General features: G+C 70.2%; 46 protein-coding genes. 23 read left to right on the top strand and 23 right to left on the bottom strand.

The features are described 5' to 3' along the window. Positions 1-67: 67 nt before the first annotated feature. The 3 genes from ACFHWT_RS26560 to ACFHWT_RS26550 all read right to left on the bottom strand — a co-directional run bounded on the left by ACFHWT_RS26560 (position 68) and on the right by ACFHWT_RS26550 (position 5,192). On the bottom strand, positions 68-910 hold the full coding sequence (locus tag ACFHWT_RS26560; protein WP_416597419.1) for a hypothetical protein: 843 nt from the start codon (positions 908-910) through the stop codon (positions 68-70). Positions 911-1,374: 464 nt separating this feature from the next. Next, the gene (locus ACFHWT_RS26555) at positions 1,375-3,123 is read right to left on the bottom strand and encodes a hypothetical protein (RefSeq protein WP_416597418.1); all 1,749 of its coding nucleotides are present in this window, start codon (positions 3,121-3,123) and stop codon (positions 1,375-1,377) included. A 281-nt stretch (positions 3,124-3,404) separates the two neighbouring features. Beyond that, the gene (locus ACFHWT_RS26550) at positions 3,405-5,192 is read right to left on the bottom strand and encodes a cellulose binding domain-containing protein (protein WP_416597417.1); all 1,788 of its coding nucleotides are present in this window, start codon (positions 5,190-5,192) and stop codon (positions 3,405-3,407) included. Positions 5,193-5,523: 331 nt separating this feature from the next. Between ACFHWT_RS26550 and ACFHWT_RS26545 the strand changes: the two genes are divergently transcribed. Both ACFHWT_RS26545 and ACFHWT_RS26540 read left to right on the top strand, forming a co-directional pair. Beyond that, a complete protein-coding gene (locus ACFHWT_RS26545) occupies positions 5,524-5,889 on the top strand; it encodes a cellulose binding domain-containing protein (RefSeq protein ID WP_416597416.1) in 366 nt (121 codons plus the stop codon). A 256-nt stretch (positions 5,890-6,145) separates the two neighbouring features. Next, on the top strand, positions 6,146-7,420 hold the full coding sequence (locus ACFHWT_RS26540) for a hypothetical protein (protein ID WP_416597415.1): 1,275 nt from the start codon (positions 6,146-6,148) through the stop codon (positions 7,418-7,420). A 45-nt stretch (positions 7,421-7,465) separates the two neighbouring features. On the opposite strand, the gene ACFHWT_RS26535 is transcribed toward ACFHWT_RS26540, so the two are convergent. Next, a complete protein-coding gene (locus ACFHWT_RS26535; RefSeq protein WP_416597414.1) occupies positions 7,466-7,954 on the bottom strand; it encodes a DUF5980 family protein in 489 nt (162 codons plus the stop codon). Positions 7,955-8,155: 201 nt separating this feature from the next. Between ACFHWT_RS26535 and ACFHWT_RS26530 the strand changes: the two genes are divergently transcribed. Then, complete coding sequence (locus tag ACFHWT_RS26530) at positions 8,156-9,961, top strand: GNAT family N-acetyltransferase (protein ID WP_416597413.1); 1,806 nt, start codon at positions 8,156-8,158, stop codon at positions 9,959-9,961. Positions 9,962-10,003: 42 nt separating this feature from the next. Here the strand turns inward: ACFHWT_RS26530 and ACFHWT_RS26525 are convergent, their stop codons facing one another. Together ACFHWT_RS26525 and ACFHWT_RS26520 are read right to left on the bottom strand one after the other, a co-directional pair. Continuing rightward, positions 10,004-11,317, bottom strand: coding sequence for a low temperature requirement protein A (locus ACFHWT_RS26525; protein ID WP_416597412.1), 1,314 nt, complete (start codon positions 11,315-11,317; stop codon positions 10,004-10,006). 80 nt (positions 11,318-11,397) lie between these two features. Further along, on the bottom strand, positions 11,398-12,276 hold the full coding sequence (locus tag ACFHWT_RS26520) for a LysR family transcriptional regulator (RefSeq protein ID WP_416597411.1): 879 nt from the start codon (positions 12,274-12,276) through the stop codon (positions 11,398-11,400). Positions 12,277-12,411: 135 nt separating this feature from the next. On the opposite strand from ACFHWT_RS26520, the gene ACFHWT_RS26515 reads away from it, so the two are divergent. Both ACFHWT_RS26515 and cas6 read left to right on the top strand, forming a co-directional pair. Further along, a complete protein-coding gene (locus ACFHWT_RS26515) occupies positions 12,412-13,275 on the top strand; it encodes an aldo/keto reductase (RefSeq protein WP_416597410.1) in 864 nt (287 codons plus the stop codon). A 186-nt stretch (positions 13,276-13,461) separates the two neighbouring features. Continuing rightward, positions 13,462-14,220, top strand: coding sequence for a CRISPR system precrRNA processing endoribonuclease RAMP protein Cas6 (gene cas6 / locus ACFHWT_RS26510; RefSeq protein ID WP_416597409.1), 759 nt, complete (start codon positions 13,462-13,464; stop codon positions 14,218-14,220). 3 nt (positions 14,221-14,223) lie between these two features. On the opposite strand, the gene uppS is transcribed toward cas6, so the two are convergent. Beyond that, positions 14,224-15,000, bottom strand: coding sequence for a polyprenyl diphosphate synthase (gene uppS / locus ACFHWT_RS26505; RefSeq protein WP_416597408.1), 777 nt, complete (start codon positions 14,998-15,000; stop codon positions 14,224-14,226). Between the two features lie 118 nt (positions 15,001-15,118). On the opposite strand from uppS, the gene ACFHWT_RS26500 reads away from it, so the two are divergent. The 4 genes from ACFHWT_RS26500 (at position 15,119) to ACFHWT_RS26485 (ending at position 17,791) form a co-directional block, all read left to right on the top strand. Next, positions 15,119-15,391, top strand: coding sequence for a hypothetical protein (locus ACFHWT_RS26500; RefSeq protein ID WP_416597407.1), 273 nt, complete (start codon positions 15,119-15,121; stop codon positions 15,389-15,391). Continuing rightward, a complete protein-coding gene (gene cas1 / locus ACFHWT_RS26495) occupies positions 15,388-16,017 on the top strand; it encodes a CRISPR-associated endonuclease Cas1 (RefSeq protein WP_416597406.1) in 630 nt (209 codons plus the stop codon). The genes ACFHWT_RS26500 and cas1 overlap by 4 nt, the downstream gene beginning before the upstream one ends. Before the next feature lie 340 nt (positions 16,018-16,357). Continuing rightward, complete coding sequence (locus ACFHWT_RS26490; protein WP_416597405.1) at positions 16,358-16,978, top strand: DUF6518 family protein; 621 nt, start codon at positions 16,358-16,360, stop codon at positions 16,976-16,978. Positions 16,979-17,068: 90 nt separating this feature from the next. Beyond that, positions 17,069-17,791, top strand: coding sequence for a DJ-1/PfpI family protein (locus tag ACFHWT_RS26485; protein ID WP_416597404.1), 723 nt, complete (start codon positions 17,069-17,071; stop codon positions 17,789-17,791). A 29-nt stretch (positions 17,792-17,820) separates the two neighbouring features. Here ACFHWT_RS26485 and ACFHWT_RS26480 read toward each other — a convergent pair whose 3' ends face one another. The 3 genes from ACFHWT_RS26480 to ACFHWT_RS26470 form a co-directional block, all read right to left on the bottom strand. Next, a complete protein-coding gene (locus ACFHWT_RS26480; protein WP_416597403.1) occupies positions 17,821-18,384 on the bottom strand; it encodes a Uma2 family endonuclease in 564 nt (187 codons plus the stop codon). Positions 18,385-18,512: 128 nt separating this feature from the next. Beyond that, a complete protein-coding gene (locus ACFHWT_RS26475) occupies positions 18,513-18,707 on the bottom strand; it encodes a DUF397 domain-containing protein (protein WP_416597402.1) in 195 nt (64 codons plus the stop codon). Continuing rightward, on the bottom strand, positions 18,704-19,531 hold the full coding sequence (locus ACFHWT_RS26470; RefSeq protein ID WP_416597401.1) for a DUF5753 domain-containing protein: 828 nt from the start codon (positions 19,529-19,531) through the stop codon (positions 18,704-18,706). The genes ACFHWT_RS26475 and ACFHWT_RS26470 overlap by 4 nt, the downstream gene beginning before the upstream one ends. Positions 19,532-19,739: 208 nt before the next feature. Between ACFHWT_RS26470 and ACFHWT_RS26465 the strand changes: the two genes are divergently transcribed. Beyond that, positions 19,740-20,102 carry a hypothetical protein gene (locus ACFHWT_RS26465; protein WP_416597400.1) on the top strand — a complete coding sequence of 121 codons (363 nt, stop codon included), beginning with the start codon at positions 19,740-19,742 and terminating at the stop codon, positions 20,100-20,102. A 10-nt stretch (positions 20,103-20,112) separates the two neighbouring features. Here ACFHWT_RS26465 and ACFHWT_RS26460 read toward each other — a convergent pair whose 3' ends face one another. The 3 genes from ACFHWT_RS26460 to ACFHWT_RS26450 are packed head-to-tail and all read right to left on the bottom strand — an operon-like array spanning position 20,113 to position 23,910. Continuing rightward, entirely contained in the window at positions 20,113-20,991 is an 879-nt protein-coding gene (locus ACFHWT_RS26460; RefSeq protein WP_416597399.1) for a hypothetical protein, read from the bottom strand. A 4-nt stretch (positions 20,992-20,995) separates the two neighbouring features. Continuing rightward, a complete protein-coding gene (locus tag ACFHWT_RS26455; protein WP_416597398.1) occupies positions 20,996-23,089 on the bottom strand; it encodes a hypothetical protein in 2,094 nt (697 codons plus the stop codon). After that, positions 23,086-23,910 carry a hypothetical protein gene (locus tag ACFHWT_RS26450; RefSeq protein ID WP_416597420.1) on the bottom strand — a complete coding sequence of 275 codons (825 nt, stop codon included), beginning with the start codon at positions 23,908-23,910 and terminating at the stop codon, positions 23,086-23,088. Before ACFHWT_RS26450 ends, ACFHWT_RS26455 begins: the two co-directional genes overlap by 4 nt. Positions 23,911-24,042: 132 nt before the next feature. On the opposite strand from ACFHWT_RS26450, the gene ACFHWT_RS26445 reads away from it, so the two are divergent. From ACFHWT_RS26445 to ACFHWT_RS26435, 3 genes are all read left to right on the top strand, one after another. Then, positions 24,043-24,618, top strand: coding sequence for a hypothetical protein (locus ACFHWT_RS26445; RefSeq protein WP_416597397.1), 576 nt, complete (start codon positions 24,043-24,045; stop codon positions 24,616-24,618). Positions 24,619-24,689: 71 nt separating this feature from the next. After that, positions 24,690-25,373 carry a Crp/Fnr family transcriptional regulator gene (locus ACFHWT_RS26440; protein WP_416597396.1) on the top strand — a complete coding sequence of 228 codons (684 nt, stop codon included), beginning with the start codon at positions 24,690-24,692 and terminating at the stop codon, positions 25,371-25,373. A 29-nt stretch (positions 25,374-25,402) separates the two neighbouring features. Beyond that, the gene (locus ACFHWT_RS26435) at positions 25,403-26,017 is read left to right on the top strand and encodes a hypothetical protein (RefSeq protein WP_416597395.1); all 615 of its coding nucleotides are present in this window, start codon (positions 25,403-25,405) and stop codon (positions 26,015-26,017) included. A gap of 60 nt (positions 26,018-26,077) precedes the next feature. On the opposite strand, the gene ACFHWT_RS26430 is transcribed toward ACFHWT_RS26435, so the two are convergent. Beyond that, on the bottom strand, positions 26,078-27,010 hold the full coding sequence (locus ACFHWT_RS26430; protein WP_416597394.1) for a septum formation family protein: 933 nt from the start codon (positions 27,008-27,010) through the stop codon (positions 26,078-26,080). Between the two features lie 217 nt (positions 27,011-27,227). Here ACFHWT_RS26430 and ACFHWT_RS26425 point away from each other — a divergent pair, with 217 nt between their 5' ends. Further along, complete coding sequence (locus tag ACFHWT_RS26425; RefSeq protein ID WP_416597393.1) at positions 27,228-28,841, top strand: FAD-binding oxidoreductase; 1,614 nt, start codon at positions 27,228-27,230, stop codon at positions 28,839-28,841. Here the strand turns inward: ACFHWT_RS26425 and ACFHWT_RS26420 are convergent. The 9 genes from ACFHWT_RS26420 to ACFHWT_RS26380 all read right to left on the bottom strand — a co-directional run bounded on the left by ACFHWT_RS26420 (position 28,825) and on the right by ACFHWT_RS26380 (position 37,738). Beyond that, entirely contained in the window at positions 28,825-29,469 is a 645-nt protein-coding gene (locus ACFHWT_RS26420; protein WP_416597392.1) for a hypothetical protein, read from the bottom strand. The genes ACFHWT_RS26425 and ACFHWT_RS26420 overlap by 17 nt on opposite strands. After that, positions 29,466-30,416, bottom strand: coding sequence for an ABC transporter ATP-binding protein (locus tag ACFHWT_RS26415; RefSeq protein WP_416597391.1), 951 nt, complete (start codon positions 30,414-30,416; stop codon positions 29,466-29,468). Before ACFHWT_RS26415 ends, ACFHWT_RS26420 begins: the two co-directional genes overlap by 4 nt. Next, on the bottom strand, positions 30,413-30,829 hold the full coding sequence (locus ACFHWT_RS26410; protein ID WP_416597390.1) for a GntR family transcriptional regulator: 417 nt from the start codon (positions 30,827-30,829) through the stop codon (positions 30,413-30,415). Before ACFHWT_RS26410 ends, ACFHWT_RS26415 begins: the two co-directional genes overlap by 4 nt. Positions 30,830-30,917: 88 nt before the next feature. Further along, positions 30,918-31,841, bottom strand: coding sequence for a septum formation family protein (locus ACFHWT_RS26405; protein ID WP_416597389.1), 924 nt, complete (start codon positions 31,839-31,841; stop codon positions 30,918-30,920). Between the two features lie 14 nt (positions 31,842-31,855). Next, on the bottom strand, positions 31,856-32,812 hold the full coding sequence (locus ACFHWT_RS26400; RefSeq protein WP_416597388.1) for a septum formation family protein: 957 nt from the start codon (positions 32,810-32,812) through the stop codon (positions 31,856-31,858). A gap of 90 nt (positions 32,813-32,902) precedes the next feature. Then, the gene (locus ACFHWT_RS26395) at positions 32,903-33,925 is read right to left on the bottom strand and encodes a polyprenyl synthetase family protein (protein ID WP_416597387.1); all 1,023 of its coding nucleotides are present in this window, start codon (positions 33,923-33,925) and stop codon (positions 32,903-32,905) included. Next, on the bottom strand, positions 33,922-34,980 hold the full coding sequence (locus ACFHWT_RS26390; RefSeq protein ID WP_416597386.1) for a terpene synthase family protein: 1,059 nt from the start codon (positions 34,978-34,980) through the stop codon (positions 33,922-33,924). Before ACFHWT_RS26390 ends, ACFHWT_RS26395 begins: the two co-directional genes overlap by 4 nt. Beyond that, positions 34,977-36,386 carry a cytochrome P450 gene (locus ACFHWT_RS26385; RefSeq protein ID WP_416597385.1) on the bottom strand — a complete coding sequence of 470 codons (1,410 nt, stop codon included), beginning with the start codon at positions 36,384-36,386 and terminating at the stop codon, positions 34,977-34,979. The genes ACFHWT_RS26390 and ACFHWT_RS26385 overlap by 4 nt, the downstream gene beginning before the upstream one ends. 56 nt (positions 36,387-36,442) lie before the next feature. Next, the gene (locus ACFHWT_RS26380; RefSeq protein ID WP_416597384.1) at positions 36,443-37,738 is read right to left on the bottom strand and encodes a cytochrome P450; all 1,296 of its coding nucleotides are present in this window, start codon (positions 37,736-37,738) and stop codon (positions 36,443-36,445) included. Between ACFHWT_RS26380 and ACFHWT_RS26375 the strand changes: the two genes are divergently transcribed. From ACFHWT_RS26375 to ACFHWT_RS26335, 9 genes are all read left to right on the top strand, one after another. Then, positions 37,622-37,945: a hypothetical protein gene (locus ACFHWT_RS26375; RefSeq protein ID WP_416597421.1), complete on the top strand. Its 324-nt coding sequence runs from the start codon at positions 37,622-37,624 to the stop codon at positions 37,943-37,945. The genes ACFHWT_RS26380 and ACFHWT_RS26375 overlap by 117 nt on opposite strands. 206 nt (positions 37,946-38,151) lie before the next feature. After that, a complete protein-coding gene (gene rpe, locus ACFHWT_RS26370) occupies positions 38,152-38,832 on the top strand; it encodes a ribulose-phosphate 3-epimerase (protein WP_416597383.1) in 681 nt (226 codons plus the stop codon). After that, the gene (locus ACFHWT_RS26365; protein ID WP_416597382.1) at positions 38,826-39,791 is read left to right on the top strand and encodes a response regulator; all 966 of its coding nucleotides are present in this window, start codon (positions 38,826-38,828) and stop codon (positions 39,789-39,791) included. Before rpe ends, ACFHWT_RS26365 begins: the two co-directional genes overlap by 7 nt. A gap of 490 nt (positions 39,792-40,281) precedes the next feature. Next, positions 40,282-41,343 (top strand): bifunctional diaminohydroxyphosphoribosylaminopyrimidine deaminase/5-amino-6-(5-phosphoribosylamino)uracil reductase RibD, encoded by a 1,062-nt coding sequence (gene ribD / locus ACFHWT_RS26360; RefSeq protein WP_416597381.1) that lies wholly within the window; start codon positions 40,282-40,284, stop codon positions 41,341-41,343. 4 nt (positions 41,344-41,347) lie between these two features. Continuing rightward, positions 41,348-41,983 carry a riboflavin synthase gene (locus tag ACFHWT_RS26355; protein WP_416597380.1) on the top strand — a complete coding sequence of 212 codons (636 nt, stop codon included), beginning with the start codon at positions 41,348-41,350 and terminating at the stop codon, positions 41,981-41,983. Then, entirely contained in the window at positions 41,980-43,296 is a 1,317-nt protein-coding gene (locus ACFHWT_RS26350; RefSeq protein WP_416597379.1) for a bifunctional 3,4-dihydroxy-2-butanone-4-phosphate synthase/GTP cyclohydrolase II, read from the top strand. The genes ACFHWT_RS26355 and ACFHWT_RS26350 overlap by 4 nt, the downstream gene beginning before the upstream one ends. Further along, complete coding sequence (gene ribH, locus ACFHWT_RS26345; RefSeq protein WP_416597378.1) at positions 43,296-43,781, top strand: 6,7-dimethyl-8-ribityllumazine synthase; 486 nt, start codon at positions 43,296-43,298, stop codon at positions 43,779-43,781. Before ACFHWT_RS26350 ends, ribH begins: the two co-directional genes overlap by 1 nt. 90 nt (positions 43,782-43,871) lie before the next feature. Further along, positions 43,872-44,438 (top strand): SigE family RNA polymerase sigma factor, encoded by a 567-nt coding sequence (locus tag ACFHWT_RS26340; RefSeq protein WP_416597377.1) that lies wholly within the window; start codon positions 43,872-43,874, stop codon positions 44,436-44,438. After that, positions 44,438-44,716 (top strand): hypothetical protein (locus ACFHWT_RS26335; protein ID WP_416597376.1); only part of this gene is annotated, 279 nt, incomplete at its 3' end. The genes ACFHWT_RS26340 and ACFHWT_RS26335, both read left to right, overlap by 1 nt.

Below are 44,716 nucleotides of genomic sequence, written 5' to 3'. Positions count from 1 at the left end.
ACGCCGGTCATCACGTACGGCAGCGAGGTCGGTCCGTCGCCGTCGCTGTTGCGCCTCACGTCGCTGGTCAGCCGCCGAGCTCGTCGGCGAGGTCCTGCAGGTCCTGCAGGTCCTGCATCAGCTCGGCGAAGTCGGCCGTCTCGGCGGCCGGCGGTGCCTCGATGGTGACCGCCTTGCCGTAATCGGTGTAGTTCATCGTCATGTCGCTCATCGTGCCCATGACGATCTGCACCCGACGTGGCTGGTACTGCTCGTCGACCCACACGTCGACGGCGACCTCGGTGATTTCTGCCGTGGCGAGCTGTTCCTCGAGGCCTGCGCGGATCTCGGCCTCGAACTGCTCCAGGTAGGTGTCCACCGGGGTGACCGACGTGTAGTGCACGGTCGGCACGCCGTCGATGGTCTCCTCGCCGACGACGGTGACCTCCGCACCCTCCAGCAGGGTCCGGACGTTCTGCACCGGGTCCAAGCCTTCGAGCTGTTGAGCGAGGTCGTCCGAGGTCTGACCGAGGGCGGCGAAGTCCATCTTGAACCACTTTTTGCCGTCCATGGACGCCTGATCGGCCTTGGGGATGCTCACGTAGAACGCGGTGCCGATCACCCGTACGGTGATCTCGCCGTCCTCGGGGTCGACCTGAATCAGCTCGGCGGCCGGTGAGTCGCCGAAGCTGATGACGCCGCTGACGTCGACCGGTTCCCCACCGCTGGTGCCGGTCATCGTCACCGCTGCCGAGTTGGCGCTGGTGGTGGTCTCCACGGTCTTCTGCAGCGAGCCGGTGGCGTCGCTGGCGAGCTGCGCCAGTACGCCGGACGTCTCGGCGCCGCCTTCGTCCGTTGTGGCTGATGAGCCGCCACAGGCGGTGACGGCGAGGACCGCTGCCGAGGCACCCGCCAGCAGTGCTGTCCTCATTGTAGTCTGCACGAAGTGGACTCCCAGTCGGTGTGTGCGTGGTTCTGCCGGGCGAAATCCTAGCCGCCGTGCCGTTGGCTCCTGTCCACCGGGCCTGCTGGGTCAGGCCCGTGGGCGCCGGGCTTCGGCGCTGGGATGCGGTGTCGGATTGGGCGTCGTTGGGCAGCCACCGGCCGCCCTCAGTTCGCGTGCGAGAACCAGTACACCGAGGTTCCAAAGACGGGGGCGGCGAACGGACATCGGATGCTGACCATGGAACCTCCACCGGTACGGTGACGGGACCGCCAAAGCCTAGGGCGACGCATTGACGTGCTCCACTTTCACCGTCGGTTGTTCCGCGATCCGCGTACCTCGACTGCCGTCGCATGTCCGGCATGAGCGAACAGTCAGGTAGCTCACCGACGAGTGGGCACACACCGCCCGATGAGAGTGCAGTGTGTGCCCACTGAGGAGTGAGCGCGCGGTCAGGGCACGGTCGGTGTCAGCTTGATCAACTCCCAGCCGCCCTCCGGCACGTCGTCGGTCGGATCGGTCCGCAGGTTCATCGGATTCGCCATGCCGAGGTACAGCGTCGATCCGTCGGCCACCATCGTGCGGATGCCGTAGTTGAGGTAGTTGCCGCCCAGCCCCTGCGTGTCGACCGCCGTTGCCGGCCGCAGGTTCGAGCCGAACATCCACAAGTCACCGCCGTACAGCTGCGGATCGATGGTGATCGGGTCGGGCCCGGCGGTCGACGCGGCGGCCGCCGCCGGATAGCCCAGCTCGGCCACGGTCTGCGGCAGCAGGTCCTTGGCGAGGTAGCTCCAGTCCATCGTGCCGACGAACAGCCGGCCACCGGAGACCGCCATCGTCCAGGTGTAGTTGTTGTAGATGTTGCCGAACCCCATGTGGCCGTACCGAGGCCGGTAGCCAGTGCGCGACCAGCGCCAGGCACCGGCGCCGTCGTTCGCACTGGCGTCGTACGCTGGCAGCACCGCCTCGCCGTACAGCAGGTCGACCCGCTGCCTCGCGGTGCCGAACCGCTTGCCCCGGAAGATGCTCACCGCCCGCTGCGACCGCTCCAGCGTCGTGCGGGCCGCCAGCTCGTCGACCGGCGGGTACGCCTCGGCCACCATCGCGGTCGACTTCATCGGCACATGCATCGTGCCCCAGTAGAGGTATCCACGGTACGAGGCCAGCGCGCCGAGCCCGTAGGAGCCGGCGATCACCGGATCCGGCTCGTAGGAGGCGGCACTCCAGACCTGCGTCCACCCGGCGGTGTCGTCCGGGGTCAGACCGGGTTCGGCGGCGGCCAGCGGAGGGCTCATCCACACCCCGGCGATGCCCGGGTCTGGCTCATCGGTGACCCCGATCCGGCCGGTCCGCCGGCCTTTGGCGGTACGCGCGCCGGCCGACCCGCTGCCGGCGGCCGACCAGGTGCTGACGAAGACCCGGCCGTCGTGCAACTCCAGGTCGGCGACCTGCGCCGGCAACTGCCCGACCTCGACGAAGTTGAACGGGTCGGTCCGGTCGCCGGCCCAGCGCAGGATGTGCCCGCCGTCGCGACCGTTGGGGCCGACACCGACCCCGGCGTACAGCACGCCGTCGGCGACCAGGAAGTTGCGGATGTTGCCGTACTGGGTGAAGTTGGCCGAGCCGAGATAGTCACCGGTCACCGTGTCGAAGGCGAACATGCTCACCGTGGCCCCGAGCGCCGGCCCGGCCAGCAGCACCACGCCTTGATGGGTACCGCCGGCCCGAAGGCCCAGCGTGCGGCGCAGCCGGGACAGATCGTCGGGCGACGCGGAGGTTATGTCACTGGTCTTCTCGGTCAACGTGCCGGAAGCCAGGTCGTAGACGTACGCCCGGGGCTGCCGGTGGTCACCGACGCTGACCGGCATGATCGGATTATCCTTGGCAACCTGGCTCTCGGCGAACTCGCACACGTAGTCGTCGGTCATCCGGGGGTTCGGCAGGGAGAGCGTCGCCCCGGTGACGATGCAGTTGACGTTCGACCCGGTGCCGAACCACAGCCGGTCGTTGGCCTGGGCGAGCGACCACACGTACGCCTGGTTGACCTTGGCCTGGCCGGACTCGCACGGCGGGCCGGCCGGGTAGGGCAGGCCGATACCGGCGAAGCATTCGTCCGGGGTGGCCTTGGCGAGCAGTTGCGTGTCGAACGCCGCTTCGCTGGGCGAGGGTAGCGGCCTGGCGGTGGCCGGTGACTGGGCCACTGCCAGAGCGGCGGGCAGAGCTATGAGGACGGTGGCGGACAGCAGGCGCCGTCGTGATGTCTGAAGCCAGCGCATCGATTCCCTTTCGGTCAGTGCGACCTGACCCGGTGCCGAAGGGCGAGGCCCGGGGTGGACGCTGCGCTGACAGTAAGCTAGATCGATTACCGGTCCATGTCCGACCTCCGGATGGATTCGTTGTCGTGACCGCCGAGCCGTACACCGGCCGTGCTGTCCCGTCGTCGCAGGTGGCCGGTGTACGGCCCAGGCAAGTTGCGCCGGGCTCAGCCGCAGGTGGCACCGTTGAGGGTGAACCCGCTGGGCGCGGAGCTGTTACCGGTGTGGGTGGCCTGGAAGCCGATGCTGACCGATCCTCCGGGTGGGATGGTGGGGTTGTAGCTGACGTTCGTGGCGGTCACCTGACCGCTGTTCGGGGCGTAGGTGGCGTTCCAACCGGACGTGATGGTCTGCCCGGGCGCGAGGGTGAACCTCAACGACCAGCCGTTGACCGTTGCCGTGCCGGTGTTGGTGATGGTGATGTTGTCGACCAGGCCGGAGTTCCACGCGTCGACCGTGTTGGTCACCCGGCAGCCGCCGGCCGGCGGGTTGGTCGTCGGTGGTGCCGTCGTTGGTGGTGCGGTGGTAGGTGGTGCGGTGGTGGGTGGTGCCGTCGTCGGTGGTGCGGTGGTCGGCGGTGCGGTCCCTTCGGTGAGGGTGATCGTGGAGATGCTCCGCGCGGGGACGTCGACCGTGACCTGCCCGCCGCTGACGCTCACCGGCTGTGGCTGGGCGCTCTGGGTGCGGGAGGTGACGGTGTACTCGGCCGTCGAGATGTTCTGCGGGATCTGGACGACGGCGTCGTCGACGACGCTGTTGGATCGGTTGAGAACCACCAGAGTGGTCTTGCCCCGCCCCTGGTAGGCGGTGACTTCCAGGCCGGAGACCCGGGAACTCTTCGACAGGGCGACCCGTCGGTCACCCGGCCGGACGTACTTGGCGTACTGGGAGAAGGCGTAGCCGCGTCGCAGCGGCGCGCCCCTCGTGGTGCCGTACTGTGACTCGCCGTCACCGATAAAGGAATAGAATCGGCGGCCATACCACCAGATGTACGCACTCCAACCGGATTCCATCGACCTGTGCACGGTCCGCATGATGTCGTCCAGCGTCTCGTTCCAGACAGCGGTGTTGCTGGGGTCCCCCCAGATGTTCGAGCCGTTTCCATCGGCGGCGTGCAGATTCCACTCCGTCATCCACTGGTTCTTGCCGTACTGGTTCGCGAGCGGGTAGGGGGACAGGTTCCCGCTGTTCTCCGTGTCGTACAGGTGGCCGCCGACGTACCCGATGTTGTTGCGCGCGGCGGCGTCGTACAGCGTGGGGTCGCTGTAGGCGCGGTTGAACCTCAGCGACTCACCGACCATCAGCTCGGTGTCCCGGATGGCGGCACCGTGGTCGCGGACGAAGTTGCGCATTTCGGTGCCGGTCCAGTCCATCGAGTCGTAGTCGGGGTGCCAGTCCGGCTCGTTCTGGATGGAGGTGACGTCGATGGTGACGCCCTGTCCCTTCATGTACTGCACGTAGTCGTTGAGGTGGGTGGCGTAGTCGTCGTAGTAGTCGGTCCTGAGCTTGCCGCCGTTGACCCGGCTGTTGTTGGTCTTGAAGTGCGCCGGAGCCGTCCATGGCGACGCGAGGATCTTGACGTCGGAGCCGTAGGACTTGGCCGTCCGCAGGCTGCTCACCGGCCAGCTCCACTCGCTCGACGTCGGTGACACGACGGTCCGGACGATCGACAGACCGAGCTGCCCCTGACCCATGCCGACGAGCGTCTGGGTTTCGGTGGTCGTCCATTGGTCGCCGCCGCTGCTGAAGATCGGGGTGGCGGCACCGAACCCGTCGATCGTCTGGTACGACGAGCCGGTGTTGACGGTGATGTCGGGCGTCGCGGCCATCGACGGTGGGGCGGTCAGGACGCTCGCCGCGGTGACCGCAGCGGTCACCGCGGCGAGCGCCGCCGCCGCGCCGGTTCCGCGACGCAACTGGGACGGTGGGATCTTGCCACGGGGGGCGAGCTTCATCAGGCTTCCTCTCCTCCGCCCGGCGCGATCCGGGCGGGACGGTCTGGTTCCGTCGCCGTTGCCCTCGGCTCGGACTGTCAGCACTGCCGCTCCCGCCCACTCATCATAGACGCCCATCGTTCAAAGTGGTTGTTTGGTGGGCAGCCGACTCCCGGCGGGCTTTCGGCGCCCTACGGATCACGTGGGTGAAACTCGCATATTTCCTACGGTGGCCCGGTCTGTCATGCGATTCGCGCATCACTTTATGCTGCAAGAAATGGCATTGAAGCGTGGCTATGTAAAGTCGTAAGGTCGTGTCACCTGGCAGAACTAGTGGATGGTGGTGCTCTCAATGCGGAAGCTGCTCGGCTTCGTCGCGGCACTGGCAATCGGTGTTTCCGCGACATTGTTCTTCGCGCCGTCGGCGCAGGCGACGACGGCAACATTTACCCAGACAAGTTCCTGGTCGACCGGTTATGTCGCGGAGATTGTCGTCACGAACGACTTCACTGTGCCGATCACCGGCTGGGAGTTGGCCTTCACGCTACCGGCGGGGTCGACCGTCTCCAGCGTATGGAATGCGCAGATCGCGACCAGTACGCCGCACTACACCCTGATCAACACAAGCTGGAACGGATCGCTCGCGCCGGGTCAGTCCGTCGCGGTCGGGTTCGTGGTGACCGGCACCGGCCTGCCGACGATCCTCTGGCCGCTGTAGATTCCGTACTCCGGCGCCGGTAGCGCCCGTGACGCTTCCGGCCGCTACCGGCCCGACCGGTCACCCGGTCGGGCCGGTGTGATCTCGCCCATCTTCCGCCGCCCGTGGGCGCCGGAAGATCCACCCGGGGGATTGCGTACGCCGGTCAAGTGGTTACGGTCGGCTGACCGTACCGGTGGAAAGCGGCGAGGTGACCTTGTCTGAGGTAGAACGGAATCGGCCAACCGTGGCGCGACGCGCCCGCCGTACCGTGGATGTGGCACGTTTCGCGAGGTGGCTGGCGGGTCCGGCCGGCACCGGGTTCATCGGCGTCTTCTTCACCGTCGGCACCGCCGCGTTCAGCGCGGCCGGCGGGATCGCGCCTGACCTGGCCGCCGAGGGCTGGTCGCAGGGGCGGGACCGGGTCTGGTGGCTGGTCGTCTTCCTCTGTCTGGGGGTGGCGGCGGTCGCCGGTGGCGCGGTGCTGTGGTGGTGGCGCAACCGGCTGCGGGAGACCCGGGGCATCGCGTACGTCGTCAACGAGACGGCCGCCGAGTGGACCCCGGAGCAGAAGGAAGGCTTCCTGAGCGAGGTACGGGACCAGTTCGCGGTGTTCCGGCCGGTGCCGCCGCTGCGTAGCTTCGACCGGACGGCGGTGTGGCCGCACGGCGAGGAGGCGACCCGCTGGGGTCGTGACATGGACGCCGTGGTCCGGCACTTCCAGGTCGCCAACCACGACCCGGACGGCCGGGACGCCGCGTTGGACCGGTCGCTGTTCATGTGGGCACCGTGGCCGGTGGCGGTCGCGTTCGGACAGCGGACGACGACGCTCAGCCGGGGACGGGCGGTGCGGGTCCGCCAGCGGGACAGCTTTGGCCGCCAGGGCCCGGTGCGGGCACGACCGGTCCAGGACGACGGACATTCGTTCCAGCAGCAGATCGAGCGCCCCGGCGACGGGCTGTTCGGCGAGTTGAACGTGCGACGTCACCAGGTGCGGCTGCAGATCAGCCGCAACGGTCAGCCGGGTACGGCGGCCGGACCGGAGCCGGTGCCGGCTACCGCGCCGGGGACCGCGTTGGAACCGGTGCCGGAGGTGCTGCTGCTGGTGCTGCGGACCAACCACAACCGGTTCGGGCTGCTGCCGAGCCTGCCGGTGGACGTCACCGACCGGGCCGCCCACGACGACGCGGCGGCGGGCAGTCGCGAACCGGTCGTCTTCGAGCTGCACGACGCGGTCGGGCTGGGACTGCCGGCGACGATGTCGACGGAGCTACGGGAGTGGCGTTACCTGCCGCCGCCCGGCGAGACCCAGCACCGGTGGGCGGACTATCCGGCGATCGTCGCGGCGGCGGCCCAGTGGGTGGCGGATCAGGCCGCCGCCGCTCCGGAGGCGATCGTCCTGCTCGGCGCGCAGCTGCCGCAGGAGATCTCGGTCGGGCTCGGCATCTGGTCGGCCCGGCAGTACCGCTGGCCGCGGCATGTGTGGCCGATCTACTTCCAGCTCGGTGCGCAGTTCACGATCCCGCAGCTCGATCTGGGCCGCCCCACCTGACACCGGGTCCCGGCCGGTCCTTGCCGGTCGGTTGTCGTTCGTCGGTCAGAGGCGGAACCCGGTGCAGTCCTCGGTCACCACGATGTGGAACGCGACGGTCTGGGTGTGTACGCCGTCGGTGACCTCGACCTCGGCGGTGCGCTGTGTGCCGAGCGGCAGCGCCGGCAGCAGCACGTTGACCGCCGAGCTGATCTGGGTGGGACTGTCGTTCGACCCCGGGTAAATGGGATACGTCGCGACCGATGACCCGGCGGGCAAGTGGTTGGTGTCCGTTGCCAGCTGCGGCCAACTGCCGACGAGCCTGATCAGGACGAGACTGCGCTGCCCGACGGTCGGCCGGGTGCAGATGGTCTGACCCTCGTCCACCAGGCCGGCGGCCTTCCAGGTCGCCGGTCCGGCTGCGTCGGCCGTGGCCGGTGCCGCCGACCACGCGGTGCCGCTCGCGGCTGCGGCCGGTAGGCCACCGTACGTCACCGATGCCAGCGCGGCGGCCAGGCCGAGCGCGTACGCCGTCGCGCGGTGCTTGGATCTCACGGCTGATCTCCTCAGGTCAATGGCCGACTGCTCGCCGATCGCATCCTCCGACCGGATGGATCAGGTGATCGCGACGGCCGGACTGTAGTGGACCTTTAGTCCATAGCGGCCACCTGTCTGTGTCAACGGTCGACCGGGGTATCCCCTTGGGTGCGCCTCGGCCGACGGCAGCGGAGATATCTCTGACTATAGTCAGAGATTGTGAGCTTGGAATCCCGGATCCAGACCATCCGCGCGTTCAACCGCGACGTCACCGAACGACTCGGCGTGCTGGAGGACCGCTACCTGGCACGCGACCGACCGCTCAGCCTCGATCGGCTGCTGTGGGAGATTGGCACCGAGGGCATCGAGGTCCGTGAGCTGCGCAGCCGCCTCGGACTCGACTCCGGCTACACCAGCCGGCAGCTGCGCGCACTCGAGCAGGAAGGGCTGGTCGTCGTGTCCCCTTCGGAACACGACAGCCGGGTCCGCCGGGCCACCCTCACCCCGTCGGGGTTGGCGGAGCTGGCGGTGCTGGACCGGCTCTCCGACGAACTCGTCGGGACGATCCTGGCCCCGCTGACCGAGCGCCAACGCGACGAGCTCGCTACGGCGACCGAGACCGTACGCCGCCTGTTCACCGCGTCCACGGTCGCGATCGCCGCTGCCGACCCGGCCTCGGAACCGGCGCGGTGGGCGGTCGACGCGTACCGCCGCACGCTCGACGACCGGTTCGACGGCGGGTTCCGACCGGACCGGGCCGTCCCCACCACCGACGACGCGCTGCGTCCCCCGTCCGGGCTGTTCCTGCTCGCGACACTGAAGGACCGCCCCGTCGGCTGCGTCGCCGTCACCAGGGTCGACGACACGTCAGCGGAGATCCGCCGGCTCTGGGTGTCGTCCGAGCTGCGCGGGCTGGGGATCGGACGGCGGCTGCTCGCCGCGGCCGAGGAGGCTGCGGCCTCGCTCGGGGCGGGCGTCGTACGACTGGACACCAACCGGACCCTCACCGAGGCGATCGGCCTGTACCGGGCTGCCGGATACGACGAGGCCGCCCCGTTCAACGACCAGCCGTACGCGCACCACTGGTTCGTCAAGTCGCTGACCGGCGAGCCGCTGCGCGGCGGCGGCGCCGATGCCCCACCGGGCCGAATCGGGTTCCTCGGCCTGGGCATCATGGGGCTGCCGATGGCCCGCCGACTCGCCCGCAGCGGCCTCGGGCTGACCGTGTGGAGCCGTACCCCGAAGTCCGACGACGAGCTCGCTGCGGCCGGTGCCCGTACCGCCGCGAACGTCCCGGAGGTGTTCGCACAGTGCGACACGGTGATCGTGATGCTGCGCAACGCGGACGCCGTCGATCAGGTCCTCCGTGACGTCCCCGGCGGACTCGCCCACCTCGTCGCCGGACGCACGATCGTCAACATGGGAACACTTCCCCCCGAGTACTCCACGGCGCTGGCCGACGAGGTCGAAAGCGCTGGCGGACACTACGTCGAAGCCCCGGTCTCCGGCTCCCGCCGCCCGGCGGAGGACGGCAAACTGGTCGCGATGGTGGCGGGCCGCCCCGACGTCGTCCGGCGTACCGTCGCGCTGCTCGACCCGCTGTGCGCGCAGATCGCCACCTGCGGGCCGGTGCCGTCCGGGATCACGATGAAGCTCGCCGCCAACGTCTTCCTGATCGCCCTCGTGACCGGCCTCGCCGAGGCGTTCCACTTCGCCGACCGGCACGCTCTCGACCGGGACCTGCTACGCGGCGTCCTCGACGCGGGTCAGATGTCCTCGCCGATCTCCCGGGTCAAGACCGCGAAGCTGGTCGCCGACGACCTCTCCGCGCAGGCGGCCATCGCCGATGTGCAGATGAACGCCGAGCTCATTGTCGACGCGGCCGCCGCAGTGGGGGCAGGCGTCCCGCTCAGCGAGCTGTGCCGGGCGCTCTACGCCGACGCGGTCAGCCGCGGCGACGGGGCCCTCGACATGGTCGGCATCATCCGTACCATCGCTGGCGGACAGCAGGATCACTGTCGGTGAGAGTATGGCCACGTGTGCACCGCACTTGCGGGTCACGCCCCGTCATCCGTGGCGGCGCCGCCAGTCACTCTCCTCGCGTTCCAGGGCCTGTTGCTCGGCCAGCCGGTGTTCGCGCAGCTGGTGCCGCCAGACCCCGGACCGTTGGCTGTCGGCGGCGACACCGGCGACGGTGATCGCGGTGAGCGGCAGCAGCGCCGCGAACGCCGGGATCCGGTCGACCACCGGCAGCAGCGCGGCGAGCAGCAGGACGGGTACGGCCAGGCTGGCGGCGACGCTGCGGACGGTCCGCAACTGGAAGGCCGACAACGCCACCAGGTAGAGCAGGACCCCGCCGTAGAGCGCGCGCAGGTGGATCGGTTCGAGCGGGGCGTCGTCGCCGGTCGACGACGCCCCGGCCAGGAAGGCCAACGTCTGCTTCAACCCGAGGGAGAGCAGGATGATGCCGAACAGCATGGGCAGATGCAGCAGGGTGTAGGCGTCGCGGGCGAGCCGGTCGCGGCGTACCCCGTGAGTGTGGTGCAGCACCTGCTCGGCGGCGTACGACCGGGCGTCGAAGTACGCCCACCACAGGGCGCAGATCAGGGCGATGCCGAGCAGCGTCGCGGTGATCACCGGGACGGTGCCTGGCGCCCCGATCGAGGCGCCGGAGCCGAGCCCGAGCGACAGCAGCGCCTCACCGAACCCGATGAGGATGATCTGCGCATGCCGCTCAGTCCAGTGCCCGGCAAAGACCACGGCGAACGGTTCGAGGCGGACGGTGGTCAGGTACGCGACGCCGACGCCGAGCGTCCAGAGCAGAAGGAGCGTGACGACGCCCTCGCCGGGCCACCCCAACAGTGGTACCACCGCGGCGACGAACAGTAACGCGGTGCTGGTGGCCAGCACCGGTGTGTCCCTCCACCAGGTGCCCAGTAGTTCGGGGTGCGTCCTCGCGGCGATGCGCAGCGCTGCGGCTTCCAGCAACCAGATCAGCAGGTAGCAGGTGGGGAAGCTGAACTCGCCGGGAATGACCTGCGGGACGCCGGGCTGTGCCTGCGGCGGTTCGTCGCCGAGGCCGGGTAGCGTCGCCACGGAGATGAAGACGATCGCCATGATGGTGAAGCCGTGGATCGGCATGATTCCCCAGTCGGCCCGGAGATTGTTCCCCAGCAGGGCGAACCGGGACCAGACCAGCCAGAGCACCGACAGGAGCAGAAAGATCGCCACCAGTCCGAACGGCTTCAGATCCTCGACCGAGGCAGTGGTCACGTGGATGAAGGCGAACACGAAAACCAGGTCGTAGAACAACTCGAGGCGAGAGACCTTCATGCCTGGTGCGGCGGGCATGACCGAAGAAGTCGGTTTTGTGGCTTCCACGACCGACAGTATGCGACGGAGGCTGGGGCTTCCGAGCCCGGAACGTTTGCTGCGCGAAGTCGAGGGAACCGCCATCGTCGTCAGGATCGGGGGCGGAGGCCGTCGATGGACAGCAGTGCGGTCGCGGCGGTGCTCGGGTGCCGGCCGCTCGCGGTCGCCACCGCGACGTTCCAGTGCGGCGGTTCGGTGATCGGCACGAAGCGCGCGGCGGTCCGCTTGGTGGTGAAAAACTGTGGCACGACGGCGACACCCAGCCCGTGACTGACTAGGTCGAGCAGCCAGTGCACGTCGTTGACCTCGAAGGCGACCCGCCGGTCGACGCCGGCGGCGGCCATCGCCTGGTCGACGACGTCCCGGCTGATCCAGCCCGGGGAGAAGTCGACGAAGGTCTCACCGGACAGCTCGCCCAGGTCGACCTTGGCGCGATCGCCCAGCGGATGCTCCGGCCCGCAGGCCAGCACCATCGGCTCGGCCCGGATCGGGGCCAGCGTGACGCCGGTCGGCGCGCTGGCCGGCGTCGACACGAACGCCAGGTCGAGGTCGCCGGTGCGGACCCGTTCGACCAGGTCCGGTGACCCGCCCTGGCGGAGTCGGATCTCGACGCCGGGGTGGGCGGCGTGGAATCGGGCCAGTGCCGCCGGCAGGTCGACCGCGCCCAGGCACTGCAGGGTGCCGACCGCCAGCTTGCCGCGCAGCAGCCCTCGGACTGCGGCCACCGCGTCCTTGGCAGCGGCGACGTTGGCCAGGGCGTGCCGGGCCTGGGTGAGCAGCGCCCGGCCCTCGTTGGTCAGCTCGACGCTGCGGGTGTTGCGGACGAACAGGCTGGCGCCCAGCTCCCGTTCCAGCGAGCGGATGGAGGCCGACAGGCCGGACTGCGCGACGTGCATCCGCTCGGCGGCCCGGGTGAAGTGCCGCTCCTCGGCGACCGCCACGAAGTACTCGAGCTGACGCAGCTCCACGATTCATCACCAAAACTGATCGCCGGGATCGGATCCTTCTGTTGGACAGCTTAACCGCAGGGTAAGAGGGTGGAACCTGGGCGCGTGGGGTACGACCACCCGTGCGCCCACGGACCATCCTGTAGAGGAGACTGCATGCACACCCGCCACATCGGTGACGTCGGCGTCGGCGCGATCGGCCTCGGCGGCATGCCGATGTCGATCGAGGGCCGGCCCGACGAGCAGCGGTCGATCGCCACGATCCACGCCGCGCTGGACGCCGGTGTCACCCTGATCGACACCGCCGACGCCTATCACCTGTACGCCGACGACGTCGGCCACAACGAGTCGCTGATCGCCCGCGCCGTGGCGACCTTCGGCGGTGACACGTCCGACGTGCTGATCGCCACGAAGGGCGGTCACCTGCGCCCCGGCGACGGCTCGTGGACCAAGAACGGCTCGCCCGACTACCTGAAGAGCGCGTGCGAGGCGTCGCTGAAACGGCTCGGTGTCGAGGCGATCGGCCTCTACCAGTTCCACCGGCCCGACCCCACCGTGCCGTACGCGGACTCGATCGGCGCCATCCGGGACCTGCTCGACGCCGGGAAGATCCGGCTCGCCGGCATCTCCAACGCCGACCCGGAGCAGATCCGGCTCGCCAACGACATCCTCGGCGGCCGGCTGGTCAGCGTACAAAACCAGTTCTCCCCGGCCTTCCGTTCCAGCGAGCCGGAGCTGACGCTCTGCGCCGAGCTGGGCATCGCGTTCCTGCCGTGGAGTCCGCTCGGCGGCATCGCCAGCGCCGCCGACCTGGGGTCGCGGTTCGCGGTGTTCGCTGAGGTCGCGAAGGAGTACGGGGTCAGCCCGCAGCAGGTCTGCCTGGCCTGGCTGCTGGCGAAGGCACCGGTCGTGATCCCGATCCCTGGGGCGTCACGTCCAGCGACGATCCGTGACTCGGCGGCCGCCGCCGACCTCGAACTGTCGGCCGAACACCTGGCGCGCCTCGACCAACCCGCCTGACCGACCGGCCCCGCCCGCACCATGCGCAAGATCAAGTGAAGGCCAGATACCTAACAACCGCCGATTAGGGTATCTGGCCTTCAATCGATCTTGTCTCGACCCCCACACCTGACGACGGTCCAGGCTTGTCGAAGGTGGACCGGCTGGCCTACGTTGGTGGGTTTGCCGGGCAGAGGGGAGTGCGTGATGCCGAGCAGGTGGCAGTTCGTGGTGCCGGGGGTCGACCCGGCCGGGGTGCGGCTCGAACACGTCCACGCGGTGGTGTCCCGCTGGTTCGATGTGGACGAGGCGGCGCACCGGTCGCACGCGAAGGCGTACAGCGTCAGCCCGCCGGTGGCGCACCCGGCCGGCACCCTGGTCGAGGTCGGCCTGCTCGACGACGCCCTGGTCGACAAGCTGCGGGCCGGGGCGGCGACGGGGGCGGTGATCCGGTTCGGTGGTCAGGTCGGCGCGTCGGTCACCGGCGCGCGGCAGGTGGCCGGGGTGTCGTGGCTGGAGCTGGCCCGGCCGTCCGGCGACGCGGCGTGGTCGCTGCGGTTCCTGACCCCGGCGACGTTCCGGCGCGGCAACGGGTTCACGCCGTGGCCGGACCCGTGGTCGGTGGTGGCCGGGCTGCGGGCGGTGTGGCGGGCGAACGCGCCGGCCGGGCTGCCGGAGCTGGTGTTGCCGCTGCCGGGTGTCGGTGGGCCGGGCACTGATGGGCCGGGGGAGCGGCCGGACCGGGACGCGCTGTGGGTGAGCGACATCGACGGCACCAGCGACGTGGTCAAGGTCAACGGGCGTACGGTGTCGGGCTTTCTGGGTCGCATCCGGTACGTCTGCGACGGGCCGACCGCCCTGGTCGGCGCGGTGGACCGGCTGATGCGGCTGGCACCGTACAGCGGGGTCGGCGCGCAGCGCGGCCGCGGCTTCGGCCTGGTCCGCCTCGAACCGACCTGGCGGTAGCGGTCAGGGTTTCCGCTTGCGGGCGGCGTACGAGCGCAGCGCCCGGAGCAGGTCGATCTTGCGGAAGCCGGGCCAGTAGACGTCGCAGAAGTGCAGCTCGGAGTGCGCGGCCTGCCACAGCAGGAAGCCGGACACCCGGCGTTCCCCGCTGGTGCGGATGACCAGATCCGGGTCGGGTTGCCCACTGGTGTAGAGGTGGGCGGCGATCTGGTCGGCGGTCAGTCGCTGCGCGATGTCGTCGAGCGTCGCCCCGCGCCGTGCCTGGTCGTCCAACAGCGACCGTACGGCGTTGACGATCTCCTCCCGGCCGTCGTAGCCGATGGCTACGGTCAAGTGGTGGCCGGTCTCCCGCTGCCGGGTCGCCTCCTCGGCGAGCTTCAGCGCGTGCCGGGTCGAGTCGGGCAGCACCTCAAGTCGACCGGCCAGGTGCAGCCGCCAGATGTTGCCGTCGCGGGTCAGCCGATCCGTGACGACGGTTTCGATCATGCCCATCAGGTTGTCGACCTCGTCGGAGGCGCGTTTGCGGACGTTGTCGACGGAGGCGACGAACACCGTGACGTGCCGGATGCCGATCTCGGCGCACCAGCTCAGCACCTCGTCGAGGTGTTCGGCGCCGTGCCGGTGGCCGACCTTGGGGTCGTCGAAGCCCATCTGCCGGGCCCACCGCCGGTTGCCGTCCATCACCATGGCCAGGTGGCGGGGCAGCTCGGCGGCGGTGAGCTGGGCGCGCAGCCGGCGGGCGTACAGCCGGTGTCCGGCGTCGAGCAGAGGTCGCATCATCGCCTGATCTCACCACGCTTGCTCGCCCGGACACAGCACCGCAGGTCGGTCTGCTAACTCGGCCAACGACCGGGTAACGGCGGGTGATGACAGCGGTAGGAGACGGGGCGGTCCGGCGGTGAGCTTCGGCGTCGACCTGGGCGATATCGACCCGTACGGCGGGATTGAATCGCCGGACGGGGACCGCGCGCCGACCAAGGTGATCTACGTCGGGGTGCCGGGCGCGACGGTACGGGTGGCGGCCGGCCGGCTGGTCGTGGACTCACCCGACGGTGTCACCCTGCTGAGCGTGCCGGCCGGTCACGTGCACGGCCTGGCACTGTGCGGGCCGGTGGGGCTGTCGGCTGGTGCCCGCAACTGGGCGCCTCGGACGACCCGTGGCGGGCGGTGACGTTCGGCCGGGCGGTGGTGACGGCCAAGCTGTCGAAGCAGGCGGTGCTGCTGCACCGCAGCCGCCGGCAGGAACGGCACGACCAGGTCGACGCCGCGATCGTCGGGATCATCCGGTCGATCGACACCGTGGCGGGCGCGACCAGCCGGGACGAGATCATGGGGGCCGAGGGCGCGGCCGCCCGTGCCTACTTCGCCGCGCTGGGCGCGTTGCTGCCGGCACCGCTGCGGTTCGCCACCCGGTCGCGTCGACCGCCACTGGACGTCATCAACTCGGCTTTGTCGTTCGGCTACACGCTGCTGCTCGGCGAGGCGGTGACCGCGCTGACGGCGGCCGGGCTCGACCCGGCGATCGGGCTGCTGCACACCCCGGCGGACCGGCGGCCGAGCCTGGCGCGGCTGGGTCTGGAGCACGGCAGCGAGGAGACCGACCGGGCCGGTGTACTGCTCAACCGGGAGGGGCGTGCGGTGCTGATCGACGCGTACGAGCAGCGGATGGCGACGGTGACCCGCAGCGCCCTGCCCGGCTTCACCGGGTCGATCCGTCGTCACCTGCACCGGCAGGCGCAGCGGCTGGCCGCGTGGGTGGAGCGGGACGTGCCGTGGGACGGGTTGGAGTGGCGATGACCACGGTGCTGGTGTGCTACGACATCTCGCGGGACAGCCGCCGGCTGCGGGTGGCGGCGGCGCTGCAGCAGTGGAGCGAACGGTTCCAGCGACCTGCGTCACCTGTCGCATGTGGAGCTCCGGAGGTCGCCGTGCAGAGGGCCTGCATCTGCGCTGTTCACAGCCCCGCCAGAGCGGGTAGGGTCAGAAACCACGTCACGCCAAAGGCGTATAGAGCCTCGTCAACGGTGATCGTGATGCTGGCTGAGTCTCGCTGACCGGGTCAGAAGCCGTCTGGCGGCTCGGTGTTGCCCGCTGCACGAGGAGCGCCCGCGCTTGCGGCACGGTATGGTCCGGCGGCATGTACCCGGACAATCGGCGCGTCGCGTTCGTCGCTGTGGCCGGCGGCTTCCTGCTGGGCTTCGTCGACTTCGTATGGATCAAGTTCATGCCTTGGTGGCCCCTTGCCGACCTGGGCAACTCGTCTGCGGTGTGGGCGGTCGCCGCGTTTTTCTTCGGCTACTGGGTCCGTACCGGGTGGCTGCGGGCTGCTGCCGGTGCCGCCGCCGGACTGGCGATCGCCGTACCCGCTTACTACGTGGCGGCGGCGCTGATCCAGGGCGACGACTGGTCGCTGCTGTGGGCGCCGACGTCGCTGCTCTGGATGGCCTTCGGGGTCCTCGCCGGAGTGGTCTTCGGCGTCGGCGGTGTCTGGGCACGCGGCTCAGGCTGGCGGCAGACCATCGGTACGGCCCTGCCGGGAGCGGTGTGCTTCACCGAGGCGGCGTTGGAGGCGGCCCGGATCGGCGATCCCAGCTACGGCAGCGAGACGATCCCACATGTCATGGTCCGGGCGGTGCTCGGCGTACTGGTGATCGTTCTTGCCGGTCGGACCACCCGCAACCGGATCCTCAGCCTCGCCACGGCGCTGCCGTTGGCGCTGCTCGGCCTCGGGGCGTTCCTGACGGCCGGCTTCGGCTGAACCAAGGGATTCTTCCCATACGTCACCCGGAACCAACTCGCCACTATTGCCGACTATCTATCTGCCGACGTTGGTGACGGAGGGACGTAGATGAAGCGACGGGCGATGTTGACGGGTGGGGCGGCGGTGGGCGTCGGAGCGCTGACCGGCGGACCGGTTGCGGCTGCGGCGACGGCCGCACCGCCGCGTGACACCAACAGACCCTTGCGGGTACGGATCGTAGTGTTCGATGGTGTCGAGGAGCAGGACTTCATCGCCCCAAAGGAAGTGTTCTCGCTGGCCGGCTGGTACAGCGAGCGGGAGATCGACGTCAACTACATGGTGCACGGCCGGCCACGCCTGGTCACCGCAGCGTTCGGCACCGAGGTACGGGTCAAGCACGGTTGGCAGCCCGAGACGGCCGACGTGATCATCGTGCCAGGTGGCGGTCGACCCGGCGAGCCCGGTATTTGGGCGGAGATCGAAAACGGGGCGCTGCCCAGCGCGCTGGCGGCGGCTCCCCGGCCGAGGCTCATCATGTCGTCGTTGTGCACCGGCGCGGTGCTCCTCGCCGTGGCCGGCCTGGTCGACGGCCGCCCCTGCACCACGCACACCGTCGCGAAGCAGCAGCTGACCTCGCGCGGCGGCATTGTCAAGAACGCCCGCGTGGTCGACGACGGCGACCTCGTCACCGCCGCCGGAATCACTTCCGGCCTGGACCTGGGGCTGCACCTGGTGAAGCGCCTGCTGGGTGCGGACGTCGCCATCCGGGTAGAGGAAGCCCTCGAATACCAGGCACGAGGCACCGTCTGGACCGATCCAGTCCGAACCTAGCCACAGCCATCGCTCGGCCGGCCGGGTGTCTACTCGTCGAGCAGTGCGGCCGTGTCGAGCGTGAACCGAAACGGTTGATCGGTGGTCAGCACGTCGCCCTTGGTCGCGGTCACGTGCTCGACGTAGTGCTCGTTGTCGAGCCGGAAGAGCCGGAGTGTCACTGCTGACGGACCCGGCAACTCGGGCTCAACCAGCAGGTACCACGAGATTCGGGCGGCGGCGTACAACTGCATCTTGAGCAGTCGATCGGTGGCGGCGTTGCTCGGAGACGTGATCTCGCAGATCAGCACGACCTCGGGCGCATCGGTAACGGATCCTTCGCTGTCAGTGTCTGCGACGACGAGGTCTGGGATCACGATCCGATCGGTACGCAATCTGACGTTGATCGCCTCGTACGCCTTGAGGCCGGCATACCGGGCCGCCGGATACAGCGCGGACATCAGCAGGAAGGAGAGCTGCTGGTGACGCTTGCTCGGTGCGGGGCTCACCCACAGGCCTCCGTCAATCAGTTCGACGCGGTTGGGGCTCGCGTCCAGCGCGAGGTACTCCTCCTCGCTCCACGGACCCACGTGATCAAGCACGGCCACGCTCATCAGCTACACCTCCTACTGTTGCCGTGACCAGTCTCCCACCCGCTTGCCGAGGTTGTCGGCAAGCGGGTGGCTTGCCCTGCTGGTGCCCCATTCACCTGCCGAGGGGGTGGATGGGGCACCAGCGGTGGTCACTGGGGGAGGGCGCCGGTCTGTAGGGCGGTGGTGAAGGTGCCCCACTGGGTCGTGGTGAAGGTGAGGGTGGGGCCGGTGCGGTCCTTGCTGTCGCGCACCTCGGCCTGGCCGGCGTGCCGGCGGGTCTCGACGCACGCTCCGCCGTTGCCGGCGCTGCGGCTGGAGGTGAACCAGGGGGTGTCGGGCTTCATCGCAGATGCTCCTCGATCGGAACCGACTGCTTACGGATCAGCCGGAAAATTCGACGGTACTCCGCCAACTCCTCTGGACGCTCCAGGTAACGAGCACCCATATGAGACTCGACGTAGGCGACGTCCGGGTCGTCCGGGTCGGCGAAGTCGAGCAAGATGAACTGACCGGAGAACGCAGGATGAGCGCCGACGGACCAGGGCAGCACGCGGACCTCCACCCGGACCCGTCGACCCAGCCCGGCCAGGTGGGCGCGCTGCTCGGCCATCACCGCCGGGCCGCCGACCTCGCGGACGAGCGCACCGGCCCCGAGGATCGCGACGATCCGGGCCGGCTGCTCGCGGTCGTAGTAGGAGATCTGCCGGTCCAGCCGCAGCGACACCAGCCGCTCGATCTTCTCCTGCGGTGCCTCGGGATAGGTGGCGCGGAACACCGCGCGCATGTAGTCCGGCGTCTGCAGCAGACCGTGGATCACCTCGGGGTCATAGACCCCGATCTCGGTGGCGGCGGCTTCGAGGCCGACGTACAACCGGAACCAGTCCGGTACGGCGTCCCCGTGCGACTCCCACCAGCCGTGCTCGTCGCTGGCACCGGCGAGCCGGGTCAACGCGTCCGTCGTCTCCGGATCGGCACCGTAGAACCAGCACAAACCGCGAACCGTGTTCATCTTGACCGGGAACTTGCCGTTCTCGATGCGCCACAACGTCGTACGCGAACAGACCTTGGCCCGCTCCACCTCCTGCTCGGTGCGGGACGACTCCTCCCGCAGTCGGCGCAGCCGCCGCCCCAGCTGACGGCGCACCACAGTCGGTCCGGTGACCGGCATCGCTTCACCTTCCTTTCGTCCGACACACCCAGCACCCGTGCCAATGTTTCAGAAGGAAACCGCTGGTCGGGCTGGTCGCCGAAATCGCCACATCACAGTGGAGGCAAGCCGGCGTCCACGATTGAGTCTGCCGTACGCGGGCTGGAAATGTGGTCCGCCACAAGGGTGAATCCACGAAATCCGGTATCTCGTGATGGAGGTTGCGAACATGAGCGAGCGCACCACCAGCGGTGGACACGTACCGCCGACCGGGCTGTCCCGCGTCGACCGCGCGGGTCGGTCCGAGTTTTCCCTCGACGGGCTGTTGACCTGTGCCGGCTGCGACCGTCGGCTGGTCTGCCTGCAGACGCTCAGCGGCCGGGCGTACGGCGCACCGTGCGGCTGCCGGCCCGGCCCGGTCAACGCCGAGAAGCTCGAATGCCTGGTGCTCGACGCCGTCGTGGCGCACGGACGCGGCATGCTGATCCAGATCGAGGACGCCGCCGACCAGGGCAGCCTGATGTGCCGATTCCTGGCCGAGGTATACGTCGGCAACACCATCGACGAGCTGGAGTTCAGCTGGTTGTACTGACGACCCCGGCTCAGGGGCGGTTGGGCCCGTTGCGGCCCGGGTCGGGCGGCTTCGGAGTCCGCTGCCGGTAGCTGTCTGCCTGCTCCTCGAGCCGCTGGAACAGCCGGTCGAAGAGGTTCGCCTGCTCGTAGCCGTTGCCGTTGCGGGCGTGTTCGGCGAGCAGGTTCTCCAGCCGATCCGTCTCGGCCTTGCGCTCGGCGAGGAACTCCCGCACGACGGCGGCCAGGTTCTCGTTGGCCAGCGTGGCCGCGCCGCCGGCAACCGGGCTGTCCATCAGCTTCTCCAGGACCGTCGACCACTGCCGGCTCATCCGCTCCACGTACTGCGCGCGTCTGGTGTCTACGTCGTACTGGTAGTCGAGCTTGATCAACTGATCCCAGTACGGCTCGACGGCCCGCTTGACCCGGTCGTCGAGCTCCACCGAGACGTACGCCTGGCAGGTGACCCGCGCCCCGCCGCGCTCGTACACCAGGGGCTCCGATTCGGCGACCGCGCGCTGCAACTCCACCTCCAGATCCCGGGCCCGGTGCGCGGCGAGATTACGGGCGCGGGCGGCGGCGAGACGGGTCAGCGCCCGGATCGCGTACGGCATGAAGAACTGCGCGGACCCGCTGAGCACCTCCCTCGGCAGCCCGTCCGACGACCAGACGAAGCTGGCGTGAACCCGGAAGGTGAACACGTACCCCCGAGCGGGCACGACGATCGGCGCCGGAGCGTCCCGACGTTCGGTCAGCCGGCCCGGTGGCGCGGGCGGCGGCGGTGGCGGCGGCAAGGGTTCAGGTTCGGGGCCGCTGAGCGCCGCGACGAGCCGCTGCCACAGCCTCACCAGCCACGACCCGAACCGACGCCACCATCCGCCGCCGGAGCGCTGCGTCCGAAAATCCGTCACGTCGTCACCTCCCTGTCGCGGCTTCGAGCCACTCCGGCAGCCCACCGTTGAAGTGCGCGGACCGGTCAAGACTGAACTGCATCCGTCGGCGCAGGGACGGCCCGGCGGCGAGGTCCGCGACCAACGAGGCGACGGCCTTGCGTACGGTCTCGTCGGCGTCGGCACTGGTCAACCAGCGCCCGAATGTGTGCCAGGCCGACGCGGACCGCGCCGGGGAAAGCAACGCCAACCGCCAGAGCGGCACCAGAGCGCCGCTGTCGACCTCCTGCGCCGCCGCCCTGACCAGGAGATTGGGTACGCCGCCAGGGGAATCGTCGTCCGTCTGCTCGGCGAGCTCGAGCAGGGCGTGGGCGGCGTGCGGTTGCAGCTGCCGATGCTCCGACCAGGTCACCAGCTCGGTGACGATCCGGTCTGCGGTGTGCGCGGTGTACAGCTGGCGGATGCCCTGAGCGACTGAGTACGTGTACTGCTGCATCGGATCCTGGGCGATGCGGCGCAGGTCGGCCAGGCTCCAGCTGAGGTCGGGCTGCTGCAGTCCGCTGGCGTAGACCCGGGCGGCGGCGTCCCGCTGATAGTTGCGCCCGCCACCGGCCCAGTCGCGGATCTTCCGACGGACGAGATGCCCCACCTGGCCGCCCATGTCCGCCGCGACCATCGCCCAGGCCGCCGCCTGGCGCAGTCGCGGCTTCGGCGAGGCCGCCCAGTTGTCGACGAGATCGGTGCAGACCCGGTCGAAGTCGTGGTGGGCGAGCAGACCGGCGGCCTCGGCGGCTGCCCGCTGCATCGGCTCGTCACTCGCGGCGACCAGCTTGTTCAGCCATTCGAGCAGGGCTGGTCGGGTGCTGTCGAACTCATGCCACGCCTCGTCGATGATCGCGCCCCGCATCGCGCCGTCGCGCAGCCAGGCCGAGCGTGACGATCCGCCCGGCGAGTTCGTGGCGTCGCGACTTTCGTGCCAGTCCACCTTGAGCGGCCCGAGCAGCTCCGCGACCGGATACTGCAGCGCCATCCGGCCCCAGTCGGTCCGCTTGGCCTGCCCGTCGATCTCCTCGAGCAGGAGAGCGGCGGCCTCGAAGACATAGTGCAGCGGCTGTCGGGCGAAGACGGCGTAGGCGATTCGGAAGGCCCGCTCGTGCTGATCGATCCGGCGCGGCCGGCGGCCGGTACCGGTCTCCCCGGTGCCGCTGCGGTCGGTGCAGAGGACTTCCGCCGCGTGGGCCCTGCGGCGCGGCTGGCACCTGGCGAGCACCTGCGTCATGGCATCGTCGTCGGCCGGGCGGACTGCCCCGACAGCCTCGGCGATCGACACCGCCTCCTGCGGCCCGTAACAGCTGTGCAGATCCGTGGTGAGACCGTCGTGCTGGAGGTACCCGTCCAGCGCCCGGTTGCTTTCCTCATCGGTCCACCCCAGCCGGTCGCACAGGTGATGACGTAGATGAGCACGGAACACGGCGACGGGGTCAGGTGGGCGATGCGGCACCTCGGCCCCGGGCCGTGCACCTGTCCGGCTGTCGTCGTCGCGGATCAGCAGCAGGCTCGCGCCGTGTCGACGAAAAGGGCTGGCCAACAACCGGATCGCCCGGCCGTGCTTGTCACTTGGCAGTTGGAGCAGATACCCGTGATCCTTCTTGATGCTGTCGCCGGCCCGGCTCAGCTCGCCGGGATCGACACCGTCCGGCAGCAGAATCTCGTGGACCCGGTCCGGGCCGTGCCGCCGAGCCAGCGCCACGATCGCGGTGCTGCGCCTGCCGGTGTACGGCCTGCCCCCGAGACCGGCCGCCGACAACTCGTTGAGCTTTCGTGCGAGCCCCTCGTCGGCGCTGGTCGACACGTACACCTTGAGCAGGTCGGCTATCCCCACCAGATCAGCGATGACGGGTCTCGCCGAGGGAGGACCCAGGTTGTTCACGATCCTGATCGTGTTGCCGACGCCGACCGCTCCCACTCCGGAAATGCCCAGTCGGGAGTAGACCGCAGAGAACCGGTCGCCGTACAGCTCCGCACCGACCTGTGGGTCCAGCGACCAGGACTCCGGGTCGGACTCGTCCGGTGAGCCGGCCTCCGGCTCGGTCTCGTCCTCAGGGGTTGCGTCACTCATCGAGGCGACTCCCACGAACCGAGACCTCCGGGCCAGCCGGACACCTCGATGGAGTTGTCGTTGCCGACCGCGACCGCACCAGTGCCCTCACCGACCTGGATGTCCTGGAACACCTGCCCGCCGCCTATGGGGCGAGGACGGGGCCCGGGCCGCCGATGGTTGACGCCCGCGTCGCCGGGGCCGTCGTCCGGTTGGTCGGGCACGGAATCCTGTGGGTCCGGCCGGTCACCGGTCGCTGGGATGCTCTCGCCCGGGACGTAGATCCAGGCGGCAGCCTCGAAGCCCTTGTCCGCGATCCGCGCGGTCACCGGCTGGAAGTGATCCAGCCGAAGGTCCTGGTACTGCCGGACGATGTCCTGGTAGAGCCGATCCGACACGATCAGCGCGACCGCGGCGTCCGGGAACTGCCGTAGCGCGGTCTTCAGCTGGGGTGAGTCGACCAGCCGGCAGACTGTCACGACCGCGTCGCTCGGAAATCCGTTCGCCCCGTCGAGATGGACCGGACCTTCGTGGACAGCGACGCGCAGGCGGATCCGGGCCTTGTCGGCGAGTCCACGGTTGGTCTCGCGCAACAGCCGGTCAAGAACCGGGGTCAGCCGGGCCAGGACCGCCCGTTCACTTGTCCCCTGCGGGAGGATGGCGAGCTCGCCGTCCCCACCCTGCTGGATCTGCCAACTGGCGCGATCGAAGCCCACCTCGCTGCACGCCGCCGCCATGACCTCCTGAAAGGTCAGCTGCGCACGGTACTGCAGGACGTTGTCTCGACGGCTGTAGGACTCCATGTCCACGGCGACCAGGACACGCCGGTCCGGATCTTTGATGTAAGGCATGCTCTCCATCTCCCACTGGGCGACGAACCGTTCGATGCTCATCTCTACAGAACGCCAGGAGCGAAGATGCCATAAAAGTACGGGATCAACGCGAGAGTCGAGTGGGCGACAAGTAGTAGTCCGATGTCGCGGCTCGGGTCGGTTTCGCGTTTCACTCGACGCATGGAGCAAAGCCAGAGGGCAGACGGTGACGTCGGCCCGGACACGTGGCGTGATCTTCAAGTCGGTCTGACCACAGCGGCCTCGCTGCAAACGTCGATCAGACACGCGGACGCGAAGGCGCTGGCCCTGCTGGCGCCCGAAGGGGGTGTCGCGGCGACGGTCGCCGACCAGGTTCTACCGAGGATGCTCGACGGCACCCCGGTCGTCGTGGCGATCTCGGTCGTCCTCGCCGTCGGGATGGCCGCTGCCGTGGCGGTCACCACCTGCCGGCTCGCGATGTCGCTTCGGCCGCGTCTGGCCGGCGCTGGAGGCGCCAACCGGTTCGGATTTCCCGACCTCGTCGCGGCTGGCGGACGCCCGTCGGCAGCCTCCGTCCAACGGCACCGGGACGAGGCATGGGACTTTGTGATCGTCCTCGCCCGTATCGCCCTGATCAAGTACCTGTTGATCAAGAACTCCATGCCCTGGTTTCTGGCAACGCTGATCTTCGCTGGCGGTCTGTTGGCCGTCAGGGGAGTGGCAGACGCGATGTGCTGAGTCGGACTTCGGACGGTAGCCAGCTCGAATCCGTACCTGAATGATGTTCATCGGATCACGAGGAGGTGCAGATGGAGAATGCCACCTGGCCACCGGGGACCTTCCTGGCCCGGCTCCAGCCGTTGACGCGCGAACGCCTCCTGTCGGTGGGGGTCCGACGCTCCGTGAAGGCGGCGCAGGTCATCCTCCGGGAGGGCGCTGAAGAGTCCTACGTCGTCCTGCTCGAGGACGCGCTTGTCAAGGTCACCGCCGCGTTGACCGACGGCCGGCACGCACTGCTGTCGATCCGCGTTTCCGGCGACATCATCGGCGAGATATCCGCACTGAACGAGACGCCGAGGACGGCGACGGTGACCGCCTGCCGCCCGTCGGTGATCCGCATCATCCACCGCAACGAGTTCATGGCGTTCCTCCGCGACAACCCTGACGCCGCCCTCACCGTGGCCGGCATCATCGCGGACCGTCTCCGCTGGGCCAACCGGCGCCGGATCGACTTCACCTTCTACTCGGTACGCGTCCGCCTGGCCCGGATCCTGTGGGAGATCGCCGCCGCGTACGGGCGGCGAAGCCCACAGGGCATGGTCGTCGACATCCGGTTGACCCAGGACGAGATGGCCACCCTCTGCGGTGCTGCCAAGATCAGCCTGCAGAAGGCGCTCAGTGGACTCCGGTCGGAGGGCATCGTCGCAACCCGCTACCGGGGGATCGTCGTACGAGACAGTGAGGCACTACGTGCGGTAGCAGATCTGGGCTGAACCGCCGGGCGGAGGACGAGGGATCGTGAGTGTCTTTGACAGCTGAGCCGGGCATCCTGTTGGCGCCTCGGCGTCGGCGCGTCGCTCCGATTGCCGGCAAGGTGCTGGCCGGAGCATTCGGCTTCGCCGGTGCCCTCGTACTCATCGCCGTCCTTGTCGACCCGGGCACGGTTGCGGCCACCCCGCCCACGCTGCAGATCGGCGGGGCGGCGCTCGGTGTGGCTATGTTCGTTGGCGGAATCCTGATCGGCATGTCCGGCGTGACCGACATCGTCGCCGCCCGGCGGGTCAAGCACTTGATGCCGCAGAAGACGATCCTGCTCAGTGCACAGGGGCTGCGGTTCACCTCGGCGTTCCACGGCCAGGTGCTGGAGATCTCCGTCCCGTGGGACGAGGTCGACGGCTGCGCCTTCCGGCCAGGACTCGGCCGGAACGAGTTCCTCTGTTTCGACGTGCCGGGCCGGCGCCCGACACCGCCGGCGCCGGGCGAGTCGACCCAGGAACAGATGATGCGGGTCGATACCTACGCGTTCGGCACCCCGTTCACCGTCAACCTGGCGAAATGCCCAGACGTCGACACCGCACACCTTGACCGTGAACTACGTCGTTGGACCAACGACCGCTGCTATCTGCCGCCGAGGTGACCAATGGCCCGCCCGCTGCTCAGAGCGATCCACCACCGACACGCGCGGCGATCGTCGCGGTCACTCGTACTGGATCGGCAGGGCGTTGGTGCCGCCGCCGCGCACTGATCGGGTCAGCAGTGGATCGGTCCGCCAGACGAAGCAGCGGATGGTCCGGTCGCCGTCGTGCCAGTCCGCGTCGCTGGGGTTGGTGTATATGGTGCCGGCCCGGTACTGCAGGTCGTCGTCGTCCGGCACGCCCGCGTAACGTGCCACCTCCGATCGGCAGCGGTCGTGCACCGAGTCGGGGTTCGACTCGACGTCACCGAACGACAGGCGATCCTCGACGTACGCGCCGACGAACTCAGCTTGGTGCGGGGAGTCGCAGCCGAGTGGCTCGACCAACAGGGCGTCGTCGGCGCCGACCGCCGCCGAGTCGAAACACCGCAGCCGCAGCGCATGGTCGTCGATCGCCATCGCACCTGCGGCACTTCCCATCCGGCTCACGAGCGGGTCGCCGGGTCTCTCGACGATCCCGAGGTCGCAGCGGAACCACCGGGCGCCACCGTCCCAGGCCGGTTGCGACGGCACCACCACGATCAGTCGGAAACGCCCGGCCTGCCAGGGGCCGCCGAGGAACTCAGCGACCGGCTCCTCGCACGCCTCGCGCGCCGCCTGCCGGACCGGCTGTACGACGTCCGGCGGGTAGTTGCGGTCGTTCGGATCGTCAGCGAACGAGCCAACGTGCGCGGTTTCCAGGAAATGCCACTGCGAGCAGTCAAACGGGGCGTAGTCCTCCCGTAGGCCGATCGCCATCTCCACGGTGTGGCAGGTCCCCGGCTCCGGCACGAACTGGACCGGCTCCTCGAAGGACGGCCAGCCGTCGGCCAGGTCGCCGTCGATGCCCTGTTGCGCGGGCCCGCAGCCCGCCGACACGATCAGGGACAGGGCTGTGAACAGCGCTGCCAGCGTCACCAGGACCGGCGACCGGCCACCGCCTCGCCGTCGTGTCACGATCCGACTGCCTCCCCGTCCGCCAGCTCAGGCGGCGAGGGTACGACACCGGCGCCAGTCGCGGCTACCGCGATCGCGGTATCGGCCCGCCTGCGTCCGGACGACGATTCGGTGAGCGGTCGATGCAAGCATCGGATCGGCCCGCCCGTACCGGAGAGCACCTCCTCTGCGGGCACGGGGGCCTTGTACGGCACATCTGCTCCAGATCGGAGAAATCATGTCTGGTCCGACCCGTCGTGGATTGATCGCCAGCGCTGCGGCACTGGGAGGTGTGACGCTGACCGGCGCTCCGGCGGCTGCCGGGGCACCGTCGAAAGGGGGCGTACGGGAGTCTCCGGTGATCCTGCCGGACGACCCCCGCTACGAGGACCTGGTGCTGCGCCGCACGAACGAGCGCTTCTTCCCGCGGCCCGGGTCGTTCCGGCTGCCCACCACCACCGAGCAGGTGGTGCGGGCGGTGCACGACGCGGTGCGTGCAGGTAAGCGGGTGACCGTACGCAGCGGCGGGCACTGCTACGAGAACTTCGTCGGTGACGGCGCGGAGGTGGTCATCGACATGTCCGCGATGCGGCAGGTCACCTTCGACCGGCGCCGCAACGCGTTCATGATCGAGCCGGGTGCCAGTCTCTGGACGGTGTTCGAGCGGCTCTATCTCGGCTGGGGCGTCACCATTCCCGGCGGCCAGTGCGGCGGGGTGGCGGCGGGCGGGCACATCCAGGGCGGCGGTTACGGCGCGCTGTCGCGGCAGCTGGGTTCAGTGGTCGACTACCTGTACGCGGTGGAGGTCGTCGTCGTGGACCGTTCCGGACGGGCACGGGCGGTCGTGGCGACCCGCGAACCGGGCGACGCCAACCGAGACCTGTGGTGGGCGCACACCGGAGGCGGGGGCGGCAACTTCGGCGTGGTCACCCGGTACTGGATGCGTACGCCCGGGGCCACCGGTGACGATCCCGCCCGCCTGCTGCCCAGGCCACCCGCCGAGACGCTGGAGACGACTCTCGCGTGGAGCTGGGACGCGATGACCGAGGAGGCGTTCCACCGGCTGCTGCGCAACTACGGTGATTGGCACGAGCGCAACAGCGCGCCTGACTCGCCGTACGCCAGTCTCTTCAGCCTGCTGCCGATCACCCGCCGCAGCGCGGGCCCGGATCCGGGCGCGTTCGCGATGGTGACCGCCCTGGACGGCACCCTGCCCGACGCCGACCGGCTGCTCCGCGACTACGTCGCCGAGGTCACCGAGGGCGTACCGGGCACGATCACGGTCCAGCCGCCCCGCCGGCTGCCGTGGCTGGCCGGGGTGAAGGCCCAGTCGCTGAGCCAGGCCGACGAATCCGGGATGCACAAGTTGAAGGCGGCCTACCTGCGGAAGAGGTTCACCGACGAGCAGATCGCGACCGCCTACACCTACCTGACCGGTGTGGACCATCAGAACGAGACCGCGACGCTGCTGCTGGTGTCGTACGGCGGCAAGGTCAACGCCGTGGCACCGGACGCGACCGCCATGCCCCAGCGGGACAGCATCATGAAGGCGGTGTACGTCGTCGTCTGGACCGATCCGGACCGCGAGCAGGCGAACCTGGACTGGATCCGGCGGTGGTACGCGGCGATGTACGCCGACACCGGCGGCGTGCCGGTCCCGAGCAGTGTGAACGACGGCTCCTACATCAACTATCCGGACACCGACACCACCGATCCGCGATGGAACAGGTCAGGAGTGCCATGGCACACCTTGTACTACAAGGAGAACTACCGCCGGCTCCAGCGGGTCAAGGCCCGCTGGGACCCGCGTGACCTGTTCCACCACGCAATGTCGATCAGGCTGCCGCGTTGAGCGGGCGCTGGACGGCGAGGAACGTGACCGCGGTGAGCACGGCCGCCGCGCCCAGGTAGACGCCGGACTCGGCGACCTGCAACTGCCAGTACGTCCACGACGTGGCCTCGCGCACCGCACGTGCGCCGCCCAACTGGACGATGCCCAGCACCGGCACGCTGAGCGCCATCGCGACGTGCGTGTTGCGGGTCACCGCACCCAACGCCGCGCCGAGGGTGAGCGCGAACAGCACCCGGGCGAGCGGGACCAGATCGTGTGACTCGTAGGCGAACCAGCGCATCGGGTCGCCGTCGGCGGTCGGCAACCCCCAGGTGACGACGGCGGTCACCACGGTGGCGGCGGTCAGCGCCCCGGCCGCCGCCACCGTCAGCCGGGCGGCCAGCCAGTGGCCGCGCGGCCGGCTCTGCGTCCAGGCCAGCCGGTGGGTGCCCTGCTCCAGGTCGCGGGCCACCAGCGGCACGCCCCAGAACATGCAGACCCCGATGGTCAGGTATCCGGCGAACAGCTGGGTGATGGTGACGAACTCGGTGTTGACGTGCGCGGCGGCCGTCAACCCGCCGTACAGGCAGATCAGGATCGCGGCGGCGATGAACGGGAACCGCTGCTGACGCCAGGCGAGCCAGATCATCGGGTCTCCTTCCCGGCCGGTCGACCGGCCGCGACGAGTGCGGGCGCGGGCAGGCAGACGGCGTCCGGGTTGCGCAGGTACGCCAGCACCAGCTCCTCCAGACCGGGCGCCTGCCCGTCGTCGTGGCTGGCCGGCTCTCCGCGTACCATCGCCGGCTCTCCGCGTACCGCGGCCGACGCCTGCCGGACCAGCGCGGTGGTCTGCCGGGCCGTGACGCTCAGGTGTACGGGCGGCTGGTCCGCCGCCCGCAGCCGCTGCGCCAGCTCGGCCGGCCCGGTCAGCACCCGGTGCGCCGCGGTCAGCTCGTCGAAACCGCCGGCCACCTGCAGTCGACCACGGTTGAGCAGCAGCAGGTATTCGCAGGTGTCGACCAGGTCGGCCAGGATGTGCGAGGAGAGCACCACGGTGGCACCGGTGTCGGCGACGGCGGCCATCAGCGCGCCCATCACTTCGGTACGGGCCAACGGGTCCAGGTCGGCGAGCGGCTCGTCGAGCAGCAGCAGTTCGGCGCGTTTGCCCAGGGCGAGGGCCAACGCGACCAGGGTGCGTTGCCCACCGGAGAGGGTCCGGACCCGCTGCCGCAGCGGGATGCCGTAGTCGTCGAGCCGGGCCCGCGCCCCACCGGTGTCGAAGGCCGGGTTGGTGGCCTGGCCGAAGTGGAGCATCTCGGCCACGGTGAACCCGGCGAACAGCGGCTTGTCCTGGGCGACGAACGCGACCCGGGCCAGGTCGTGGCCGCCGCCGGTGAGTGGCCGTCCGCCGACCCGGACCTGCCCGGTGGTGGGGGTGAGCAGGCCGACCGCCAGGTGCAGCAGGGTGGTTTTGCCGGCACCGTTCGGGCCGACGAGCGCGGTGACCGTGCCGGCCGGTACGGCGAGCGTGCAGTCGCGCAGCGCCCAGCTGCGGCCGTACCGTTTGCCCAGGCCGGTGCTCTCCAACGTGGTCATCCGGTCCGCCCCGGCCGGTCGTCCGTCGTCCGGGGTGACGCGCTTTCGGCCAGCTCGGCCGCCAGGACGGCGCGCAGGTCGTCGTCGTCCAGGCCGGCGGCGCGGGCGGTGGCGACCCAGGCCGCGAGCTGGGTGCGGATCGCCGGGTCCCAGGCCGCGCGGCGCGCCGACAGCGACGCCAGTACGAAGGTGCCGACGCCGGGCCGGGACTGCACCACGCCGTCGCGTTCCAGTTCGCGGTACGCCTTGTGCACCGTGTTCTGGTTGATGCCGAGTGCGGCGACAACCTCCCGGGCGGTCGGCAGCCGGTCGCCCTCCTGCAGCCAGCCGAGCCGCACCGCCTGGCGTACCTGCTGCACCAACTGCAGGTACGGGGTGACGCCGGACCGGCGGTCCAACCTGAACTCGATCACGCCGACTCCTATTCTGCTAGGTTACTAGCAGAATAGCACTATGTCTGGTCGGGGCCGGGTGCGCCGGAGGGTCAGGGATCGTGAGCGGCTACCAGACCGGGAACAGGTCGGGACCGCCGCCCTTGGCGGAGCGGACCAGCGGGGTGGTGAAGTCCGGCACGTACAGGAAGCAGCGGACCCGCAGGTCGCCCTCCCAGAACCAGGGGTCCCCCGTCCGGAGCCAGAACGTGGCCACCCGGTAGGGCAGGTCCTCGTCGACCGGCAGGTCCGCGTAGTCGGCAATCATCCGCAGGCAGCGCTCCTGAATCGCCTCGTCCTCAGGCATGCTGCCGTGCAGATCGCTGACGGGCAGGTTGCCGCCGTCGAACGCGCCAACGAACTCGCCGTGGTGCGGCCGGCTGCAGTCGACCGGCTCCAGCGCGTCGAGATAGTCGTCGTCGCCCCACCGCACGTCGTGGCAGCCCAGCCGCAGCGCGCCACCGTCGGCCAGCGCACCTCGCAGGCTTCCGGTCCGGGGCAGCACCGAGCCCTCGAACGCACTGCTGATCTCGGTCAGGTCGCAGCGGAACCAGCGGGCCCCGGCGCGCCACGCCGCCTGGGGCGGCACCAGCACGGTCATGTCGAGCAGGCCGTGCTGCCAGATGTCGCCGAGGAACTCGGCGGTCCGGGCCTCGCACTCGACCCGGGCCGCCTCGCGGGCCGGGACATCGCCCACCGGGGCGGTCGTCCGCTGGGCGTCGGTACCGGTGAAGGTGCCGACGTGGGCCGTCTCGACCAGGTGCAACTCGTCGCAGTCGACCGGACGGTAGTACTTGCCGCTGCCCGAGGGAGCCTCGTCGCGGTGGCAGATGCCGGCCTGCGGGACGAAGGTGGTCGGCTCGCCGAAGCCGGCCCAACCGTCGGTGAGGGAGCCGTCGGCCCCCCGCTGCGGTGCCGCACAGCCGGCCGTCACGGCCAGCGACGCGGCGGCCAGCAGCGCGAGCATCCTGGTCCGTAGCGGCTGCAAGATCATTGGAATCTGCCGCTTCACTGGTACTGGATGGGCAGGGCGCTGGTGCCGCCGTCGCGCACCGAGCCGGTCAACAGCGGGTCGGCCCGCCAGGCGAAGCAGCGGATCGTCCTGTCGCCCTCCGCCCAGCCCAGGACATCGGAGAAGGTGTAGATGGTGCCCACCCGGTACTGCAGGTCACCGTTGTTCGGCACCTTCGCGTAGTCGGCCACCACCTTGCGGCACCGGGTATGAACCCGATCGTCGTTCAACTCCACCTCGTCGTACCCCAGTTTGTCTTCCACGTACGTGCCGGCGAACTCGGCCTGGTGCGGGGAGTCACAGTCCAGCGGCTCGGTCAGCGGCTCGTCGTCGACACCGACCGCCGCCGAGTCGTAGCAGGTCAGGCGCAGCGGATGACCGGGTACGTCGAGCGCGCCCTCGATGGTGCCGTACCAGTTGATGAGCGGTCCGCCGGGGCTGTCGACGACGCCGACGTCGCAGCCGAACCAGCGGGCCCCGCCGGTCCAGGCGGCGTCGGACGGCGTCACGACCGTCATCCGCAGCCGGGCGGTCTGCCATGGACCGCCGAGGAACTCGTTCACCTGTCGGTCACACTCGGCCCGGGCAGCCCGCCGGGCGGAGATCAGGCCGTCCGCCGCGCCGTCCTCGTCGAACGGCACCGCCGGGTCGTCGCCGAGCGTTCCGACGTGCACGGTCTCCACCAGGTGGACCTGCACGCAGCCGACCGGGCGGTAACTGTCCCAGTCGATGACGCGCCGCTCGCCGTCGTGGCAGCTACCGGCCTCGGGTGTGAAGTGGACGGGTTCGTCGAACGCGGCCCAGCTGTCGACCAGATCCCCGTCCACGCCCGGAGACAGTGGCACACAGCCGGCCGTCGTGCTCAGCGACGCGGCGGTCAGCAGCGCCGCCAACCTCGCCCGGACACCCCACCGTCGCGCCATGATCTCGCTGCCTCCCCGTTGTCCACTCAAGCCGACGAGGGTACGACACCGGGCGGGTCGCAGACCGGCCGGGTCCGCGCGGCCGCCGACCAGTGAGGTCCGGACCGACGGTGATGCTGTTCAGCGGTCCCGGTGGGCGGCCAGGTCGGCGAACTGGGCGAGCGCCGTACTCGCGTCGGCCTCGGGCCGGGCCGCCGCCAGCCGGTCGAGCGCCGCCGCCCGGTGCCGGTCCGCCTCCCGCTTCGCCCAGTCCCGGCCGCCGGCCTGCTCGACGAGCAGCGCGGCCCGGGCGACCTGCCCGTCGGTGAACGCGCCCGGTATCGCGTAGAGCGAGGCCAGCTCGGCACCGGCCGGCGTGCCACTGCCCATCGCGAACACCACCGGCAGCGACTTTTTACGCTGCCGCAGGTCGGCACCGACCGGTTTGCGGGTCACCGCCGGGTCGCCCCAGATGCCGAGCAGATCGTCGACCAGCTGGAACGCCATTCCCAGGTGGTGCCCGTACCCCTTCAGCCCGTCGACCCGGTCCGGGTCGGCGCCGCCGCTGATCGCGCCGACCGCGCAGGCGGCGCCGATCAGCGACGCCGTCTTGCCGGCCGCCATCGCCAGGCAGGCGTCCAACCCCACGGCGGTACGCGACTCGAACGCCACGTCGGCGCTCTGCCCGGCCACCAGCTCCAGCAGCACCTGACACAGCTCGGCGGCGGCCGGGGCCGCCTGCCCACGTACCGTGTCGAAGGCCAGTGCGAGCAGCGCGTCACCGGCCAGGATGGCCTGCGCGTCGCCGAACGCGGCCCCGGCGGTGGGCCGGCCCCGCCGGGTCCGGTCGCCGTCCATCACGTCGTCGTGCAGCAGGGTGAAGTTGTGCACCAGCTCCACCGCGACCGCCGCCGGCACCGCCCGCTCCGCCGGGGCGCCGACCGCCTCGGCACCGGCCAGCGCCAAACCACCGCGCAGCCCTTTGCCCCAGCCAGCGTCGGTCGGGCTGCCGTCGGCGGCGTACCAGCCGAAGTGATAGCCGACGACGGTGTGGATCGGGTCGGCGAGCCGGTCGACGGTGCGGCGCAGCTGCGGCCCGATCAACGTCCGCGCCGCCGCCAGCCGCGCCCAGGCGTCGCGTTGTGCGGTGGTCGTGGCGGTCAACCCTGGCTCCCGAGCAACGTGGCCTCCAGATACTCCTGCGGTGCCCGTTCGGTGGTTGTCTGGGCCGGCTGGTAGCGCTTCGTCCGGCTGGACCAGTCGACGTTGCCGCGCATCCAGCTGCGCATCCCGGCCAGGTAGGGCTCCAGCACCGCCGCCCGGCCGGGGAAGGTCCGCCGCAGCTGCGCCTCCGCCGCCAGGTACAGGTCGGTCTCGGCGTCGATCGCCCGGCACACCCGGTCGACCGCCGCGTCGCGGTCCAGCCCGTAGTGATGGCCGACGATGTACGCCAGATTGTGCACCTCGCCGAGGGCGCGTTCCTTGTCCAGTGAATAGATGTCGTTGGTCCAACAGACCACATTGCAGGCGGCGTCGAGCGCGGTACGAAACGGCGCGCTGTCGTACACCTCGTCGGGCATGTCGATCCGTTCGACGACGTCGATGAAGTCCATGCAGACGTAGATCGCCCCGGTGTGCCGGCGCTTCTCGATGTAGGTGGCCTCGTCCGGCACGGTGCCGGACAACCGGTTGCCGGCCTCCCAGGTGGCGGCGGTGGTCAGGCACTGCTCCAGGTGCCGGACGAACAGTCGCCGCCAGCGCGCGGTGGCGTCGGGCGCGGTACGCCGCCACAGGTCGGCCAGTGACGACACGGCCCGGGGGACGTCCCGGCGTGCCGCGTCGGCGGCGCCGAAGTCGTCGGCGGCCAGTACCCGCCGCATCGCGGCCATCACCTCGGCGAGGTGCTGCGGGCTGCGTCCGTCGGCACCGTCGTCCAGCTGGTCGTCGACCAGGAACAGCCAGGCGAACCAGTCGGCCATCAGCTCGGCGTGCGCCGCGTCGGCGGTCGGGTAGACCATCGACGCGAACCAGCCGAAGTCGGCGTGGTCGAATCGGGCGCGGGCCTGCTCGCGCAGCACCAGTCCGGTGTCACGTACCCAGCTGGTCAGGTGCGCGCGGGCCTGTTCGACGTGCGGGTTGAGCTGGTAGGGGAAGCGGTCGAGGGTCCGCTGGACCGGGTCGAGGGTCAGGTGGCTGGCCGTGTCGTCCGTGAAGGTCACCGGTACTCCAGGTTGAGGTGGACCCCGCCCTTGGGGTGCAGGGTGATCAGCGCCTCCGGCCGCACCTCGGGTGCGCCCGGTGGCAGTACGAGCCGGTGCCGGCGGGCCACCGTGGCCAGCACCAGGACCAGCTCGGACAGCGCGAAGTGTTTGCCGATGCAGACCCGGTGGCCGCTGCCGAACGGCACGTAGACGTGCTTCGGGCGCCGGGCCACCTGCTCCGGGGTGAACCGCTGCGGGTCGAAGCGTTCCGGGTCGTCCCAGAAGTCGGGGTGCCGGTGCAGCAGGTAGCTGTTGATCAGCATGTTGGTGCCGGCCGGCACCCGGTAGCCGTCGATCACGTCGGCCGAGCTGGCCCGGCGCATGAACTGGTACGCCGGCGAGTAGATGCGTAGCGTCTCGTCGGCGACCATCCGGGTGTACGGCAGCCGGGGCAGGTCCTCGAAGGTCGGCGTCCGCCCGGCGAGCACCGAGTCGACCTCGGCGTGCAGCTCCGCCTCCACCTCCGGGTGCCGGGCGAGCAGGTAGAACGCCCAGGACAGGGTGTTGGTGGTGGTCTCGTAGGCGCCGATGCAGATGTTGAGCACCTCATGGTGCAGCTGCTCCAGGTCCATCCGCTGGCCGTCGGCCTCGTCGACGGTGTGCAGCAGCAGGGTGAGCAGATCGGTCTCCTCGCCGGTGGGAACCTCCTCGTGCAGCCGGCGGTTGATGAAGGTCGACACGAAGGTGTCCATGTCGGCGATCGCGGCGCGCAGCCGGCGGTGCCGGGGGGTCGGCACGCTCAACGGCGGGAACGGGAACCGGAAGAACGCGCCGAGGATCGCGTTGGCCTCGCCGAATGCCCGTTCGAAGGCCTGCGCGATGTCGCCGACCTGTGCGCTGAACAGCGACCGGTTGACGATTCGCAGGGCGAGTTGGCCGATCTCGTCGGTGACGTCCAGGGTGCCGCCCCGGCCGTAATTCCGCTCCCACCGGACGAGCATTTGTTCGGCCTCGTCGGTCATGTTCCGGGTGAAAGAGCTCACCGTACGGGGGGTGAAGTGCGGCGCCATCATCCGCCGTTGCCGTCGCCACAGATCCATGTCCGGGTTGGCGATGAGCCCTTTGCGCAGCACCGGCCGGACGACCTTGAACAGGACGGCGTTCTTGTCGTACTTCTCGCCCTCGTCGACCAGCACGTGACGGATGTAGTCGGGATGGTTGACCAGCACCATTGGGATGCCCAGCGGCCGGAACCGGAAAATGTCGCCGTAGCGGTCGACGCCCCGGCCGAGAAAGGCGAGCTGGTCGCGTTTGAAGGCCAGGGTGCCGCCGACGCCGCTGCCTGGCGTGACGGTGGGTATCTCCCGGGTGCCGCCCTGGGCGCGGCTGCGTACCTGCGGGGACATGCTCTTCTCACTTTCCACGAGTCGACGCGACGGACAGGCCAGCGGCGGTGCCGTACGAGGGCGGCGGGGGCAGGTCAGCGGCGGTGCAGTCGGAGCCGCATGCCGCCCGCCGGGTGCAGCGTGACCAGCGGTGCGAAGCCGACCGGCGGTGCGCCCTCGGGCAAACTGACCGCGAACGTCTGGGCGAGCATCACGGTGATCAGGTGCAGTTCGGTACGGGCGAAGTGCTTGCCGATGCAGTGCCGTGGCCCGCTGCCGAACGGCTGGTAGGCGTGCCGGGGCCGGGCGGCGACCGCCTCCGGGGTGAACCGGTCGGGGTCGAAGCGGTCCGGGTCGGGCCAGAAGTCCGGGTGCCGGTGCAGCAGGAACAGGTTCATCAGCACCTCGGTGCCCTGCGGGATGCGGTAGCCGCCGACCACGTCGTCGGTCACCGCCCTCCGCATCGTCTGCCAGGCGGGGGTGAACAGCCGCAACGTCTCGTCGATGACCATCCGGGTGTACGGCAGCCGGGGCAGGTCGTCGACAGTCGGCACCCGCCCGTCGAGGACGGAGTCGACCTCGTCGTGCACCCGTTGCTGCACCTGCGGGTGGCGGGCCAACTGGTAGTACACCCAGGAGATCGAGTTGCTGGTGGTCTCGTACCCGGCGATGATCATCGCCAGGATCTCGTTGGAGAGCTGCTCCGGGGTGAGCCCGGTGCCGGTGACCGGGTCGACCGCGTGTCGCAGCAGGCTGAACAGGTCCCGGTGGTCGCCGTCCCGCTCGTGCTGGCGGGTGTCGATCAGGTAGCGGACGAAGCCGTCCAGGTCCCGGGTCAGTGCCCGGATCCGGTTGCGGGACGGTGTGCGCCAGCTCAGCGGCGGGAAGGGGAACCGGAGAAAGTCGCCGAGCCGGCGGTTGACCTCCAGGAAGTCGCGTTCGAACCGGTGGCTGCGCTCGTCGGGCTCGACGCCGAACAGCGACCGCAGGACGATCTTCAGAGCCAGGTCGGTGAGCGGTCCGACGACGTCGACCGGCTGCCCGGAGGCGGCCTGCGGCGCCCATCGGTGGATCATGTCCGCGGTCAGGCCGGTCATGTTCGGGGCGAACCGGGCCACGCTGGCATTGTTGAACGTCGGTTGCATCAGCCTGCGGTTGCGCTGCCAGGTTTCGTCGCCCCGGTTGCCGATCAGCCCTTCCCGCAGGATCGCCCGGACCGTACGCCAGAGGAAGTTTTCCTTGTCGTAGTTGGCGTGCTTGTCGACCAGGACATGGTGGATGTGCTCCGGGTTGGTGAGAACTACCATCGGCATACCACCGAGACGTATCCTGAAGATGTCGCCGTGGTTACGGACCGCCTCCTGAAGAAAAGCAAGCTGGTCCCGGCGCATAGCCTGCATCCCGATGAGGTTTTCCCGGATGCTGAGCCGTGGAACTGGCCTCGCTCTGCTGCGGGCAGCCGGATCTGCGCCGACGCGACGCTGGTCGGTCATGGCGGTCACCTTACCGAAGGTGCCGGCGCAGCTACAATCAGAAATTTTGCATTGCTGTTGGTTGATCTTGGAGCTATTCGAGCCGCCACCGGCCCCGTTGCGTGATGTCGGCAAAAGGCAGTCAATAACGCATTCGTGCGGATTGTTGGGTCGGCGTACCGCCTGCGACGCCTGGTCGCAGGCCCGGTGCCGACCGCCCCGCCGACCGTCCGTCGGCAGGTCCGTGGGCGGATCCGGCCGTCGGACCCCCGTCGGGCGGGCGATCGTCGTGGCGGGTGTGGAACGCTTGCTCACGTTCGTAGACTGGCGCGGTGACCGCACCAGCGCCGCTCATCGCGCCCAGCATCCTGGCCGCCGACTTCTCCCGCCTGGCCGACGAGGCCCGCGCGGTCGAGGGGGCGGCGGACTGGCTGCACGTCGACGTGATGGACAACCACTTCGTGCCGAACCTGACCATCGGGTTGCCGGTGGTGCAGAGCCTGCTGCCGGCCACCTCGCTGCCGTTCGACGTGCACCTGATGATCACCGACCCGCGCCGCTGGGCGCCGGGCTACGCCGACGCCGGCGCGTACAACGTCACCTTCCACGCCGAGGCCTGCGACGACCCGGTGGCGCTGGCCAAGGAGCTGCGGTCGGCCGGGGCGAAGGCTGGCCTGGCGGTCGACCGGGACACGCCGGTGGACGACTACCTGGAGCTGCTGCCCAGCTTCGACACGCTGCTGATCATGACGATCAAGGCCGGGTTCGGCGGCCAGCGGTTCATCCCCGAGATGCTGGACAAGGTTCGCGCGGCCCGCCGGCACGCCGCCAGCGGCCACCTGGAGCTGCGCATCGAGGTCGACGGCGGGATCGCCGCGGACACCATCGAGCAGGCCGCCGCCGCCGGCGCGGACGCGTTCGTCGCTGGCACCGCCGTGTACGGCGCCGAGGACCCCGCCGAGGCGGTCCGCAGGCTGCGGCAGATCGCCGAGCGGACCGCGCCACGGTGGTGAGCCCGGAAGGGGCCGAGTCCCGGCCGGACCTGATCCTGGTCGTCGACGACGACGTCGACATCGCCCGCTTCGTCGAGGTCAACCTGCGGTTGCACGGCTTCGACGTGATGCTCGCCCACGACGGCCAGGAGGCTCTGGAGATCATCGAACGGCACCGACCCGACCTGGCCGTGGTCGACCTGATGATGCCCCGCATCGGCGGGCTGGACCTGACCCGGCGGCTGCGGGCCGACCCGATGACCGCGGCGCTGCCGATCATCATGCTGACCGCCAAGGGGATGACCGTCGACAAGGTCGTCGGGCTGACCGCCGGCGCCGACGACTACCTGGTCAAGCCCTTCGACACCTCGGAGCTGATCGCCCGGGTCAGCTCCACCCTGCGGCGCAACCGCGAGTACCGCGAGGTGTCCCCGCTGACCGGGCTGCCCGGCAACACCCGGGTCAGCCGGGAGATCACCGACCGGGTCCGCAGCGGTGCCGACTACGCCGTCGGCTACGTCGACATCGACCGGTTCAAGAGCGTCAACGACGTGTACGGCTTCGCCCGCGGCGACGAGTTCATCTCCGCGTTGGCCCGCTGCATGCACCGGGCGGTGGTGTCGATCGGGTTGCCACCGGCGTTCCTCGGTCACATCGGCGGCGACGACTTCGTGGTGGTCTGCGCGCCCGAACAGGTGCGGCCGATCATCGAGCAGGCGATCCTCGACTTCGAGAAGGCCGCCGACGAGCTCTACGACCCGTCCGACGCCCGGCGCGGCTACGTGGAGGTCAAGGACCGGCGCGGCAACCTGCAGAAGGCGGCCCTGGTCACCCTCTCGGTCGGGGTGGCGGTGTCGGCGGGCAGCCGCCGGTTCAGCGACCCCCGCGAGATCATCACGGTGGCCAACGAGATGAAGTCGGTCGCCAAGAGCCAACCCGGCTCGTACATCGCGGTCGACCGTCGGCTGTCCACCAACTGACCTGCCCGAACGGGCCGATGACCGGCCTGCTGTCGGGTATCCGACAGTTGTGAGGTCGGTCGCGTCCCTGGCGATGATCCCGGTGCGCCGTGTAACACTCGGAGAAGCACCCACCACGCGCTGGCGGGACTCGGTGAAATTCCGAACCGGCGGTGATCCACGGCACAAGCCGTGGCCAGCCCGCGACCCGGTCGTCGGAGACGACGCCCGGTGGATCCGGTGAGACTCCGGAGCCGACGGTTGGGCCAGACCGTGCCGACCTGGCACGGACCGGCCCAGACAGTCCGGATGGGAGACAGCGCGCGGAACGGACGCTCTGGTGTGGCGTGCCGACCGGCATCGCCGTACCCGTGCAGCGCCCCGGGGCCGGTCCGTCGTGGCTGCGCGCCGAGGCGTTCCGCCGCCGCCATGCTGTCGCCGGCCGCCCCCACCGGGCCCGGCACCTCCCGCCCGCCGCGCACCCCGGCAGGCGAGGAGAAGAGAAACGGCCATGGCGATCCTCTCCGAAGACGAGGCGATGCGACGCGCCATCGACCTCGCGGTCCGTGGCCTCGGCTCGGTCAGCCCCAACCCCATCGTCGGCTGCGTCCTGCTCGACACCGCCGGCCATGTCGTCGGCGAAGGCTTCCACGCCTACGCCGGCGGGCCGCACGCCGAGATCGTCGCGCTCGCCCAGGCCGGCGACCGGGCCCGCGGCGGCACCGCCGTCGTCACCCTCGAACCGTGCAACCACGTCGGGCGCACCGGACCCTGCTCCACCGCCCTGGTCGACGCCGGCCTCGCCCGCGTCGTGCTGGCCGTACCCGACCCCAACCCGATCGCCGCCGGTGGCACCGAGACGCTGCGCGCCGCCGGCATCGACGTCGAGGTCGGGCTGCGCGCCGACGAGGCCGAGAACGCCAACATCGCCTGGTTGACCGCCGTCCGCCGGCGCCGCCCCTACATCATCTGGAAGTATGCCGCCACGCTCGACGGCCGCTCCGCCGCCGCCGACGGCACCAGCATGTGGATCACCTCGGAAGCGGCCCGTGCCGACGTCCACACGCTGCGCGGCACCGCCGACGCGATCATCGCCGGCGTCGGCACCGTACTCGCCGACGACCCCCGGCTCACCGTCCGGACCCCGAGCGTTGGCGGACCCGCCGTCCGGCAGCCGCTGCGGGTGATCGTGGACAGCTCCGGGCGTACCCCGGCCGACGCCCGGGTCCGCGACGCCGCCGCCGGCACCTGGATCGTCACCACCGCGGACGTGGGCGCCGACCACCGCGGCCGGGTCGACCTCACCGCCCTGCTGACCGCCCTCTACGACCGGGGTATCCGCTCCGCGCTGCTCGAAGGCGGCCCGGTGCTCGCCGGGGCGTTCCTGCGGGCCGGGCTGGTCGACCGGGTGGTCGGCTACCTCGCCCCGAGGCTGCTCGGCGCCGGCCCCGCCGCGCTCGGCGACGCCGGAGTGCACACCATCGCCGACGCCATCGACCTGACCATCGTCGACGTCACCCAGGTCGGCCCCGACCTGCGGATCACCGCCGTACCGCGGCAGAAAGAGGGCTGAGTCGATGTTCACCGGCATCATCGAGGAGCTGGGCGAGGCCGGCCCGCTCGACTGGCACGGCGACAGCGGCGTGCTCACCGTCCACGGCCCACTGGTCGCCGCCGACGCCCGGCACGGCGACTCGATCGCGGTCAACGGCGTCTGCCTCACCGTCGTCTCCGTCGACGGGCAACGGTTCGCCGTCGACGTGATGAAGGAGACCTTCGACCGCAGCTCACTGGGGACGCTGCGGCCCGGCGACCGGGTCAACCTGGAACGCGCCGCCACCCTCGCCACCCGACTCGGCGGGCACCTGGTGCAGGGCCACGTCGACGGGGTCGCCACGGTCGTCGGGCGCAACCCCGGCGACCGCTGGGAGCAGGTCCGGTTCAGCCTGCCCGCCGGCCTGCACCGGTACGTCGTGGAAAAAGGTTCGATCGCGGTCGACGGCATCTCGTTGACCGTCATGGAGGTGTCCGACGGCGACACGGCGGCCGCGGCCGGCTGGTTCGGCGTCGGACTGATCCCCACCACACTGCAACTCACCACCCTCGGCCGTAAACCGGTCGGGGCCCTGGTCAACCTGGAGGTCGACGTGATCGCGAAGTACGTGGCGAAGCAACTGGACGGGGCACGGTCCGTCGGTGGGGTCCGCCCGTGACCGCCGCCGGGTTCGGCACCGTCGAACAGGCCCTCGACGACCTGGCCGCCGGCCGGGCCGTGGTGGTCGTCGACGACGCCGACCGGGAAAACGAAGGCGACCTGATCTTCGCCGCCGAACACGCCACCGCCGAACTCGTCGCCTTCATGGTGCGGTACACCTCAGGCTACATCTGCGCGCCGCTGCCCGAGGCCGAGTGCGACCGGCTCGACCTGCCGCCGATGTACCACACCAACCAGGATCGGCGGGGCACCGCGTACACCGTCACCGTCGACGCCCGGGAAGGCGTCAGCACCGGCATCTCCGCCGCCGACCGGGCACACACCCTGCGGCTGCTCGCCGACCCCGACGCCGGCCCGGCCGACCTGTCCCGGCCCGGCCACATCGTGCCGCTGCGCGCCCGCGTCGGCGGTGTGCTGCAGCGGCCCGGACACACCGAGGCCGCCGTCGACCTGGCCCGCCTCGCCGGACTGCACCCCGCCGGCGTTCTCTGCGAGCTGGTCAACGACGACGGCACCATGATGCGCCTGCCCGACCTGGAGAAGTTCTCCGCCGACCACGGGCTCACCCTGATCACCATCGCCGACCTGATCGCCCACCGGCGGCGGACCGAGACCCACGTCGAGCGGGTCGCGCAGGCCCGGCTGCCGATGCCGTACGGGGTGTTCCGCGCCGTCGGTTACCGGGTCGCCCACGACCCGGCCGAACACATCGCCCTGGTCCACGGTGACCTCGACGACGGTCGTGACGTGCTGGTCCGGGTGCACTCCGAGTGCCTCACCGGGGACGTGTTCGGCTCGCTGCGCTGCGATTGCGGCCCGCAGCTGGACGCCGCCCTGGCCAGGGTCGCCGCCGAGGGCCGCGGCGTGGTGCTCTACCTGCGCGGCCACGAGGGCCGCGGCATCGGCCTGGCCCACAAGCTGCGCGCCTACCAGCTGCAGGACCAGGGGCGGGACACCGTCGACGCCAATCTGGAGCTCGGCCTGCCCGCCGACGCCCGCGACTACGGCACCGGCGCGCAGATCCTGCACGACCTCGGGGTCCGGTCGATCCGGCTGCTCACCAACAACCCGGACAAGGTGTCCGGGCTGACCGGGTACGGCCTGAACGTCGTCGGTCGGGAACCGTTGACCGTCCACCCGCATCCGGAGAACGTGCGCTACCTGCGTACCAAACGGGACCGGATGGGCCACCTGCTCGACGACCTCGACCAGCCGGCCGGCGCAGCACCGGCCGACCTCGACGGCGCGCCCGATCTCGATGGTGCGTCCGATCTCGACCCGGTCGGCGAACTGTCCGGAGGGCGGGCCTGATGGCCGGATTCGGCGAACCCGGAGTCTCCACCGTCGACGCCGCCGGGTTGACCGTCGGCGTCGTCGCCGCCCGCTGGCACACCGACCTGGTCGATGCGATGCTCACCCGGGCACTCGCCGCCGCCGACGCCTGCGGCGTCACCGACGTGCAGGTGGTCCGGGTCGCCGGCTCCGTCGAACTGCCCGTCGTCGCCCAGGCCCTGGCCCGGCGCTGCGACGCGGTGGTCGCCCTCGGCGTGGTGGTACGCGGCGCCACCGCCCACTTCGACTACGTGTGCCGGTCGGTCACCGACGGCCTGACCCGGGTGTCACTCGACGAGTCCACCCCGGTCGGGCACGGTGTGCTGACCGTCGAGACCATCGACCAGGCCCGCGACCGGGCCGGGCTGCCCGGCTCGGCCGAGGACAAGGGCTGGTCGTCGATGGTCGCCGTACTCGACGCCGCCCTGGCCCTGCGGGCCGTCCACGCCGTACCGGTAGGCTGAGCCTGACCTCTCGAACCGCGGTACCCCGACCCGTCACGTTCCCGCCGCTCGCGCGGTAAACCAGATGCGCTGGTGACACGTCGTAGTGGCGTGACACCCGAACTGGTCACCGAACTGGGCTCGGGGAGGACGATGCCACGACAGCGGGCACAGACGTCGACGTGGGCGGCGGACGAGGCGGTCACCCGCCTGTTCGCCGCGCATTATCGCCCGCTGGTGCGCCTCGCCACCCTGCTGCTGCGGGAACCGGGCATGGCCGAAGAGATCGTGCAGGACGCCTACGTGGCCCTGCACAGCCGCTGGTGGCGGCTCCGCGACGCCGACAAGGCACTCGGCTATCTGCGGGTCACCGTGGTCAACCGGTGCCGGTCGGCGATCCGGCACCGACGGGTCGTGCAGGCCCACCTGGCCGCCGCCCGGCCCGACCCGGACGCACCCAGCGCCGAAGCCGGCGCCCTCGACCAACTCCGCCACGCCGACGTGATCACCGCGCTGCGCGCCCTACCGCCCCGCCAGCGGGAGGCAATCGTGCTGCGGTACTACGCCGACCTGTCCGAGGCGCAGATCGCCGACGCGATGGGCGTCAGCCGGGGCGCGGTGAAGAGCCACACTGCACGCGGCATCGCCGCGCTGCGTACCAGCCTGGATGGCCTGTGATGGACACCGACGACAACCTGCCCGGCGACGCCCGCGCCGCCGCCCTGCTGCGGCGGGCGCTGCACACCGAAGCCGACCGGGTCGACGTACGGCCCGACGGGCTGACCGCGATCCGCGGAAAGATTGACGCCCGCCGACGGCGCCGGATGCCGGCGGTGCTGCTCGGCGCCGCCGCCGCGACCGTCGCCGCCAGCCTGGTCGGGGTGGTCGGCTGCCTGCCACCGGCCCCACAGCCCGGCCCGCCGTCCGGGGCGGCCAGCGTCGGACCCGCCCCGCCG

The organism is Micromonospora sp. LOL_021 (assembly GCF_048060215.1).
In the GTDB taxonomy this organism is placed as follows: Bacteria; Actinomycetota; Actinomycetes; order Mycobacteriales; family Micromonosporaceae; genus Micromonospora_E.
This window is presented reverse-complemented; position numbering and strand designations above follow the sequence as displayed.

Excerpts from the sequence above, each read along its gene's own strand:
- ACFHWT_RS26560 (WP_416597419.1), bottom strand. The coding sequence starts at position 910 with ATGAGGACAGCACTGCTGGCGGGTGCCTCGGCAGCGGTCCTCGCCGTC.
- ACFHWT_RS26550 (WP_416597417.1), bottom strand. The coding sequence starts at position 5,192 with ATGAAGCTCGCCCCCCGTGGCAAGATCCCACCGTCCCAGTTGCGTCGC.
- ACFHWT_RS26545 (WP_416597416.1), top strand. The coding sequence starts at position 5,524 with ATGCGGAAGCTGCTCGGCTTCGTCGCGGCACTGGCAATCGGTGTTTCC.
- ACFHWT_RS26515 (WP_416597410.1), top strand. The coding sequence starts at position 12,412 with ATGCACACCCGCCACATCGGTGACGTCGGCGTCGGCGCGATCGGCCTC.
- cas6 (WP_416597409.1), top strand. The coding sequence starts at position 13,462 with ATGCCGAGCAGGTGGCAGTTCGTGGTGCCGGGGGTCGACCCGGCCGGG.
- uppS (WP_416597408.1), bottom strand. The coding sequence starts at position 15,000 with ATGATGCGACCTCTGCTCGACGCCGGACACCGGCTGTACGCCCGCCGG.
- ACFHWT_RS26490 (WP_416597405.1), top strand. The coding sequence starts at position 16,358 with ATGTACCCGGACAATCGGCGCGTCGCGTTCGTCGCTGTGGCCGGCGGC.
- ACFHWT_RS26485 (WP_416597404.1), top strand. The coding sequence starts at position 17,069 with ATGAAGCGACGGGCGATGTTGACGGGTGGGGCGGCGGTGGGCGTCGGA.
- ACFHWT_RS26480 (WP_416597403.1), bottom strand. The coding sequence starts at position 18,384 with ATGAGCGTGGCCGTGCTTGATCACGTGGGTCCGTGGAGCGAGGAGGAG.
- ACFHWT_RS26475 (WP_416597402.1), bottom strand. The coding sequence starts at position 18,707 with ATGAAGCCCGACACCCCCTGGTTCACCTCCAGCCGCAGCGCCGGCAAC.
- ACFHWT_RS26470 (WP_416597401.1), bottom strand. The coding sequence starts at position 19,531 with ATGCCGGTCACCGGACCGACTGTGGTGCGCCGTCAGCTGGGGCGGCGG.
- ACFHWT_RS26465 (WP_416597400.1), top strand. The coding sequence starts at position 19,740 with ATGAGCGAGCGCACCACCAGCGGTGGACACGTACCGCCGACCGGGCTG.
- ACFHWT_RS26455 (WP_416597398.1), bottom strand. The coding sequence starts at position 23,089 with ATGAGTGACGCAACCCCTGAGGACGAGACCGAGCCGGAGGCCGGCTCA.
- ACFHWT_RS26445 (WP_416597397.1), top strand. The coding sequence starts at position 24,043 with ATGTCGCGGCTCGGGTCGGTTTCGCGTTTCACTCGACGCATGGAGCAA.
- ACFHWT_RS26440 (WP_416597396.1), top strand. The coding sequence starts at position 24,690 with ATGGAGAATGCCACCTGGCCACCGGGGACCTTCCTGGCCCGGCTCCAG.
- ACFHWT_RS26425 (WP_416597393.1), top strand. The coding sequence starts at position 27,228 with ATGTCTGGTCCGACCCGTCGTGGATTGATCGCCAGCGCTGCGGCACTG.
- ACFHWT_RS26420 (WP_416597392.1), bottom strand. The coding sequence starts at position 29,469 with ATGATCTGGCTCGCCTGGCGTCAGCAGCGGTTCCCGTTCATCGCCGCC.
- ACFHWT_RS26415 (WP_416597391.1), bottom strand. The coding sequence starts at position 30,416 with ATGACCACGTTGGAGAGCACCGGCCTGGGCAAACGGTACGGCCGCAGC.
- ACFHWT_RS26405 (WP_416597389.1), bottom strand. The coding sequence starts at position 31,841 with ATGATCTTGCAGCCGCTACGGACCAGGATGCTCGCGCTGCTGGCCGCC.
- ACFHWT_RS26380 (WP_416597384.1), bottom strand. The coding sequence starts at position 37,738 with ATGCGCCGGGACCAGCTTGCTTTTCTTCAGGAGGCGGTCCGTAACCAC.
- ribD (WP_416597381.1), top strand. The coding sequence starts at position 40,282 with ATGGCGATCCTCTCCGAAGACGAGGCGATGCGACGCGCCATCGACCTC.
- ACFHWT_RS26355 (WP_416597380.1), top strand. The coding sequence starts at position 41,348 with ATGTTCACCGGCATCATCGAGGAGCTGGGCGAGGCCGGCCCGCTCGAC.
- ribH (WP_416597378.1), top strand. The coding sequence starts at position 43,296 with ATGGCCGGATTCGGCGAACCCGGAGTCTCCACCGTCGACGCCGCCGGG.